Below are 57,671 nucleotides of genomic sequence, written 5' to 3'. Positions count from 1 at the left end.
GCCATATACTTCCTGACCCCATGGATTTGTACCTTTACCGTTAAATTCAGTATCGAATGTGACTGATTTTGTTACATCCTTAATTGTTAAATCACCAGTTAACGCATACTCATCGGCAGATTTTTTGGTAATGCTTGTTGATTTAAACGTAATATTTGGATAGCTGTCTGTATCAAAGAAATCACCTGCTTTTAAGTGATTATCACGGTCTTCACTACGTGTGTTAATGCTTGCTGCATCAATTGTAATAGTAATGTTTGCTGTTGTTAAATCTGCAAGATCCGCTGCTTCGATATCAGCTGAATAACTATCGAATACGCCTTTTACTTTTGATACCATCATGTGTTTTACTTGAAAGTTAATTGCTGAGTGTCCTAAATCGATATTCCATTTTGCCATTTTAAATTCCTCCAATTGTTTGTTTTATATCTCGAATTCGAGATATATGTTAAAATATGAAGTAACTACTTTAATTATGTTACCCAAAAATTAATGAGCTAAACATATGTAGTTACTTCGAGTACTTCTTAGCTTATTTTACATTACGAAAAGTAATCAATTACTTTATGTAACTTACTATATATTAATAATCAATTTACGTCAAGTAATTTATTTTCATTATTTTCGACATCGTTCTTGTTTTAAAATTTGTCGAAGTAGCGAACTTCTTGCTGAAGCAAGTTATCGTTTTACTAATTTCCCTTGTACAACAAATCGATGGTCATCACTCATGACAGAATCTTTACATGTAGATAGCGTCACAATTTTATCATTTGGTCCAATAGCTACATTCAAATCAATTTGAGAACGATTTTGCACTTCTTCAATAAATTGAATAAAATCCTTATCTGACTTAAATTCGGTTTCAATATAATAAAAATCAATAGTTGTTTCATAAGCTGCAAATACTTCCACATCATAACCTTCATATAAGGTATCCAGATAAATTGTACGATGTGCTTCAGCATAATCTTGTTTCAAGTAATTTTTCAAACTACCAAACATCGTTCCATCTTTCATGGCATGACCATACAAAATCGTATTGCGATTAATATCGAGTGCATCATTACGATAGTCCATAAAGATGCTACCTGCACGACTTTCACGGTTTTTAAAATTATGGGTTAGATAAAAATCATTATCCTCTGCTTGTAAAATTGGATTGTTGAGCTTTGTATCATCTATAGCAATCCAGCCTACAATGCGCTCATTTACAGCTAATATATCGTGAAATTGAGATCTTATCGTATAGTTTGATTTTATTTCCTCAGTCGTTTTTGCTTTGTCATTAACTTCTTCTTGGATAGTTGCCAATGTTTCGGCATATATCGTTTGTACTTCCTTTAAAGACTTTGCAGACTCATAATAGGTATAGAGATACTTTACAAGAGCAAAACCAGAATATAAAAATATTGCAATATATAAAACTGTTAATAGCCTAGATGTCCATTTTTTCATCGTTCCACCAACTTAAATACCTACTGGTACCATATAAAGGCCAAGTTGTTCATCCTCATTGAAGATTGCTTCAACACCATATACTTCTTTTATGACTTCCTTTGTAATGACATCACGTGGAGCTCCCTCTGCCATAATATGTCCATCCTTCATCAAAATAATATGATCACTATAACGAATCGCTTGATTAATATCATGAAGCACCATAAGAATTGTTAGACCATAATTCTTATTTAAAGCTTTTACCAGTTCCAATAGCTCCATTTGATAATAAATATCTAAATACGTCGTCGGCTCATCCAAGCACAATATTTCAGATTGTTGTGCTAATGCCATTGCAATCCATACGCGCTGTCTTTCCCCGCCCGATAAAGCCACTAAATCATTGTCTCGTTTTTCTAGTAAATTCGTACAAGATAAAGCCCAATCAATCGCTTTCTTATCATCCTCATCATTGCGTTTTAACATTGTATGATGTGGCAGACGCCCAAAACTCACTAACTTTTCAATCGTTAAATCTTTCGGTACATCATTTTGTTGATAAACAATCGCAAGCTTTTTAGCAAACTCTTTAGGCTTATACTGGACTAAATCCTTATTTTCCAAAGAAACATTCCCTGATTTCGGCATATTATTGCGAGACATTACACTAAGTAAAGTCGACTTCCCACAGCCATTTGGACCAATAATCGTCGTAATTTTACCTTTTTGAATCTGCGTTGAGACACCATCTAAATGATTGCGTGTATTATCATGGGAAACGATAATATCTTGTATTTCCATATTTCTTCACTCTTTTCGTAATAGGAATATTAAGAATGGCCCACCGATAATTGCCATAATGGTTGAAGCAGGAATTTCAATGGGCGCCACTATCGTTCGACCAATTGTATCAGCTACTAAAATTAATAAGGCCCCTGCTAGTGCGGTAAATGGTATAAGTACTCGATGATCATGACCAACCAAACGTCGTGCAATATGTGGAACTAATAAACCAACAAATGAAATAACACCTGCTACAACAACTGACACGGCTGATAACAATACAGCAACAGCGGCAATTATTAAACGGGCACGTGCTACGTTAAAGCCTAGACTTTTTGCCGTTTTATCTTGTAAAACTAGTAGATTACACCAGCTATATAACGCAAATGCTGCAACTAAACCTATTGCTCCATATGTCGCAATGGTCGACACATCTTTCCATGTGCGCATCGTTAAATTTGACCCAACCACACTAGTAGCAGATGTATTGAGTGAGCCCCCAAGGCTTAAAAATGCTTCTGTCAGACCAGTAAACATCGCATTAATAGCAATCCCTACTAATATCAATTTTAGTGGACTTAAACCCGATTTCCATGACAAGGCAAACACTAGTGCACAAGCAAATGCCCCACCTATAAACGCTAATACTGGTGTCATAAAAAATAACGCTGGGAAAAACGAGATAATAAATAATTGAACAAAAGCTGCCCCTGAAGAAATACCAATAACGCCCGCGTCTGCTAGCGGATTACGCATAACAGATTGCAGTAGTACCCCCGAAACTGAAAGCGCAGCCCCAGCAAATAAAGCAACAAAAATACGAGGAAAGCGTAAATCACGAATCGCCTCCATCTGGCTATTCCCTTCTTCAAACAATGCCCCTATAAATTCAAAAAAGCCCATTTTAATACTACCCGTCGTTGCTGAATAAATCATTGACACTAGCAACAACGCTATTACAATTGAAAAGCTTATTATTTTTTTCGTCATATCGGACTTCCTTTATTCCGCTAGTATTTGTGTATCTATTGTGCGATGAAAGATTTGTAAGCTGTTATCTTAAAACGATAAGGCTACTAGAAATATAAGAAAAGCGCCCTACGGCAAGATACTTGCTATACGAGCGACAATTTCAAATACATATTAACGATAGAAAATTTCCATTAGCTGTCCTAACGCTTGCGGTACTTGTAAGGAGGCTGTAGTGCCAAATAACTCTTCTTCTAAATCATATACTTTGCCATTTTTCACCGCTTCAAAATGCTTCCAAATATCATTTGTTTTAAATTCCTCGTCAAACATTTTAACTACTTCATCAGGCATACCGTGTGAAAGGCGTAAAATAATATCAGGATTGCTATTGTGCAAGTACTCCGTATTGGACGCTAAGTACTCTGCCTCTTGCCCTTCCATGACATTTATTCCACCAGCCCGTTTAACTAGATCACCTGCATAAGAATTTTCAGTAGCCACTAAGTAACTCCCTGGAATACCAAGTAAAATTAAAACACGAGGTCCTTCCTTATTAGCAGCGACCGTTTGGACGGCATCAATATTTTTTTGTAGACCCGACACTAATTGTTCAGCTTGAGTAGTACGGTCATAACGTTCACCTAGCGTTTTAATTTCCGCCATCATTGCATCCACACTTTGGAAATTTAAAAAATGTACAGGTATTTTCAGTTGCTTGAATTTATCTTGTAAATCATATTCTAATGTTGACACTGATAATACATCCGTAGGGTTCAATGATTTTACAATTTCCATATCAGGCTCCATTGCATTGCCAATAGTAGGCAGGCCTTTAAAGCGTTTTGCTAATTTTTTTTCAGTCGTCGGTACAGCAATTGCATCCAACTCTAGCTTATCTAAAATTTCAGCTATTACAACTGTGCCAGCAATAATACGATTTTCACTTTTTGCAGTTGTGTCCGTTGAAACTTCAACCTTTTCAGTGGAGTCTTCATTTGCTGGATCGCTTCCACCGCTACAACCAGCGATTAAAAATACGGTCATCAGTGCGAGTAATGCCAACCAGTTCTTTTTTATGTTGCACATATCGTCATCTCCTACTTATCTCAGTCTTTTTTTGAATTTCTTAAACGACGAACGACTAACCAGCCTGATAAAATACAAATAAGCACAAGCAATACAATTTTTACTTTATCTAGCTGTGCGAGTTGCTGATTTACTGTCATTTTGTTTTTTGTCTGTTCAGTTTTTGCTTTCTGTTCCTCTTGCATTTCAGCAGGTTCTTCAACTGCTTCCTCCGCATTTGCATCAAGTGTTCGATCAAAAGCTAACTGTTCTTCCACCATTGTTGTAACAGTATGCTGTACTGGAGGAAGGGGGAGCGAATTGGGCTTAATTGTAGGCTCAACTGTATTTTTCTTTAAAGGTTGCTCTCTTTTTTCAGTAGCGATAGCAGGAGACTTCCTCATAACGTTTTGCTTAGGAGGCACTGCTTCTATAGGCTTCCCAACAATTTGAGCCACTTGTTGTTCATTAAATTGTATATCCACAAAATATTGATGATGATACGCTATCTCTGGAATATCTACTTGTACCCACATCCGAAGTGGACGATGGAAATCAACGACTGCAAATTCGACAATTCGCACATTGTCATTTATAGAGACAAGTGTTGGTGCTACTTGCTCACCTAGTTGTTCAACGGTTAGACTCGTTACCCAAGATGATTTTAAAATCGTCATCTGAGCAAAATAGCTGCCGTTTTTTTCTATTATTTTAGCCACTGGATTGACATACGTATTCATAATCGATGGTTCTTTTTTTCCATCGACATACAATATGTAGTCGATTGACCATTCTTTTTCAGGCGCACTTTCTGCGATTTCAGTATTCTGTTCAATCTCTTCACTTGGCGCTTTCACTCTTATCTGAAACTCTTGTGCAAACGGACGACTTTCCTGTTCTAATTCAGAAGCCACTAAACCCTTTATTCGAATTGGTTCTTTTAAGTCTTTCACATCAAACTGAACTAAATTTTCAGTCCACGTTAAAATAGTAGAAAGCGATTTTTCAGGCTGTTCAATATGTATATCTTGTAAAGTATATGGATGATTGATTGTCAAAGACAATGTATATTGACCATTATTCATGTCCAGTGTCGCTTCTTCATTAAAAAATCGGTTTTGTTCTATTCCATCGTGAGTTGAAAAACTTAGTTCAACTTGATAGCTTCCATTTCCTAGTGAACTATCTTCTTCAGCTTGCACATACAGCCATTTAAAATGAGGGGCAAATAAGAAAAACATTGCACTAAGTGCTAGTAATACGATGACTTTTCTTTTGCATGTTTTCATGAAAATTCCCCCTATTTCTCTAAAAGCAACAGTAACTTCCTTCCTCATTTATGTGAGAAAGGAAGTTGCTATTGTTAAACCTTATTATTCTTCAAATTCGTAGAAGAATTCTAAAGAGTTATTTAAAATTTTTGCCATTTGACCACGTGTTAATGGTTTGTTTGCATTGATGTATGTTTTACCATCTTTCGCAACAGATCCAGTCATAATGCCTTCTTTGTAAAGTAATGAGAATGCTTCTTTCGCTTCATCATTAGCAATTGACGCTTGGTCTGCATATGGTAATGAAATTTCAACATTTAAGTCGCCTTCCGTTACTGCTTGGATAGCACGGTAAATCATTAGCGCACCTTGTTGACGAGTTAAAATGCCATTTGGATTGAATTTATCACGAGATTCAACAATACCATATTCAGCTAGCGCGTTAATCGCTTGTTCCGCTTCAATTCCTTTAATATCTTGGAAGCCCGCAACTTCAGTAGCTTCTAATTCTAAAGTACGTGCAATCATTAATGCAAATTGTGCACGTGTTAAATTGTTATTTGGATTGAATTTATCTTGTGGCATGATAATCTCATAAGCTAGTAAGTTAAGGATGGCTTCTTTATTTTCGTTATCATCGATATCTTTAAATGGATTTTCAATTGTTGTTTCTTCAGTATCTGTAACTGGTTTACTTAAATCTACATCAAAGCTAAATTGTACAGTATGAACAGAATCATATTTTACGCCTGCTTTAGGCTCATCTACGATAATATGAATTTCAGCGTTTGTAAGTGCTTTTAAATCTTTTACTTCGAAAGTATAAATACGTTCATTTGTTTCTTTATCTTCCTCTGCTAATACAGCGTCCTTACCATCTACTTTAAATGATTGAACATACTGACCTTTAGGGAAATGCATGCCGACTACATATGTGCCATCTGCATCACCAACTGCTACAGTTGGACTAATATAGTCTTTCATAATAGATTCTTCTTTAGTGCCATTTTTATAAACTGTTACAGTACCTTCATAAACATTTACGTCTTCAGTTTCATCTGTAACTGTTGTTGTTTCTTCTTTTACAGGTTGCTCTTCTTTTACTTCATCAACTGGCTTTACTTCTTCTGCTGTTACTGGTTGGAAGTCGAATTCATACCATTTATCCATGTTAGCTGGAGCTGGAACAACTACGTGTACTTTTGCCGCAGTTTTCACTTTTGGATCTACTGGGAATGACACGATGCTTGAACCATCTTGTTGCTTTTCAAATGTTGCATCGACATATTTATCGCCTTGTTTTACTTGGAAACCAGTGATTGTTGGAGCGAATTGAGCTGGAACAGTTAGTTTCACTGTGTATGTACCATCTTTTTCGATAAGTAAGCCTGTACCTGTAAAGTATTTATCCATGTATCCCGCTTCATCTGTACCTGGTTTAAATGTTTGGAATTTTACAGCTGTACCTTCAGCTGTTCCTGCTTTTTCTTCCACTTTCACATCTGTAGTAACTGTTGTTGTTGTGTCCGCTACCTTTGCTGATGCAAATGATGGTACTGAAAGTGATGCTGCTAATAATGAGGCAAGTACGATTTTTGTTGCGCGAGATTGACGTTTTTTAGTCATTAATGACCCTCCATTTTTGTTTTGTTTTTTGTTCTATAAAGTAAAAATGCTGATCCTGCAAATGCAACAAGTAACAAATAGGGCGTCGCATCGCTTGTTTGTGGATTAGGCACTTGACTTCCAGATGTTGTTGGCGTTGTCGTATCATTTGGTGCTGCTGTAGCTGCTGAACTTCTAGTTGCTGGTGCATCAAATACTAAGGAAACGCTATATTCATGGTGATAATTAATATCATCGATATCAATTTTCATAGATGTTACAACTGGCTTTGATAAATCTTTCACTGTGAATTGTACAACACGTGTATCAGCTGCCTTATCTTCGCTAACAACCGAAGCTCCTCCTGGTGGTTGAAATTTCGTAATCCAAGCACTATTTTTTAATGTAAGTTGTACAGTAGCTGTGCCACCTTTTACTGTCACCGTTGCAGGCTTTACGAAATAATCGTTTGCTATTGATGCAGAGCTACTATCTGGTTTATTGACCTGATATTTTACAGAATAAGTACCATCAGCAAGTTGAGCAGATGCATGTGGTAATGCTAAATTAAAAATAACCATACTGACTAGCATGACCAACATCACTATTTTCTTCATGTGTTGCACGCCTCCTCTAATTATTATGGAAAATTTTTATCCATTTTCCATTAATCATTATAATTGATACGAATAATATTCTCAATATTTCCATGAAATCAATATTATGAAAATGTAAACGAAAATTATTCTCAATTACACTCTCTAACCAAAGGATAATCTTTGCTACCAATGTATGTCAACTAGCAATCTAAAAACGTCTTTAATATGTCAAAATTCCCTAAAAAAAAGAATATTACTGCATCAAACAGTAATATCCTATTATTTTTATTATTTGGCAAAAACTTCAAAAACTCCAATAACAATTAACAACCATCCTGATATAGCGGTAGAGTATTTCCCTATAAATGTTTTACTTAGCAGGACACCAAAATGACTTCCTAAACCCACTGTGATAAAAGAAAATGTGCCTATCGAGATGACCGTCCAAATTGCGGATATACCATTTGCACCGATAGCAATTCCGCCTGCTAAACAGTTTGCCGATAACACGAACCCAAGTGTCATTGCCTCTCTCATAGAAATAATATGATTTTTATCTTCGTCAAATATTTCAGGATTTTTAGCAATGCTATGCTTGGAAAAACGATTAGAGAAAAGTGTAAATATCCCAATCACACATAGCAGAAGGCTCCCTAAAAGATTGGCTGTATGTGGCGAAATATACTCTATTACTGTACTACCAGCCGTTACTGCCACAAAAGTGACAATCATTGACAGTACAGCAATTACTGCATTCGATAAGATGGGAATCTTCACTCGCTTAACACCATAGGCCAAACCAATCCCCAAATTATCTAGATTGGCTGCTATACCAATAAAAATAATGGTGATCCAATGCATGATTTCCCTCCTTTTAAACGATTCTCCATTTTCTCATCATATGAGAAGGAAAATTTTATGTTCAATTGGGCGTTTACCGGAAAATGCAATGGAATTAATGAAGTGCGGGGATTTATCCGCGATTGGCACGGCTTTACCCGCGATATAACATGGCTTACCCGCGATTTATTCAACATTACCCGCGATTTGAGCGAAGTTACCCGCGATAATAAAACAAAAACGCGATACAATCACTTTAAGCCCATAAAACCATTGTAAACAATGAGGGATTATCAGGAACATGACTGATTGTTGTAAATTCATATTATCCCGACAATCCCCTAAGTAAAAAATTTAACTTTTCCTACGACATTATTGCCTAGCGGGAATAAACCCCTCTGCTTCTGCTTCTTCTTTCGTACAGAACATGGCTTCTGCTACCGTATTGTCATAATCACGTTGTCCAGGCATGTGATAAATTTTGTTACCTTTTGAATTAATATTTCCTTTAATAGTACAATTCTTTTTACTGCTAGTATTATTCGACTCATCTTTACTTGCTTTAGATGGATTTTCTTCTTTCACAGCATTAGTATAGGCCTCTTTATCGTAACCACGATTTGTTACGTAGTCTTCAACTGACCAAATACCAATGGCAGATTGTTGCGCAGTTTTTTGAATGGACTTAAACCAATCTACATGTTTCGTATTTGGCTCATAAATATAGGCCACGCGTGCTAACCCATTTTTCAATAGTTGCTCTTGTACACTAATACCATCTTTCGTATAAACATAAGCTAATAACCTTTTATATTTATCCCGATAGGAAACGTCGAATTCTAAATAAACGGTATCTTGTCCAGCTAGTAACTGTTTTGTAAATTCTTTCGCTTCTGGCCCAAAAGGTTGCACCCCTAACGTTTTGTGATTCGTTTCAGGCGTATCTACAAGAAGAAAACGTATTTTTTCGGAACTGCCGTTATATTTTATTCTGATTGTGTCCCCGTCAATTATTTCCTGTAGTTCAAATTCTTCAAATTTACTCACATCATGCTTTTCAGCAGATTCCTTTGTTGAAGCTACAATCCCTTGTATATCTTCAGTTTTACCATTGCCGGTGCTAGCCTCTTCTGTACATCCACTAATCAGCAATGTTGAAAACAATAAAGCTAAAAATAATTTTTTCAAATTCATATCCTACTTCCTTAAAGTTAAATCTAGAAAATATCCATTACTAATTTAGAATCGTCCAGACAAAAATAAAAAATGATACATAATAATGATCCCCTTTTTAATTCCTTACGCATATCGCCAAAATCAAAAATCTCCAGCTATATTATAAACTGAAGACCTGATAATTTATCTAAATATTAAATACAATACAACGGCAAAAATAATTGTTCCGCTAGTGATTAACGTTTTAATATCTTTATCACTCATTTTCAGTACCTCTTTTCTTACTTCATACAATACTTTATTTAATTCTATTATCAATAAAGTCGACTAATATCACAATGGATTTGATTAGTTTTCTTCTGAAATTTTTAAGTCTGCTTAAAATATTTCCTATTATACAAAAAAAATTCAGAACGCCCGTTACAAAATAAAGAGTCAACAAACTTGAAAAATACAAGTTTGTCGACTCCCTTAATCCCTCAATTGAGGGCATTTATGCTATTACACTATTAAATTTCATTATGTGGTTTTGGCTTTGGACCGAGCTCTTCTGGCTCAATATCAGCAAATGTTTCGCCTTCTTCTTCTAAATCACGCATGCGGTGAGCAATACGTGATGCTGCCGAAGCTGCAATGCTGGCAACTAAATCATCTAAAAATGTATTAACATGATGTCCAGGCTCTGTGTCGAGTTTTTTAATAATACCGATTTTTTGTTTATCTAAATGTCCAAATGTTGTTACAGCTATACTTCCATATGTAAACACAGACCCCAATGCAATCGTTTCATCTACTCCGAATAAGCCTTCATCGGATTCGATAATTTGTTGTAGAGGTGACGATAATAGCCCTTTTTCAGCTAATTCATCCAACTCTATTCCAACTAATACTGCATGTTGGACTTCTCGTTTACGTAATACACGTTCAACCGAATGAATACAATGCTCTAATGTTAAGCCTACATTGTAGGATTTTTGCATTTCATAAACAATCTCAGCAATGTCTTCTAACTCTACACCACGGCGAATTAGTGCAGCTTGGGCTGCTTTCGCCACTTCTTCTGACTGTACGCGAATACTTTTATCATGCATAACTAACCCTCATTTCAGTTTTTTTGCTAACATAACGCTAGCCCAACCTATTATACCTTTACTTTCGTAATATGGTACAATTTTGTCACAAACACATGAAGGAGTGTCATCATTGGATAAGGGAACTGTACAAGATTTAAAGTTCTATAGTGAAGCATTGCAGGAGGAATTACAGCTATATATTTATGTCCCTGCTAATTATTCTCCACTATACAAATATAATATTCTCATCGCTTCCGATGGTAAAGATTATTTCCAACTTGGAGGTATTACAAAACTAGCCGATGAACTTATCGATGACTATGAAATCGAGAATTTAATCATTGCATTTGTACCATACAAAGATATTAAAGATCGCCGTACTAAATATATTCCAAGTGGTGAGCAACATGAAGCTTACTTACGCTTTTTAGCACATGAACTTGTTCCCTATTTAGATGCTGAATATGCAACGTACCAAATGGGTATGAGCCGAGGAGTTATCGGTGATTCTATGGCTGCAACCGCTTCCTTAATGGCTGCATTAAAGTATCCGAGTATTTTTGGCAAGGTTATTTTACAATCACCTTATGTTGACGAAGATGTACTGAAAGCGGTTGAACAGTTTAAAGATCCAGGAGCTATTTCTATTTATCATATCGTGGGAAAAAATGAAGATAAAGTTGTGACAATGGATAAAACCGTTAAAGATTTTTTAACGCCAAATCGACAGTTGCATAATCTAATGTTAAGTAAAGGCTTCTCTACATTTTATGAAGAGTTTGATGGCAATCATACATGGAAATATTGGAAACCTGACTTAAGACGTGCGTTAATTGAAAATTTCAATTAATGTTAGGCGATTCAAATTACGTATTTTGAAATTTCTGTTATACTTAGATAGAAAAATCGTTTATTTTCGGGAGGTAATGGACTATGAAGTACGGAATTGTGGCATTTCCATCAAAAAAATTGCAAGATTTAGCAAACACGTATCGCAAGCGTTACGATCCTCATTATGCGAAGATTACACCGCATATGACGTTAAAAGACAGCTTTGATGCAACAGAAGACGATATTCAATCTATTGTTAAGCAATTAGATGATATTGCTGCTAAACACGCGCCTTTAAATATTCATGCATCACGCATTAGTTCGTTTTTCCCAACAACAAATGCGATTTATTTCCGCATCGAACCAACTGAACAATTACAAGCATTCCATCGTGTATTGGAAGAACAAATTCCTTTTGGGGACTCTAAGCATGTTTTTGTTCCACACATCACGATTGCACAAAAAATGACGGACTCAGAACATGATGATATTTTTGGGCAACTCCGCATGACTGGGGTTGATGAACATGATAGTATCGATCGTATTCATCTTTTATACCAATTGGAAGATGGGTCATGGACAACATATGAAACATTCCGATTGACTGGAGCTGAATGACTTTTGTATAACGTTAAGATTGTCGAAACAGAGAAAGAACATGCTGATGCATTTGCTGTTCGTAAAAAAGTATTTGTAGAGGAACAAGGTGTTCCGCTTCATTTAGAATGTGATGCTTTAGATGCAACAGCAACACATTTTATTATGTATGAAGGCAATGAACCTGTTGGTGCTGCTCGTCTACGTAGCATTGAAGATCATACTGCAAAAATTGAACGCGTATGTATTTTACAAAGTCAGCGGGGCAAAAAACTTGGCGTTTTAATTATGCAAGAAATGGAGAAATTCGCAATTTCCATTCAACAAAAGAAATTAAAACTCCATGCTCAAAGCTACGCCGTTCCTTTTTACGAAAAGCTTGGTTACACGGTAACATCTCCTGAATTTATGGATGCTGGAATACCTCATCGAGCAATGGAAAAAGAGATATAATGAACAGGTGTTACGATATGCTAAAAGCAAAGTCGTAACACCTTTTTTTTGCCTTTGTAGCGTGTTCTCTATTTGGAGCTCTTTCGCACACCAAAATAGACAAACGTTCATCATTATTTCATCATTCTAGCAAGCTTTTCGAAATCTAGTGAAGCGCCATCTTGAATAATAGAGTTTACGATTTTATCTTCAAGCTCTTGTGTAATTTGTCTATTAGACACTTTGCCTACACGGCGTACTATTTTTCTTACTTGTTTCTCATTGGTGAAATCAGCATGTTGAATTGCATTAGCTAATGCAAAGATTTCATCCATTGATACGCCTGTCTTTTGTTCAATCGAATTAAAAAACGAGCGATGCATGTTCCCCCTCCTATCAATTCCACCTCAACGTTATTGTCGCGAATGATTCATAAACGGTAACTAATCGTACACAAAACATCAATGACAACTGTTGGAGGCTCTAACCTTATTCAGTAAGTTTTTTATATACTCACAGAAAAAAGCTAAAGCCTATATATCTAAAACTCTCTAGAGCTTTTAGCTAGACTAATTAACTTACGAAAGTAGCGCCAACAATAATTAGGAGAATGAATAGGACAACAATTAAGACAAATGTTGAGCCCATTCCATTATTGTTATTGCCTCCGCAATAGTTCCAGCTATTTGCACCAGCAACATTATTACCATAAGGTTGTGCACACCAGCCTTGATATCCCATAAAAGCACCCCTCCCTTCTACAACCTATAATATGTAAAGTTGCAGGCAAGAGAGGGGTATTCGTCTAGTCAATATTCCCTTTTGGTTTAAAAATTAATGCGCCAATAAAGCCAAAAACAATTGCAGCACTGATTCCCGAACTTGTTACTTCAAACATGCCAGTCAATACGCCTACTAATCCATGCTTTTCCGCTTCAGCCATTGCACCATGTGTTAAGGAGTTACCAAATGATGTAATAGGTACAGTAGCACCTGCACCTGCAAAATGAATGAGTGGCTCATACAAGCCCATTCCATCTAGAATTGCACCAACAACGACTAACGTACTTAATGTATGTGCTGGCGTTAATTTACCAACATCCATTAATAATTGACCGATAACGCAGAAAATGCCTCCTACAATAAATGCAAATATAAAAGTCATAACCATGCTGTTGCCTCATTTCATTGTAATTTCTATCGCATGTGCGGTACATGGGATCGTCTCTTTCTGTTGGAACGAAAGTGGAGATAGCAATGCACCTGTCGCCACAAGGAGCACTCGTTTATATGTCCCTGCACGAAGCTCTTGCATTACATAACTAAAAAAAACAGCCGCTGAACAGCCTGCTCCACTCGCCCCCGATTGAAAGGATTCATCTTGACCGTAAAATTCCGCTCCAGCATCGCGTAAAAGTGTTAACTCCTCATTTTTTATGCCACTCTCGACAAGCATGCCTTTAAGCAGTTTTAAGCCAAGCTGTCCTAAATCGCCCGTTAAAATTAAATCATAATGATATATTTCTTGTTTACGTTCCTCTAAATGAGACTTAATCGTTTGGAAGGCAGCAGGAGCCATGGCAGCACCCATATGAAATGGATCATCCATTCCATAATCAATGACCTTACCTATCGTGGCTGCTTCAATAGAAGGAGCATCTTCACGATGTTTACCAACCAGCGCATAACCTGCTGCTGTTACAGTCCATTGCGCCGTTTGTGGTTTCTGTGCACCATAATTAATCGGATAACGAAATTGACGTTCAATCGCATTGTGTTGACTTGATGCCCCAGCAATTGAATAATTTGCAGCTCCGAGCTCCGTTAAAAGGCTGGCTACAATTACAGCTGAAACAGAGGTAGCACAAGCTGAAAATAATCCGATAAAGGGAATAGCTAATTCCCTTGCCGCAAAATTGGTAGGCGTCATTTGGTTAACTAAATCGCCACCTAATAAATAATCAACTTCTGCAGTTGTAATACCACCTTTTTTCATAACAAATTCACAAGCTTCTTCAACCATTTTTCGATGGCCTTGTTCATTTGTTTCCATTTGCCAGCGCTCATCGTCGTAGACCGTATCAAAATATTGTTTGAAAGTACTGCGGTCCTCTAACGGTCCTGCTACTACGCCTCCTGCTAACAACGATGGTTTTGACGGAAAGATGATTACCATGAAACCACCCCTATCGTCACAAGAATATATTTAATAAGTGCAACAAAAAATGCAGATACTACACCAAATAACACAACAGATCCCGCTAATTTGAATAAATTACCGCCAACACCGAGGACTAAACCTTCAGATCTGTGTTCAATTGCAGCAGAAATTACCGCATTCCCAAACCCTGTAACAGGCACTGCTGAACCTGCTCCTGCAAATTGACCAATTCTTTTGTATAAACCAAAGCCTGTTAAAATCATTGCAAAAAATACCATCGTTGCAACGGTTGGGTTTCCGGCTGTTGCTTCTGTGAAATTAAAGAAAACGATATAAAAAAGAGAAACCGCCTGCCCAATTGTACAAATGAGACCACCTACCACAAATGCTTTAACGGCATTTTTTAAGTAAGGGGTAGGCGGTGTTATGTTTTGTTCTAGCTGTTGATATTGCTCTTTTTCCATTATGTTTCCTCCTTTGCAAGCTTCTGCAGCTCCGTAATTTTCTTGCTTAGTTTATTATCTTCAAGTTGGTCCTTTTTTATTTTATTGGCTTCATAAAATATTTTATAATCGGCTGAAACAAAAACCTCTTTGCTGGGATACTTTTCATCAAACTTTTTTTGGAGTTTCTTCTCTATTTTAGTCGTATTCCATTTTTTCAATGGTTTAATTTGCACAGCCACAAGCATTTTATCGTCATATTGAATGACAGTTGATTTTTCAACCGATTTTTCTTCTTTTAATACCGATTCAAGCTCTGCTTCATTTTGTGGAGAACCATAGACAATAAATTTTTCTTTTTCCGTGCATCCAATAAGCAATGTCATACAGACGAATAGAGGCAACATCATTCCTAATAACCTCAAGGTATTTACCCTCCTTTTCCTAACAGTTTCTCCACACATAAAAAAACTATTCATTTGAATAAGTAAACGAAAGCCCGAGTCCATTTTTCAAAAGCACATATTGTAGAAGTAGTTAGAAAGAAAGGAGGTGACAATATGGGTTGTGGTAAACCAACAAATCCTATTGGACCTATCCATTCAGCAGGCTGCGTATGTGACGTGGTGCGTGCAATTTTAGATATTCAAAATCAAGCGGTGCGAGATGAGTGTTCTCCATGTACAGCAAACTGTTTCTTAGAACCACTAGGCGGGATCGTAAGTCCTGCACGCTCAACAGCAGATACACGCGTATTCATGCTTATTACAAAAGACGGTACTCCATTTAAAGCATTCTTTAGCTCACCATCAGCAGATCCTTGTAAATGTACATCAGTATTTTTCCGTGTCGAAGATATGTTTGATGAATGCTGTGCTACTTTACGCGTTTTAGAACCATTATGTACTTATGATTCTACTGAAAGCACTGTAGACTTATTAAGTCGTGATGGCTGCTGCGTAAATATGAAGAAAATTTGTAAAGTAGATGATTGGAACTCTACTGATAGCTGTATCACTGTGGATTTATCTTGTTTCTGCGCTGTTCAATGTATCGCTGATGTTGACTTAGGGATTTGTAATTAAGTCTTTCTCCTTTGACACACTACACATAAAAAAAAAGTGTACAGCATCCTCTGCTGTACACTTTTTTTATAATATCGGCAATTGTTTCCCCCGCCATAATATTTGTTCAATATCCTCGAAGTAAATAATTTCTTGTGTATTGAACTCCTTGGACGTCAACAATAGGGAATCCATTTGCATATCTGAAGCAGTTCCACTTAGTCTTCTACCATCCTTTAAAGTGATTAATAATGGTTGATAAGCTTTTTGACGAAACGGTTTTTCTAAAAACTGTAGCTGCTTTATAATATATTCGTCCATTTCTTCGTTTACTTCTTCATTTACTTGTTCTTTCACTAATTTAGGTACCGCTTCATCTAGACTCGACTCACTGTCGTATTGATCTCTTACATAGACAGACGTACTTTCATCCAAATCCAATTCATGTAGCATTTTAGAAATGTTTAAGAAATAAGTTGGTGACTTTATATATAGGCGTGGCTCTCGCTCCACAATTATCACTTCCCTTTTTTCCCTACAATATGCAAAAGTGAAGAAATTGGTTCTTAGCCTATTTGACTTAAAAACACGGTCGCTAGTCCTAAATAAATTAAAATACTCGTAATATCATTTAATGTTGTAATAAACGGACCCGATGCAACAGCCGGATCAATTTTCATACGATGCATTAATAATGGGATAAATGAGCCAGCAAGTGTTGCCACTAAAATCGAACCACAAATTGCTGCACCAACAAGCATCCCTAAAATTAATTCACTTTTCCATATATATACAATACCAATAACAATCAGGCCACAAACAATTCCCGTTAAGATGCCAGTACCTGCTTCTCGAAGTAACAGCTTCATTTTGCTATGTTCTTCGACATCACCTGTCGCAATGCCTCGTATGGCAACAGCAAGTGCTTGTGTGCCACTATTCCCCGAAGTACCTGAAATAAGCGGAATAAAGACAGCAAGCAACGCTACTTTATCTAATGTATCTTCAAACTGCCCCATTAAATTCGCTGTTAGCATACCTAAAAACAATAAAATAACAAGCCAAGGCAAACGTTTTTTTGCTGCTTGCCAAGGATTAGTATCAAACTTATCCATATCGGAAATACCCGCTAATTTCGAGTAGTCTTCCGATGCTTCCTCATCAATAACGTCGATAATATCATCGACAGTAATAATCCCCAAAAGCTCACCTTGATCACCAATAACAGGTGTTGCTAGGAAATTATAATCCTTCATAATTTGTGCTACTTCCTCTTGGTCATCACCCACATGCACCATTACAACTCGTTCATTCATAATCGAGCGAATAAGTGTATCCTCATCAGCAATGATTAAATCACGGAGTGAAATAACCCCTGTTAGTCGATGTGCCTCATCCACAACAAATATATAATAAATCGTTTCGGCATTTGGTGCCTCTTTACGCAATATCGCCATTGCAGAACGAACAGTTGAATTTTCAGGAATAGCTACGTATTCAGTTGTCATAATAGAACCAGCTGTATATTCATCATAACTTAAAAGCTCATTAATCTCTTCAGCTGTTTCTACATCCATCATGCCTAAATAGCTTTCTCGTTGCTTTGTATCCAACTCATTTAAAACGTCTGCAGCATCATCAGCATACATATGGGATAGCATTTCTGCACCGTATGCTGGATCCATCTCTGCTAAATACGCTGTATATTCGTCATCATCTATTTCGATTGCCTCAAAAATATCAGCCATTTCCGTCGGAGACAAGTACGAATAGATGATCTTCCTTATATCAGGCTCCACCTTTTCATAAAACGTTGCCTGATCATATGGATGAAGTTCTAAAAACTCATCACGGAATGCGTTAATTTCATTGTTTTCTAGCATACCACGTAAATGTGCCTCGTCGAATTGCACATCATCCTTTTCATTTCTTTCCTCTATCATGCTTGTCCCCTCCTTCCGAGCGTTGAAATTATTTTACGTTCATTGACGCAAATCTACCTTTTATATAATAGTGTGCATGCACTGTTTGTGCAAACTCTTTTTTTAGATAAAAACAACTTTCTTCTTTACTATACCCTACAATTGCTTATTTTTCTGTTAACATGCTATTAAGATACTATTTAATAATAAAAATGATAAGGAGATGCTCGATTTCGCGAACACCTCCTCAAATATTTAATATTTGTTGCATATCATCCTTTAACATACTTGTGAAAGAGTACTTCTCATTTGTTAATGGATGCTGCAAAGACAACGATACACAATGTAGTGCTTGCCGATCTATCAGATTACGGCTTCCCCCATATAATTCATCGCCTATAAGTGGGTGACCTACATAAGCCATATGCACGCGGATTTGATGTGTTCGTCCTGTATGCAATTTTAAGCGAATATGCGTCATCGGCTCTCCTTGAACAGTAAAACGCTGTAAGACGGTCATATCCGTATGCGCAAATTGGCCATCCTCCCGTACCTCACGTTCAATAATACTAGATTCTTTTCGACCAATAGGCGCAATGATAGACTGCCTATCCTCTATTAAATGTCCGTGTACAATTGCTTCATATTCACGCGACACATTACCACTGCGTTGGGCTAAACCCATTAAGTGATGGATATGTGCATGCTTAGCGATGCATAACAAACCTGATGTATCACGATCGAGCCTTGTCACAACATGGACGGTGGAGGCTAAGCGTTGTTGTTCAAAATAGCCACAAACAAAATTAGCTACACTTTTTGACGGATGCTCACGGGATGGAATTGTACTTTGATGTGCTGGTTTATCAAGCACTAACAAAGCCTCATCCTCGTAAATAATAGACAGCGCTCCATATTCAATTGTGAGTCCATCACTTTTCTCTTCTGGTGGAAATTTTATTTCTACCTGATCTCCCATGTGAAGGGGGTAACGTACATTTTGCTCGATACCATTGACCGATAGTAAGCCCCCATCAAACTTAATAGCTGTTAAAGCACGTTTCGATATTTGCCATTGTGCTAAAGCCTCACGGAGCAATTGACCATCCTTTTCAGCTTGAAATTGAAGTGTAAAACGTGTATCGCTATTACTCATTTGCAACGAATGACTCATGCACACGTTCCCAAAACGGAAACGGTCTGAAGCGTGCAAAGCGGACCCTTTCATTTGCTACATTGAAAGCAATGGATTTCACATCACCTTGTGTGACTTGTAGATGATCAACTGTCATATTGAAGTTTTGATCGTTCACTGGGCGTAAAATACAGTGATGATGAGCTGGTAAAATTAGTGGCGAGCCTACTGTTCGGAAGACGCGATTATTTATAGAGGCAATTTCAGTAATTTGAAGTGCCGCTAAAGTAGGGTGGATAATGGCTCCTCCTAAAGCTTTGTTATAGGCTGTACTACCTGATGGGGTCGAAACACAAAGGCCATCCCCACGGAAACGCTCAAACTGATTACCATTTAACTCAACATCCATTACAAGGGTAACATCAGGCGATTTCACGGTCGCTTCATTTAGTGCCAAATAAGTGTTTGATTCTGCATTATGATGTTCCACTTTTACTTCTAATAAGGGATACTCCACAACATTAAAATCTTTTTTCGCAATAGATAGCACTAATTTCTCTAGTTCGGAAGGTTTCCAATCCGCATAAAATCCTAAATGGCCTGTATGAATACCGACGAATGCAACTTGATCTAGCAAATGTGAGTAGCGATGGAAAGCATGTAATAGCGTGCCGTCCCCACCTATCGATACGACAATTTCAGGTGTCTCTTCATCGTATGTTAATCCAAAATCTTGCAAATATGTTTTTGCTAGCTCCATTAATTCATTTGATTGTGCATCTCTACGTGATTGAATAGAAAATTTCATTGTGAGTCACGCTCCTTCTCTGATAGTAAACTAGGATTCGATGCCTCTTTAAATTCACTAAAATAGGCCTGTGCTTCTTGAATTTCACTACGAATCGAAGACATTTCTTCATCTAACCGGAAGGCTGCTTCTGCTGCACTTTGTAGACGATTTTTTATTTCCTCTGGAAACATGCCCTTATATTTATAATTTAGTGAATGTTCTATTGATGCCCAAAAATTCATAGCTAATGTACGAATTTGAATCTCTGCTAGCACTACTTTTTTTCCTTGTATGGTCTCAACGGGGTATTCTACAATCATATGATATGAACGATAACCGCTTGGCTTATTATGGGTAATATAATCTCGCTCTTCCACTACGCGCATATCCTTACGTTGTCGAATTAGCTCTGTCACCGTCGAAATATCATCTACAAATTGACACATAATACGAACACCTGCAATATCGCCAAGCTCGTCGCCAAGTTGCTTCGACGGTTCAAAGGCTAGTCCTTTTTCTAGCGTTTTATCGTAAATGCTTGCCAGTGGCTTTACTCGTCCTGTCACAAATTCAATTGGTGAATTTGCATTGACAATGCCAAACTGAGATCGCATACCTTTTAATTTTATTTTCAACTCATCTACTGCTTGTTTATAAGGACTTAAAAAAATCTCCCATTGTCCCATCGCTAAAACCTCCCGACATTCGGTATCGGACAAAACCAACACCGTCTGTTCGTTTTGTCTTTTTTAATCAGCGAGAACTGCCTTGAAGTGTTGTTCCACTGCTTGAACAAATTCTGCTCCGTAATTGTAATTTCCTTCAATATTATACACGAGCATTTCCAATTCCTCGTAAAAGTTTGTCAGTTCAATTACTTCCCCATCTACTTTTAACATTGGGTTTTGTTTGGCTTGTAAAATATGTACAAGATTGTCCCAACTGTTTTGTGGAAAACGCAAGTAATGATAGTCCTCTCCTGCATCCAGTAAATAGATAAATGCAAAATCATCTGAATCTGCAATTACTTGGGCAGCAGGCTTTAGCTGTAAATTTTTATGATTGTCGTTTAAACTAAAATGAGGTTGCTGATTTTCAAAATAAAATGATTCTATAGTATATATTTTACGCAAATGTGGGTCCCCTTTTCGTCGTTCTCTTCCTCTTATTTTAGCATATGGGGTAAATAGTTGCAGTGTGTAATTGCAAAACAACAAGCAAACTTCGGCTAAAAACCGATTACAACATTCGCTTAATTGCGTCCCGAGCTTTTTCATTTCTGCTTGAAAAAAGCTCCAGTTAAATATCGATGACAACAGTAGGGGTAGAAGCCCCTCCCAATCAAATTATAGTTTGGCAACACACACTTATTAGAAGTAGCGGACTTCCGTTGACGCAAGTAAATTAATAAAAAAGGATGAGCATCTATGGCACAACAACTTGAAATTGAGTTTAAAAATATTTTAACTAAACAACAATATGAGCATTTGCTAGAAGAATTCCAAATCCAAAAAAATGCTATTCATCGTCAAACAAATCATTATTTCGACACACCTACTAATGCTATTCGAAATTTGCAAAGTGGGTTACGTATCCGCATTATTAATAATTATTATGAATGTACATTAAAAGAGAAAACTTCAAATCATACACATTTAGAAACAACCGATGAATTGACCGCTGCACAAGCAGAGAAAATGCTTGCAGGCCAAGGTTTTTATGCACCAGAAGTCGCAAAAAGACTAGCGTCACACAACATTGGATTAGAGCAATTAACCGTGTTTGGTTCCCTTACAACGGACCGTGTCGAAATTCCTTATAAAGACGGACTTCTTGTATTTGATCATTCTTTCTATTTGCAGTGTGACGATTATGAGGTAGAATATGAATCAAAAGATGAAATAAAAGGAAAAGCAATCTTCGACGAATTTCTACAGCAATACGATATAAAAAAACAAATTGCTGAAAAAAAAATTGCACGCTTTATGAAAGCTTTACAATCAACTAAACAACAATAATGCTTATTACAATACGAAAGGGTGACCAGCTCATTGGATATCCAATCTTTGAGAACAATGCTTGAAATCCAAGCACTACAAACATTAGGTTCTACGGGAAATACTTCACCAAATTCTTTCACAAATAGCAATTCTATCTTTTCTGATATGATTGAAGAAATGTTAGGCGATGCGACAACAACGAACAACGCAAAATTATCTAGCCTCCTTGGCATGAGTTCTTCGGGCTCCGCCAACTTTATGGACCAGCTTAGTAGCTTAACAGGTATGACTGGTGGAAATACAAATAGTTCGCTCCAATCATTGCTCTATAATGGAACGAATTCTGTGTATATTCCCGCCTCTCTCCAAGCAACATTATCAAACATGCAAGCCAGCACCAAGCTAGATTCCTATGTATCAGACGATGTGATTGGCTCGACTGCCTATGCCAATTCACTTGCTGGAGCTAACCAATATGCCGCAATTATCGATAAGGCTGCGGCTACTTATAATGTACCAGCTAAGCTTATTGCTGCCGTTATCAAGCAAGAGTCCAACTTTAACACATTCGCTGTCAGTCATGCAGGCGCTCAAGGCTTAATGCAATTAATGCCTAAGACAGCTCAATATTTAGGTGTAACGAATTCATTTGATCCCGAGCAAAATATTATGGCTGGAGCCAAATATTTACGCCAAATGCTTGATAAATTTGATAATGATCCAACACTGGCTTTGGCCGCTTATAACGCTGGAGCTTCTCGCGTAACAAAATATAATGGCATTCCACCATTTAAAGAAACGCAGAATTATGTCAAAAAAGTGATGAATTATTACACTGTTTAAATCGCATAAAGCCTGTAATTACAGTCTTTTTCAGCAAATTTCACCCTCGTTGGTGAAATTTGTGCTTTTCTATCGAAAACATTTTCAAAGTGCTCTTTGTTTGTGTAAACGAATGGACGTTGATAGAATGAAGGTAGTCACAAGATATTCACATTTTTCAATTCAACAAAGTATTAGATAAAATGGTACATGAACATATTGATTTGTACTTTACGATATACTTCTTATAAAGAATAAAAGGAGCATTTACTTATGAGTCGAAAATACACTGTTCCTTATGAGGAGCTTGGAGCTGAAAAACTTTCTGAACTCATACATGCGTTCTATAAAAGAGTTGCACAGCATCCTGATCTTATGCCAATCTTCCCTAAAGATTTGACAGAGACAGCCCGCAAGCAAATTCAATTTCAAACACAATATTTAGGGGGTCCAAATCTTTTTACAGAAGAGCATGGACATCCAATGATGCGTGCGCGTCATATGAATTTTCCAATCACACCTGATCGTGCCCAGGCTTGGCTAGAGTGTATGGCTGAAGCGATGGATGAGGTTGGTTTGGAAGGGAAGTTCCGTGAAACCTACTACCAACGTTTAGTTTTAACAGCTCATCACATGATTAATACACCTAATGACGATGAGGGGGAATTATTACGTGAATAATATTCAAATGTTGCAAGAACCAACACCGACGATTTCTACTGCCAATAAGCCAATTGAATTGTATATTTTCGTAGATCCACTTTGTCCTGAAGCTTTTAGTATGCAATCCATCATTCGTAAACTACAACTAGAGTATAATCATTATTTTTCATGGCGCTTTGTGTTAAGCACAGAGCTCTCTTCACTTAATTGTTTGAGTAAGCGCATGAAGGGCTGTGAATCAGGGATTGAACTGGATATTAATCACCCTGTGTTACCCTCTATTGCCATAAAGGCGGCAGAATTACAGGGTAAACGTTCAGGCGCTCGTTATTTGTCAAAATTACAAGAATATGTTTTGCTGAATTATCAGGATGTTAATTCCTATGCAACGCTGTTAAAAATTGCAGAGGAAGTACAGTTAGATATGAATGAATTCACTGTCGATTTCGGTTCAAAAGAAGCCGCACGTGCATTCCAATGCGACCTTTATATAAAAAGAGAAATGGAAGTTGATGAAGTACCTAGTATTGTATTTTTCAATGAGTGCATTGAGGATGAAGGGTTAAAAGTGAGCGGTAGCTATGACTATGAAGTTTATGAACATATTTTACAAGAAATGATGAATGAACAGTTAATTCGCCAACCGTTACCCACTATTGAAGAATTATTTTTAAAGTACCATACACTTTCTACAAATGACATAGCATTTATTTATTCCTTAACAGAACAAGCAGCAGAACGTGAGTTAAAAAAACGTATGCTTCAACAAAAGATTGAACGTATTCAAACAGATCACGCTACACTGTGGCGTATTAAATAATGCAATTATACTTTTATTCCAAAAGGATAGGAACTCAACCATTTTATAACTGAGTCCTATTCTTTTTTTTATTTCATAACGTTATAATCTTTCATTATAGGAAGTGCCTATTGTAGGTCAAATGCAGTGATACTAAAACCTTATATGAAAGCAACATGATTCCATCTTTCGGCTTATTATTAAGTTAAAACCAATCTATTCACCTTAGTTAAAGAGACGCTAAGAAAAAAACTACAAAAGACATGGAACGTATAAAGAATTAGCAGGAAAGAACTATAATAAAAGAGGCGCCACTATCCTCGACAGATAGAGACGCCTCTTTTTCACAAAGGGGATGGGAGAAATGTTCACGTTCAAACAAAGGGGTGTATGTTTGTTTTGTGATTTATTTCACAAGATTCACTTTATCATGGAATAATAAATTTAGCAATGAATCCTGCTTTAGATTCACAAATTTGTCATATAGAAAGCGATTACAGTACAGTATTTTTTCAAGATGGAAACTTTTAATCATTTGTAAATCAAAGAAAAACATTATTATTTACTTTTTTCTTGAAAGCCAATTTCTACATAAAATAGAAAATGGCTGTAGTAATGTTACTACAGCCCTACCTATTAATTATTCAACAATAATTTTTCCAATTCATTTAAGCGTTGTTCAAATACTTTACAAGCATCATCAATTGGTTTAGCTACATTCATATCAACACCTGCAGCCTTAAGCACTTCAATCGGGAAATCTGAGCATCCAGCTTTCAAGAAGTTATTAATATAACGTTCTACAGCAGGAGCACCCTCCTCTAATATTTGCTTACTTAATGCCGTAGCTGCGGATTTACCAGTAGCATATTGATAGACGTAGTAATTGTAATAGAAATGCGGAATGCGAGCCCATTCCAGACCAATTTCCTCATCAACTACCATATCCTCACCGAAATATTGCTTATTCAAGTTATAATACACTTCCGTTAAACGTTCCGCTGTTAACGATTCTCCGTTTTTATCCATCTGATGAATTAAATGTTCAAATTCTGCAAACATTGTTTGACGGAATACTGTGCTACGGAAACCGTCTAGCCAATGGTTTAATAAATATATTTTTTGCTGCGGATCTTCTATTGTTTTCAACAGATAATCATTCAATAATTCCTCATTGCATGTAGACGCCACTTCGGCCACGAAAATGGAATAATCTCCATAAACAAAAGGCTGATTATTACGAGTATAATAACTATGGACACTATGCCCAAACTCATGCGCCAATGTAAATAAGTTATCCACATTGTCTTGCCAGTTCATTAAAATATAAGGATTCGTACCGTAAGCACCTGATGAATACGCGCCACTACGTTTACCTTTATTTTCCTTAACATCAACCCAACGATTATCGAAACCACTTTGGACAATGTCTTGATATTCTTTTCCGAGTGGGGCTAACGCTTTCACTAAAATGTCTTTAGCTTCCTCATAAGGAACTTTCATATCTACTTCTTGCACTAGTGGTGTAAATAAATCCCACATATGCAACTCATCTACACCTAATAACTTTTTACGTAATGCAATATAACGTTGCATAGTTGGTAGATGTTTATGAATAGTCTCTACTAACTGATCGTAGACACTTTCTGGGATAAAGTTATTGGACAATGCCGCATGTCGTGCCGATTCATAATGACGCACTCGTGCACTGACATTATGTTTTTTTACATTACCTGTCAATGTAGCAGCGAATGTGTTTTTAAAATGACCATACGTTTCATACATCGCTTTAAATGCTGCTTCACGTACAGATCGATTTTTACTTTCTAAAAACTTAATGTAATTACCATGTGTTAGTTGAACTTCTTCCCCATCCTCGTTTTTAACTGTAGGGAAAACTAAGTCCGCATTATTTAACATACTAAATGTATTGGAAGCAGTGCCTGTCACCTCTGCCATTTGTGCAAGTAATGCTTCTTGTTCTGCTGGTAGAACATGTGGACGGGTCATTGAAATTTCTTTTAATGATTGCTTATATAATTGTAAATCCTGATTATCAGCTAAATAGGATTCAATTGTTTCTTCGCTTAGTGATAAAATTTCAGGTGTTAAAAATGAAAGTGCTGCTGAAATATTTGTCGCTAACGTTTGAATTCGACTATTCATATCTTGATAAAAGCTATTCGTTGTATCTTGATCATATCGCATATGCGCATACGTATAGAGTCTCATTGTACGTTGATAAATTTTATCGTAATAAGTTAGTACAGCTAATAAGGCATCTGCACCATTTTTTAAAGTACCTGCATAGCTAGATGCTTCTTTCGAAAGTTCTGCGACTTTCTTAAATTCCTCTTCCCATAGTGTATCCGTTGCAAAAATATCTTCCAATCGCCAAGTTAACTCTACCGGTATTTCATTTCTCATTAAAACTCGATTACTGTTACTAGCCATGAGCCAGCCCCCTTTATATATGACTTTCCTGTACTCTCATATTTTCTCAATATATTGCGACAATTGCAAATAATACCCTGTAGCTCAACTCATCAAAATCCCAGTTTGATTATCCACAGCTATACATTAGCTCCATGAAGGGATTTAAACAAACGGTTGATTATACATATAGGTATATACTCGCTTCCATATCGCACTAGCGCAATCCATTTGATAAAAACGATGGCCTAACAAGTTTCCATAGTTTTCAACAGCTTGCACGCCCATTTCAGTTGGCTCCACATTAAGAAGCTTTAGAAACAGTCGAATATCTTCTTGCCTTAACTCATACGGTAGCAATTGTAATTCCCTGCAATAATTTAATAAAATTGCTTGCCATTCAATTGAGAACATCGGAATAGCCCTTGCATTTTTAACAGGTATACCAATGTATTGAGGCAGTGCATTCAACGAAAAATTTTGTTCATAGCAACTCCGTAGAAAACGATCTTGAACTCCCTGTCGACTTCGCAATAATTTTTGCATTACATACCGTTGACACAATCTTATATATATCTCCTTGTATATAGTAAATGATTCATGTGTAATCGGCTTAGGCTCATAGAATGGGAATTGCTGTTTGTTGAGTGGAATCGAGAGTACTTTCGCTATAAAAGTATGCCCGTGAACATAAAGTAGATTCGTCCAATAATTAAATTTTGCTGCTCTCGCATCATATGTAACTAAATACGGCACATTGTTGAATGAATAAGCAATTGCATTTTGATGGATAGGGGAAATTCTAATTTTTTGAATTGCATTTGTAGTATATTTTTTCTGTGGTGTTTGAAAAAGCCATAATGCTTGAATGTTATGCTTTTCATAACCTGCTGTACGTCGTTGCCAGTTTTCTTTTGTTATCGCACTACATTGATATTCAATGGCAATCTGCTGATGCTCACCTTGCAGTAGTAAATCGGGCCTTTGCGATAGTGTCCTTAAAAATGGCTCCAGCTTTACTCTATGCCCACGTGCCTGCAACCATTCAAATAATTGAATTTTCCCTTGTAAATGGAGCTCTGATTCCCCTTCCGCAAATCGATGATGACAATTGTTAGTAATATGTGCAAAATGCGGGATATTCAGCTTACCAATTTTTAATTGTACAGGCTGTTGACACTGTGGACAAAAAAATTGTAATTGCTGGCGAAATTGTCGTAAAGCTTGTCTTGAATGTTGATAGGAAATAAATAATTGCTGTTTGTCTGTATAGGCAATAAGCATGTTATCCTTCTCCTTTTTGCCTCATTGTAGTAAAAGTTTTTCTATACGCCAACTAATGATGTGCTTTTCTTTGAAATTTGAGTTATCTTTAGCTCCTTTATCTGAAAACGTAAAAAAAGACTGTAGTCCTACTCATTTTGAGTGTGTCTACAGTCTGAAAGCCTCTGATAATCAGAAGCATGAAGATGTTAACTAAAATATTTTCGTACAGTTTCAAAGCAATCGTATTCCATAATTTTTTCGCCATATTCCTCAAGGCGATGAATTGTGAAATTAGAAGGGCTTAAAAACTCTTTAATAATCGCGTTTTTATCATGACGATTTAAATCATCGTCTGCATTCGCAAAGTCTACTACAAGATAGTAACTACCTTCATATTTGAATAATGAGGAATCCACTAAGTCATCTGTCATCCGTTTTGCAACGGGGATTAACTCATCAATATCTTTAAATTTATAAACATAAATGTCTGTATCCATAAATAACTCTGATTCATCCATGTCACCAAATTGAGTTAATTGACTAAGTAGATCCTCTCCAACTTCGTCAAATGGGGCAAACATACTTTTTTGTTCATCAAAATGTGAATGACCATCTAATGTTTCACCGTCTTTTAAAATATGTGCACGTGTGACAATGATTTCTAAGCCTACTTCTGACGCATTGATATGAATCCAAATCGGACCTTCTACATCAAAATAATCTTCAGTGTTCACTTCATCAATCATATCCCAAAAAAGTTGTTCACCCTTTGCTCGGTTGTACCAAATTTCTTCACGACTATAGCCGCGATCCTCTATATCATTGTACGTAATAAAGAGCTTGAGTGTATTCTCATTTACACGTTCGATGTCCACTAGACCTCATCTCCCTTCACTGTCATTTGTCGAAAAACAGTATTATTTCATTAGTATGCTTTGATTCATTGTTTTTAACCTTCATACTCCTTTGTTTTTCAACCTTTGACCACACCACAGAAAATCATCGAGCAACCGTAATCGTAATTTTTTTGGTCACAGTTGTCTCTAATTCTATTGTATGCTGTTCTTTCATAAAATGAAAAGGATATACACCGTTTCAAAGAAGATATTTGAATAATTGAAATTGTAGTAAACTATTTGTATTAAATCAAGTTTAACATACTTTTACGGAAATATATGACTTTTACCTATTAAATATTAGTTTTGAATGAAGGTTTTTACATAAGTAAAACATAAAAAAATAGATGTCACAACATGCTTTTGCATTTGTAACACCTACTACATCATTCTATGCAGTCTAAGTGGGTTTTAGTTCACCATACGCTGTGCTTCTTGTAATTGATAAGCTCTAACCTTACGCGGTAAAAATCGTCGAATTTCATCTTCGTTATAGCCTACTTGCAGTCTTTTCTCATCTAAAATTATTGGTCGGCGTAATAATCCAGGATATTCTTGAATTAATTCATATAAGCGTTGTAAAGGTAAGCTCTCAACATCTACATTCAATTTTTGGAATATCTTAGAACGAGTAGAAATAATTTCGTCTGTTCCATCCTCCGTCATTCGTAAAATCTCTTTGATTTCACTAATGCTTAACGGTTCAGAAAAAATATTACGTTCTGTATAAGGAATTTCATGCTCCTCTAACCATGCTTTTGCTTTACGACAAGACGTACAACTTGGTGATGTAAATAAAGTAACTATCATACTGACACATCCTTTCTATTTGTATTCGTTATCTATAAACCAATTTCTTAAATTAGAATTAATGTAATGTAAATCTACAGTTCCATTATACAGCACTCTGCTGTATTTGAATATAGTTCCAAGGAAAAAAAGAATACAGGATATATGACTTTGTTACAAAATATTCTGTCTATTAATACTACCTTAATGTATTCAATTAAGTATTCACTTTCTTGGTATGTCCAATGAACTAATAATAATATTCCCAGTAACAAGTCATTTTAAACATGAATTTCTCGAAACTAGTTGTTCTCAATTAAAAAACACAAACGAGAATAATGTCATGTAGACGTGTACAATTAAGACGTACTTTAGATAATATTGGTTTCCTTTTTTTACAACAAAAAAAATTCAGTCATAAGACTGAATTTACAGGCTTGCATTTAACTAAGTCTTTATACTATAATTTTGTGCAACAAGAGAAGCGCATTTGCGCCAGTCTGGATGGTCAACAGTTTTTTGATTGTTGTTCTCGAAAAGACACTCTCTACACATTAAATAGTGTAGTTAAAAACGCTGACGAAGAGTAGTACATTTGCAATATACATGTATAGAGAGTCTGTGGTTGCTGGAAACAGACCATGTATGCATTTGGAATGGACTTCCGAGTTAGCTTTGTGAACGTTCAAGTCTTCACTTGACCCCATTAGCAAAGCTCGTCCCTTCACGTTACGAAGCAAAGTGGCCTTTTAAGGCAAGCAGGGTGGTACCGCGGATTCGAACATCATTCGTCCCTTCATTAGTTTATTCTAATGAGGACGCATGATGTTTTTTTATTTTTCGAACCCCGAGGAGGAACTAATTATGACAACTATTTTTTCAGGCGTACAGCCAACAGGTATTGTAACATTAGGCAATTATCTTGGTGCATTCAAGCAATTCCCAGCACTACAGCATGAAGGGAATGCTATTTACTGTATCGTTGACCAACATGCCATTACTGTTGCGCAAGATCCAAAAGAGTTACGTCAAAACATCCGTAATTTAGCGGCTACTTATATTGCGACTGGAATTGACCCTCAAAAGTCAACGTTATTCATTCAATCTGAAGTACCAGCTCATGCACAAGCGGGATGGATGCTACAATGTGTCGCGTCTATTGGTGAACTAGAGCGTATGACACAGTTTAAAGATAAATCACATGGTAAAGAAACTGTTTCAGCAGCTCTTTTAACCTATCCACCATTAATGGCGGCTGATATTTTATTATATAACACGAATATTGTTCCTGTAGGGGATGATCAAAAACAGCATATTGAGCTAACACGTGACCTTGCAGAGCGCTTTAACAAACGTTATGGTGAAGTGTTAACGATTCCTGAAATCCAATTACCAAAAGCTGGAGCTCGTATTAAATCATTACAAGAACCTACAAAAAAAATGAGCAAATCTGATCCAAATACAAAAGCAACGATTAAACTTTTAGATACAGCAAAAGATATCGAGAAAAAAATCAAATCTGCTGTCACTGACTCTGATGGTATTGTGGCATTTGATGTTGAAAATAAACCAGGTGTTTCAAACTTACTAACGATTGAATCCGCTATTTCAGGTGTAGCAATTGAAGATTTGGTGAAAAAGTATGAAGGCATCGGATACGGTGGCTTCAAACAAGGTGTCGCTTCAGCAGTAATCGACCACCTAACACCAATTCAAGAAAGATTTTATAACCTTGTAGAGTCATCTGAACTGGACATTATTTTGGATGAAGGTGCAGAAAAAGCAAATGCTATTGCAAGCGCAACTTTAAAGCATATGGAACAAGCAATGGGCTTAGGCCGCACAAACCGCTAAGAAAGGAATTAACATATGCTCTGTGAACATTGTCATCAAACAATCAAAACCCTTCTATTAGAAGGTGACTTTGGTGCAGATCCATTATGGTGTGGCCATTGTCACGCCAATTTAGAATTAGAGCAACTGCCTTTAGACGAGTCCCTATTAACGGAGCTGACAACATGGATGTGTAACTTCGGCGAATGGATTGACCTTGAAACAGATTCATTTATTGATGGTATGGATACTTTAGCGAAAAGCCATGATGTACAAGGTGAAGACTTGGCCAAAAAAGTAGCAGAAGCATTCGCCATGCCTGTGATATTCAAGCCTTATCTTTAAGATTCGCTGTTTTATCGAAACCAAAGTCGAGCACAACACTACAAAGAACAATACAAGCTCCAATGGCGATATAAAACTCAGTTGTGTGCATGATAAATTTTAAGACTACTGACCAAGAATAACCAAGTGTCCGATAGTTCAAATATAAAATTAAATTGCCAATAGAAAGTATCATTAAGCCATAGCTCATTAAAAATATAAAAAGACGAAACAAATAAACGGCATCCTTTCTATTTCTTCTTACTTTCTTTTCTATTCGCTAACTTTTAAAAAAAGACGTCAGCCTTGTAAATTAGGCTGACGTTTTTTCATTATTCCTCTATTTTTTTGAATAATAGACTTGCGTTATGACCACCAAAACCAAGAGAATTACTCATTGCATATTCAATGTTCGCCTTACGCGCTTCATTTGGTACATAATCTAAATCGCACTCAGGGTCTGGCTCTGTTAGGTTAATTGTTGGAGGTAAAATGCCCTCTTTCAATGCTAGTGCTGTAAAAATCGCTTCAACACCACCAGCAGCACCTAATAAGTGACCTGTCATCGATTTAGTAGAACTCATTGCTAATTTATAAGCATGTTCACCAAAGGCAGTTTTTACAGCTTGTGTTTCAAATAAATCGTTGTACGGTGTACTTGTTCCGTGTGCATTAATGTAGCCTACTTGTGAAGGGTCTACGCCACCATCTTGTAATGCTTGCGTCATTGCACGTGCAGCACCTTCACCTTCTGGAGCTGGTGCAGTAATATGATGCGCATCGCCAGTTGAACCGTAGCCAAGAACTTCAGCATAAATTTTTGCGCCACGCGCTTTTGCATGTTCATATTCTTCTAAAATAACAATTCCGGCACCTTCACCAATAATAAAGCCGTCACGGTTTTTATCAAATGGTCGAGAAGCTGTTTGAGGATCCGTATTTAAAGATAATGCTGTATTTGCACAGAAGCCTGCCACTGCCATCGTCACGATTGGTGATTCGGCTCCACCAGAAATCATCACATCTGCATCTCCACGCTCAATTACTTTAAATGCATCACCGATTGAGTTCGTACCTGATGCACAAGCTGTTACTGAACAAGAGTTGATTCCTTTCGCACCAAAGTGAATAGACACTTGACCTGAAGCCATATCTGGAATCATCATTGGAATAAAGAATGGACTAACACGACGTGCGCCACGCTCTTGGAATGTTAGAAATTGTTGTTCATATGTTTCCATACCACCGATACCAGAGCCAATCCATACACCTGCACGCGGTGCTAACTCTTCATCAATTGTAAGCTGTGCATCTTCCATCGCCATAATTGACGCAGCTAGTGCATAGTGCGTGAAACGATCCATTTTACGAGCTTCTTTACGTTCAATATACTTTTCAATATCAAAGTCTTTTACTTCAGCCGCGATTTTTGCAGCGAATAGGTCTTTATTTAAGCGTGTTAATTCACCAACGCCTGATTTACCAGCTTTAATGTTTGCCCATGTTTCTTCGATGCTATTACCTAGTGGTGTTACTGCGCCAATTCCTGTAATTACTACTCGTCGTTTACTCATTGTCTTACTCCTCTCAAGCAATTATCGTTTTTATTTTCCCCATCTTAATGCAACGGCACCCCATGTTAAGCCACCGCCAAAACCGACAAGTACTAATAGATCATCATCTTTTATCTTACCTGCTTCAAGCTCTTCTACTAAAGAAATACCAATAGAAGCAGCCGATGTATTGCCATATTTGTGAATCGTTTTTGACATTTTTTCCGCTGGTAATGCTAAACGTTCACGTGCCGATTCCATAATTCGAATATTCGCTTGATGCGGAATTAGAAAATCAACTTCTTCTTTTGTTAAACCTGCTTTATCTAATACATTTACTGCTGATTCACCCATTTGGCGTACAGCAAACTTAAATACTTCGCGACCGTTCATCGCAATTGTATCCTGTTGCGTTAAATATAGATGTTTGCCGCCTGTACCGTCTGCCCCAAGCTCAAATGATAAAATCCCTCTACCTTCTGATACTGGGCCAACAATGGCAGCACTAGCACCATCACCAAATAAAACAGCCGTATTACGATCTTCCCAATTAATTACTTTTGACAGCTTTTCAACACCTACTACTAAGACATATTTATAAGCATTTGATTCTACAAATTGTTTTGCTGTCACTAAGCTATATATAAATCCTGCACAAGCCGCTGCTTGGTCCATTGCTGCTGCATTTACCGCACCAATTTGCTCTTGAACCATACATGCTACACTAGGAAATGTTTGATCTTGCGTTACAGTTGCTACAAGTATTAATCCTATTTCTTCAGGCGTAATACCTGCTTTGGCTATAGCATCTTTCGCAGCAGCTACTGCTAAATCTGAAGTTTCTTGATTATCTGCAGCAAAATGACGTTCTTCAATTCCAGTACGAGTTCGAATCCATTCATCCGACGTATCCATAATTTTTTCTAAGTCAAAATTCGTCACGACCTTTTCAGGAACGTATCTGCCTAAACCTATAATACCTGCGTTCATATAGCAACCCCTCTGCTTTCTTACTATCAATTATTAGTAACTGGTCATAATTATAACTCATAATTAAGGAATGGTGCAAGATGATTTAAAATTAGTATAGCAAATGCTTGTACTTCACATAGCTTTCGATAGTTCAATTCACGTTTTCGTTGGTGACACTTCTGTTCTGTACAGCAGGGACTTTGTGAATCGCTGATAAAACTGTGCAAATCGCTACGAACACTTTGCGTTGCACCACTAAAACCATGCAAATCGCCGCAAACACTTTGCGTTGCGCCACTCTACTACTTTGTTGTGACAAAATTGCCATAAATCACAAAACACAATACATCACTTTTTGATAAAAGGTTCTTTTTTTTTCGACTTATGTTATGATATGATAATGTATATGTAATAAAATAGTTCGGTTGAGGTGAAATTAATGCAATATATCGTAACGTTCATATGGTCATTCTTACTAGTTTCCATGTTAAACTACGTAGTAAGTGCTGTAATCGGAGTACCATTTGATTTCCAAACTGGTGCGATTCTTTCAGTTGTATTCTCTGTACTAATTTTTGTTATTGGCGCAATCATTCCAAACGAGCCAACTCCAGAAGCTGCAGACCATCATTAATCAAATTATAAAAAACCTGTCTCGCCTAGTGCGAGACAGGTTTTTTTCTATTTATTATTTTTCCACTACACACTGACCATCACACATTTTAATATGCAAAGTTTCTCCAGGCAGTACTTCACCACGTAATAACTCCTTTGCAACCGCTGTTTCAATATAACGTTGCACAAATCGTTTTAACGGACGAGCCCCAAACTGTGGATCTGCACCTTGCTCGACAACCCAATCTATGACGTCTTGTGCGACATCTAACGTAATTTCCTGTTCAGCTACACGTTTTACAAGCTGCTCAACATATTTCCAAGCAATCGCTGTAAAATGTTCTTCTGATAACGCATGGAACAGAATAATATCATCCATTCGGTTTAATAACTCTGGTTTAAAGTGTTGACGTAGTGCTGCCATCACTAAATCTTCTACTGCCGGATCATCTTTTTGTGCCTCCATTAAATAGCTAGAACCAATATTAGATGTTAAAATTACAACGGTATTTGTAAAGTTAACCATTCGTCCTTGACTATCTGTAATGCGACCATCATCTAAAATTTGCAATAATATGTTCGCTACATCTGGATGCGCCTTTTCAATTTCATCGAGTAAAACGACAGAATATGGATTACGGCGAACAGCTTCTGTTAATTGACCGCCTTCTTCATAGCCAATATAACCTGGAGGTGCACCTACGAGACGTGATACACTATGTTTCTCCATATATTCACTCATATCAATACGAATAAAATGCTCCTCTGAATCAAATAGCTGTGCAGCAAGTGCTTTAGCTAGCTCTGTTTTACCAACACCCGTTGGCCCTAGGAATAAGAAGCTACCAATTGGACGATGTGGGTCTTTAATGCCTGCTCTTGCACGCCAAACCGCTTCTGTAACAAGTTGAACAGCATTGTCTTGCCCTACCACCCGTTCATGTAACGTATCTTTTAAACGCAATAATTTCTCACGTTCCCCTTCAACTAACTTTGTAACAGGGATACCTGTCCAACGAGATACAATAGAAGCAATCTCTTCCGAAGTCACTTCTTCACGTAAAATACGTGTCTCACTACCGTTTTCTAATTGCTTTTCCATTTCTTGAATTTCTTTTTCAAGTGCAGGAATTTTCCCATGTCGTAATTCCGCTGCTTTATTTAAATCATATTTACTTTCCGCTTCGTCTAAATCACGACGGTACTTATCTAGTGACTCACGTTTTTTCTGGATACCTTGCAGTGTTTCTTTCTCTGCTTCCCATTGTTGACGCATGCCTTCTGATGAACTTTTAAGCTTTGTTAACTCTTCTTGTAATTGTTCAAGACGTTTTTTACTCGCCTCGTCCTTTTCCTTACGCAATGCTTGTTCTTCAATTTCTAACTGCATAATACGACGAGTCACCGCATCTAGCTCTTGTGGCATCGAATCAATTTCTGTTCGAATCATTGCACATGCCTCATCGATTAAATCTATCGCTTTATCCGGTAAAAAACGTTCCGTAATATAGCGATTTGAAAGCTCAGCAGCAGCTACAATTGCTCGGTCATGAATGCGCACTGCATGATGTAGTTCAAAACGTTCCTTTAAACCACGTAAAATCGAAACGGTATCTTCAATAGATGGTTCACGTACAAGCACTTGTTGGAAGCGACGTTCTAAAGCAGGATCTTTTTCAATATACATACGATATTCGTCTAATGTAGTCGCTCCTATGCAATGAAGTTCACCACGTGCAAGCATAGGCTTTAACATATTTCCTGCATCCATTGCACCATCAGTTTTACCCGCACCAACAATTGTATGAATTTCATCAATAAATAAAATAATGCGCCCTTCAGATTCTTTCACTTCTTTTAGTACACCTTTTAATCGTTCTTCAAATTGCCCACGATAACTTGCACCTGCTATTAATGCGCTCATATCCAGCTCATAAAGCACGCACTCTTTTAAGCCTTCTGGCACATCTCCTTTAACAATACGTTGTGCCAAGCCTTCTACGATGGCTGTTTTACCAACCCCAGGTTCACCAATTAACACAGGGTTATTTTTTGTTTTACGTGTTAAAATTCGAATGACATTACGAATTTCTTCATCACGCCCAATGACGGGATCCATTTTGCCGTTTTTTACTTCTTCGACTAAGTTACGACCAAATTGCTCTAATGGTTTTTTATCATCTGTTTGTTGAAATTGCATAATAGCACTCCTCTTCCCTTTTCATATTTTTATCCTAATTTTGTTTTATGAAAGTTTGACCTTTTTTGACTAACTTTATTTTACAACAATCGACAAAGCCAAGCAAAAAAAAAGCTCAAAAATTTTACACTGGCCAATGGGAAATTACGCTATAATAGTGGTATGTTTCGTTGTTTTAGTATATTGAAATGATTATCATCATCCTTTTGTAATACAGGTAATTTTTATTACAAAAAGAAAGAGATGTGTTTGATATATGGTACTAAAGGATAGTACACAAGAGAAAATAAAGGCTCTTTTTCAAAATAATGGCGTTTTCATCAAAGTGAATAAGGATAGTAAAATTTTCTTAGAAGGAGAACGTGCTAAAGAAATATATTATATTAAAACAGGCGCTATTTCGATTAGTCAGGAAACCGAGAGCGGCAAAGAATTAACCGTTCGAATTTGCGGTCCTGATAGTATAATTGGCGAGGGTTCATTATTTTGTAACCTCACGTATTTTTCGATGACGGCAAAAGTTTTAGAATCTTCCACGTTATATGTTTTAAGTCGTAAATCATTAGAGCACCTATTAGTTGAGCAACCGCAATTAATGGTAGAGTATATGAAGTGGTTGCAAACAGAAAATTTAAAATACCAAAGTCGTCTACGCGATTTAGTATTAAACGGTAAAAAAGGTGCTTTATTTTCAACGCTTATTCGCCTTTCGAATACGTACGGTAAGCCATTAGAAGATGGGTCAATTTTTATTGATTTTCCATTAACAAACTCTGAGATTGCGAACTTGTGTGCAACAAGTAGAGAAATGATTAACCGTATGTTGAACGATTTAAAAAAGCATCATATTCTATCCTTCGAAAAAGGCTATATTACGATTATAGATTTGCAATATTTAAAAGATGAAATTGCTTGTGAAAATTGTCCATTGCAAATTTGCCGTATTGATTGATTTAACAATTAGCCTTTTATGGCATCTTGGTTTTTTCTTCATATATTCACAAGGGGCTTGAACTAATTCCCTTCAGAATGCCCGTGTATATCCGACATTCCACCTGTTAACAAAAAATGAAGGAAGCTAAATATAAAATCCCCGCTTACAGTTATGTGCAAGCAGGGATTTTTTATTCACTAGAAGAAACCACTAACGAACGCCTAACGCCATTTTCGCATAGCGAGACATCTTATCTTTTGACCAAGGTGGATTCCATACAATATTGACATTTGTACTTTTCACTTCTGGTAGTTCACTTAAAGCTGTATTCACTTGATCAACAATCACTGGTCCCATTGGGCATCCCATTGAAGTCAGTGTCATTGTAACGGTCGCTAAACCTTCGTCATCTAACTCTACATCATATACTAAACCTAAGTTGACGATATCAATACCAAGCTCAGGGTCAATTACATTTTCTAATGCACTTAGCATGCTGTCTTTCATATCTTGATCCATTTGTATTTCTCCTTCCAACATAGTGTTAACTTAATCATAGCAGATGCTTCTTATTATGCCAAATGCTGTGCAAGCCATTCCGTTGCTGCTAGCATACCATCACGTGTCACGGCATGACCAGCATGTTTATCTGCAATAAATTTTAAATTGCTCGGATTTTCTTCATAGTATGCACGTAATGTACAATAAAAATCATACGTATCCTGAAATGGTACGGTTTTATCTTGCTCACCATGCCAAAAAAACACAGGTCGTCCAGCAAACTGTTCCGGCGTTAAACTAATATCATACGTTGCGAGAAGTGCGTTTGTTTTTTGTACTTCTTGTTCTGACATCGGCCACTTTACACCACTTTTAGCCAATTGCTGTAATTGATAGGCTCCTAATTTAATAAAAGTTGGACTACCCATACATATTGCCACAGTTTGTATCCAATCATAAAGCTTTAAACAGCCAGATGTAACGATGGCTCCCATTGAAGTACCGGCTACACCAATTTTATCGCTAGCTACAAGTTGCTTATTCTTTAATTCTTTATATAATTGTTTTACTTCATGAATAGAATTTAAGACAATGTCCCAAAAATGTAAATTCATTTGAGTCTCTGTTAATCCTTCACTACGTGCACCATGGAATTTTGCATCTGGTAGTAGGACACGCACCCCTTTATTTACCAACTGGTAAGCATAATGTAAATTATGTTCTTTTGCACTCATAAAGCCATGTAAGAAAATAACTACTGGGGTTTTTTCATTCATATTGTCTGTATATATATGTAACAAAGGAATCTGTCCCCATATTTCAGTCTTTACAAACATTCTTGTCACTCCCAACTTTTGTCTGACATTTTTATGTTAGCAAACTTTTTTCAATGTGACAAAATTTTGACGAACGGATAACAAAGCGATACTATTCAAACATATAGGAAAGGGGCAACAAGCTATGAAACAGCATTTAATCGTTTTAGATTTAGACGGTACGTTATTAACGGACCAACAACAAATTTCTTCAAAAACTAAAAAAACATTATTGCAGGCTAAGGAACAAGGGCATCAAGTTATGATTGCCACAGGTCGTCCATATCGTGCAAGTGACATCTACTATCATGAGCTTGGTTTAACAACACCGATTGTTAATTTTAATGGAGCCTATGTCCACCACCCTAAAAATGCTGCTTGGCAAACCATGCATACACCGATTGATTTAAGCGTTGTAAAAGAAGTGGTTGGTTCGGTCAATCACTATGAGTATGAAAATATAATTGCTGAAGTGAAGGACGACATCTATGTGCACACGGAGGATGATCGGATTTTAAATATTTTTAACATGGGCAATCCCAAAATTACATTGGGTGATATTTCGACAAATCTATTAGTCAATCCAACGAGTCTACTAATTCAAGCAAACGAAGTAAATTCTATGATTATTCGCGACCATTTACAAGCTGTCCATGCTGAAGTGATTGAACATCGTCGTTGGGGTGCTCCACTTCACATTATTGAAATTGTTCGCCGTGGCTTAAATAAAGCAGTGGGTATTTCACATGTAGCGAAAGATTTAGGTATTCCACGTGAACGTATTATCGCTTTTGGCGATGAGGACAATGATCTAGAAATGATTGATTATGCAGGTATTGGAGTCGCTATGGGGAATGGAATCCCTAGCTTAAAAAACATTGCCAACGAAATTACAACAACAAATAATGAAGATGGCATTGCTAAAATACTTATTGAACGCTTAAAATTATCATAGTTAAAGTATCATTTCCAGTTATTCAAACTTTATTCTGTAGAAGCTTTTCATCTCTAATGCTTGTAAAATTTGATTTTTATTTGTACACTTGAATGCTTATACGTCTAGTAAATAAAGTTATAGCTTTTGGCAAGCTTCTAGATTTAGAAAAGCGAATCTAATGCTATTATTGTAAATCATGACGAAATAGAATAATACCAGCATGTCTAGTAAATACAGTTTTTTAGGAGGTCAAGATGATGAAAATTTTTACTGATAGTGGCTGTGATTTACCAAAGTCATACTACGAAGAGAATGATGTCATTCTACTTCCGCTACGTGTACAAGTAAATAACCATGAATATGATGATGTCTTGTCGATTGATTCGAAAGAAGTTTATGATGCTATTCGCCAAGGGGCTCATCCAAAAACATCGCAAGTTTCACCAGAGCTCTTTCTGCAACAGTTCGAAAGCTTAGCAAAAAGCGGAGAGCCAGGTATCTACATCGCCTTTTCATCTGAATTATCAGGTACGTATAGTACAGCTGTAATGATCCGCAACCAAGTTCTTGAACAATATCCAACATTAAAGCTCGCAATAGTCGATTCGAAATGTGCCTCATTAGGCTATGGCTTAGTCGTTGATGAAGCCGTGCAACTTCGAAAAGCAGGTACTTCGCTTGATGAAATCGAAACAAAAATACAATTACTCGCTTCACAGATGGAGCATCTGTTTACAGTGGAAGATTTAGATTACCTTGCAAAAGGAGGTCGTGTTTCGAAAGCGAGTGCCTTCCTTGGCGGACTCCTTAGCATAAAGCCTATTTTGAACGTAGAGGACGGTAAACTCGTACCAATTGAAAAATCACGTGGTCGTAAAAAAGCCATTGCGCGTATGTTGGATTTAATGCAAGAGCGTGGTGGCAATTTTGCTGATAAAATTGTCGGAATTAGCCATAGTGATGACTTGGCCTTTGCTAACGAAGTAAAAGCATCCATACAAGAAAGATTTGCACCAAAAGCAGTCCAAATGACAATGATTGGCTCTGTTATCGGCTCCCATGTTGGGCCTGGTACAATTGCAATTTTCTTTACGAATAAAAGTTATCAGGCGTAGTGTGAAGCTGGTAGAAGTCTACTTAGACAAATCGCCATTGCAGGCAACTACGCGCACAGCAAAAAAGTGTTAGATTGATTGCAGGGACTGACCCCGATATATAAGACACTAAACAAAAAAGCATTACCCAACCCGTTGTCGATATTGAACCGGCGACTGGTTGTTTAGTTTCGTTTGAATTCGGTTATTGTTATAATAGTTTATATAGTCTTTGACAGTTTGTTCTACGATGGCCGTCGTAGTACTGTTCAAATTGTCTAAGTAGAATGTTTCAGACTTTAACACAGAATGAAACGATTCGATTGGGGCATTATCAGCGGGCGTACCTTTACGGGACATGCTCATGGTAATGCCTTTTGCTTTTACGGCCTGTTGATAATCATACGATGTGTATACCGCCCCTTGGTCACTGTGCAACGTACACCCTTCGGGCAAATGATGAAGTTGAGCTAATGTATCCAGCACAAAATCAGTATCTTGGCAGTCTCCAATCGAATAGGCAATAATTTCACCATTATATAAATCTTGAATACTTGAAAGATACAACTGTTTTTGACCAAATGGCAAGTAGGTAATATCAGTTACGAGCTTCTGTAACGGTGCGGTGGCTTCAAAATCGCGATTTAATAAATTTGCTGCGATTGCATAAGGTTGTCCTGTTCGTTTCCGTTTTTTCACTTTCACGCGACATTGCCAACCATATTTTTGCATGATACGTTGAACCACTTTATGATTGACGCACATTTCTTGACGTAAAAGTGCTGTAATTTTTCTGTAGCCATAGCGAAATTTATTTGCTCGACAGAGTTCACCGATACGTCTCTCTATTGCTTGACGAGACCTTGCATCGGTTGATGCCTGTTTCCAACGATAGTAGGTAGATCGTGCAATCCCAAAGTGTTTACAAATGTCCTTTACAGACATCATGCTTCTTAGTGACGCAACTAACTGTACAGCTACTTCTCCAACCACTTCCTCTCCAACTCTGCGTACTTTTTTAGCACCTCAATTTGTTGCTTTAAATAACGGTTTTCCAATGCTAATTTCGTTTGTTCATTGTCCGGTTCAGGACCCTTATTAAATATATATTGTTTGCCTACAGGTTGTTTCAAACGATTGACTTCACCATTTCTATACCAACGCACCCATGTTTCGACCTGTGTTTTATGACGTATATTTAATTCCAATAGAATCTGTTTGACAGGTACACCCGCTAATCGCATCTTAATCGCTTTCATTTTTAATTCATAGGGATAACTCACTCTTGTTCCCATAGAAAAAACACCTCCAAATTGAAATTTAAGTATCTATACCCGAATTTCAATCGAAGATGCTTTTTTTATTTGTCTATACCTAATGGGGTCAGTTCCTGCAATCAATCTAACACTTTTTCAATTAGTTATTTTCACTGGCAGCGTCTTGTTGTTGACGACGTTTTTTTCCACGTTTAATAATAATAATAACGAAGCCAATAAATACAACATAGACCAATCCAAGCGCAACCATGTAAGGAACATTTAGCCCCTCATCGTCCTTCACTTGATAAATTTCTACGATTTCACGGTCTAGTATTACTGGATAAACATTTTTTTCATTAATTCGCACCTTTTCTTCTTGTAAAATACCGTTTAGCATTTTACCCTCACCAATTTGATCTGGTGTTAAATCGACACGTTGTGTTTTTCCTGTATTGTTCACCATAATAATCCATTGCTCTTCATCGGATTTTCTCGTAAACACAAGTAAACCATTGTCATTTGTAATAACTTCGAAATCACCTTTTCGTAATGTCGCTGATTGGTTACGTAATGACTGTACGTTTTTAATATAGTCAATTAACTCTTCATCTGTTTTGAAATTGTATAATTGATGCGTGTCAGGTTTCTCTTCCCCATTCATGGCAATTTCGGTACCATACTGAACAACCGGAATACCAGGCAGCATAAATAACGCACCCATCGCCATTTTCAATCGTGTTGGTGGGAACATATTTTCAGAAGCAGAATCAAATGTAAAGCGATATGTTTGTAATGAATCAATCATAATTTGCGTTGGCTTTTCACTAGCAAAAGGCTCCATTAGCTTTGAAGAGTCCTGATCTACATTTTTGAAAATATTACGGTAAATCTCTGCTGTAGCTGGTGAGAAGGATGCATCAAAATTCGCATCACTTTCTTCATTCGAAATCACATATAACGATTTGTTGGTACTTTTTAACGCCTTAATCATGTCATTAATAAATGCTGTGTCAGCATCCGCAATATTCGTTAAACGTAAGCCACCCACATCATATGTAGAAACAAATTCTGTTGCTGATTCGATTAAAGCAGCTTGAACATCTTTATTCGTTAAATCCCATTGAATGTGCCCATTATTTGTTGAGGCAATCCAGTTTTGCTTTGTTGCATCTTTTGCCCACTCATGATTAGGACTTACATTATTTAAAGGAAAGTCCACCATCATTGACATATTTTTTTCTTTATAGGCCTTCACCACACTTTGGAATTCTTCTGCTGTTCCAAAATGCTCTTCGATTGTACTATAGCTCGTTGGCATAGAACCATCGTATACTTCTGTGTCAAAAATTGTCCCAATGGATACGATTGTATAGCCCATTTCGCCAATAAATTTTAGTTTATCTAGTAGACCGGTGAAGTCGCCACCTGCAAATTTCGTTGGGTCTTGCGTATTTGTATCATAATCGTTAGTGCCTGAGCCATTAAAGAAACGGTCAACGAGTAAATCAAAAATGCTTTCTTCAGCAATCGTTCTTTTTTGTACTTCATCCGCGTGTGCAGGTGTTGTGCCTATTAATGAAGTTGCCAGTAAAAGCGATGCAGCTGTCGCGCTTATCCACTTCTTAAATTTCACTTTTATTCCCTCTCTTTCAAACCAATCCAACGTCATTTTACCAAATAAAACAGTAACGTTGCTATCATTTCAAAATATTTTACCGAAATGCAAAATGAATTACGACAAAAAGGTGTCAAATTAAGTTAACCTAAAAATACAGAAATTTCAGAATAGTTATAGTGTCTGGCACTTCAAGAAAATAAAAGAGCCGTGAAGCAACAACTTCACGGCTTTTATTAAACATTATGCAAAGAAATTCATTGGTCCCATTGGTAGCTTGAATCCTAAGAACATTGTAATGAGTAAAAATACTGCAAATAAAATCCAGAACATTGTTGTTGGCTTTTTTTTCTTTTGACGAACTAACACCATTTCCATCATGCCAATAACGAAAATACCGCCTAAAAATTTAAAGCCATAAAGCATTCCTTGGCCGTAATCCATGCCTTTAATAAATAATGCCCCGCCAGTAATAATAATTAAAATGTAGAATAAACGTAATAACATATGTAAGCCTTTGGACTGCTTACCACTAAGTGCTGCAATTAAAAAGATTACGATGCCGACTACCCAAGTTGTAATGTGCAAATGTGTTTGGTTAGTTAAAAAATCCATTTTTGTCCCACCTCATTTTTTTTCTATCAAACTCTATCCTATCATGCAGTGGTAATGGTTTCAAATATTACAAGTTGTGTTCACAAAATTGAATGAATTTACGTCTAAACGTCATGGATTCCAGACTTTCGAACTTGCTTAATAAAAAAATCTATGACAGCTACCAGTGCTTGATTTAAGGGAGCTTTCTGTTAGTTATTTGCTATTCGTCCACCTTAGAAAAGTGATGAGCTGTGCTGAGTCAATTTAAAAAATCCGCGGAGCTTACACTCACGCGGACTAGCTATATTATTCAAAATGATTAACTAACGTTCCGATACCTTGAATGGATACTTTCACGGTATCACCCGCTTTTAAATATTGCGGAGGATTCATCCCTTTACCAACGCCTGCTGGTGTACCCGTTAAAATCACATCACCTGGCTCTAGCGTTACATGTTGCGATAAAATCGATACGAGCGATTCGACCGTAAACATCATATCTTTCGTTGTACCATTTTGACGTACCTCATCATTTACTTTTGTAACAACTGTTAACTCTTGCGGATTTGGAATTTCATCCTTTGTTACAAGGTATGGTCCTAATGGGCATGTGCCTTCTAGGCTTTTACCTAAGAAAAATTGTTTATGTTTATCTTGAAGATCACGTGCTGTAATATCATTGGCAATTGTGTAGCCAAATACATAGTCAAAGGCTAAGTTTTTCGGAATGTTTTTCCCACGTTTACCAATGACTACTGCAAGTTCCCCTTCATAATCCATTTTTGAAGAAAGATCTGCATGGATTGATAGTGTTTGACCATCAGCCGCAATAGCAGTTGGCGATTTTGTAAATACCATTAAATCGATTGGTGCTGCTTCTGCACCCATTTCTTTTGCATGCTCATCATAGTTTTTGCCAATACACATAATATTTTTTGGTGTGCGCGGAATTGGAGATAACCATTCAATCACTGTAAATTCACGCTTGAAGCTATTCGCACGGTCTGATTTTTCCGCTGCTTCTACTAATTTACGAATTTGTTCAACAAAATCGAAGCCTAAAGCAATGCCATCAACAATTGAACTTGAAAAAGAAGGGAGAACTTGTAATTCGTTTTGAATAGCGAGTACATCCCATACCGCTTCTTCTTTTTTTACTTTTGGTCCAAAACTTACATGTCCACCTAATTTAAATGATAAAATTTTCATGATTTTAAGAGCTCCTTCTTTTTTCTACATGATACAACAATATGATATAAATTACCTTACTTTTACGATAACAATTTTTAATGTTGCTAATTCTCTATTAATTAAGCATGTTAAGCACAAAATTTAGCTTGATTCAGTTTTCGTCTTATATGTTAACTTACGCCAAATTGCCTCTAATGGGCCTTGCTTCCATTTTGTAAGCCAAATTTCTGCAAAAATCATTTGCACGACAATAATACCGATAGCAATTAATACACCTGTAGCTACACTTACTTTCCCATACCAACCTAATCCAAATTGATAAAATATAAATGTGCCAATCATGGATTGCAGTATGTACATCGTTAACGACATGCGTCCAATTTTTGCAAAAGGACTAAGTATTTTTGGTATGACTGGAATCAGACAAAGTAAAACAACAAGGCCAATATAGCCAACTGATAAAATCGGCCCACCGATATAGACCTTTATATAATCAAGTAAATACGTACGTGTAAATAGGATAGGTACACTCTTCAAGAATATACCAAGTGCCAACCCAGCTATCGCAAGTGCTAGCCACAGCCATTTCAGCTCTTTTGAACGTTCTACTAAATGCCATTTGGAGGCAGCTGCACCTATTAGCATATACGGTAATATCGTAAATAATGACGCAATCCACATCCCGATTCCCGCTTGAATAGATAAGTCAGATAAACGCTGTAAAAAGGCATCCATCCAACTACCTGTGCCATAGGCTGTGATTGCCTTTTCCACACCAGTAATATCCAAGTACGTTTCAATCTCCGTATTAAAGTTAATATAACCTACTACAAGCAACATAAAAACATGCATAAATCCATTGATAAGAATACCCGTTACGAATAGCCAGATGGGATGTAAACGTAAAAGCAACAGCAGAAAAACGCCACAGAAGGCATACATCATTAAAATATCTCCCCACCAAATAAGGAGCGCATGCAGCAAACCGAACATAAATAAAACAGTTAACCTTCGGAGTCCTGTTCCATAAAAGTTTTGTTCACGACTTTGAGCTTTTTGCCATTGTAGCGCTAATCCATAACCAAATAATAAGGAAAATAAAGGATAAAAACTACTTTGCACATAAATATCTAAATTTTGTTGCCAAACAATATCTGACGGTGTTGTAAACCATGACGCTAAATCAATGTGTGGCATTGGCAAATAAAAAGCATACATATTGACGACTAGTATACCTAGCAAGCTAATTCCACGTAAAATATCTAATGTTGCGATTCGTTCCTGCAACATCGTCGGTTTCAAATTCACAAAATAGCCTCCTCTTCTTTCTAAGTCGTTAAACTACAATGCGCATCCTTCTGCGCTTTCAGTAAACTTCGAAAAAGCTTACTTTCCACGCAGAAGTTTGCCTATTGTTTTTAACATTGCTGAAAGGAATACTTCATTTTACAGGCAAAGGATAGTGACCCTACGCATAAATCGCCTGCTCAATATCAAATAAGTACAACACTTTCTCATATACTTGTATGTGTAAAATCGACTCAAGTGCCTCGCTATAAACACGTAGTTGCACCCCATAGCGACCTAAAAGTTCCTTCGATAACGCCGGCTCCTCTGCAAATTGCCGCCCAATGCGGTCGGTTTTATAATCGAGTAATATCCAGTGACCGTAGACATCCTCAAACAAGCAATCGACAATCCCTTGCACAATTTGAGCGTCGCCATCCTCATCCACGCGGCTTATCGTAAATGGCATTTCTCTTCGAATTTGCTTCGCATTTTTAAAACGTTGGCCAATATCGGTTGTAAAGAAACGGTAAATTTTCTCACACGGAACAATCTTGCTCTCTGCCTCGGTTAGTAGTTGTTTTACCACTAACTCAGTGACAAATTGCTCCACTTCTTGCACTGTGCTAAAGCCACATTGTGGTACATGCTGCATGACCGTATGAATGGCTGTCCCCATTTCCGCACCTGTAAGCTGCTTATCCTGTAAAAAGGTTGGTCGTGGGGCAATCGTACCCTTATTCTTTTTAGGAGCGGTAAAATAGTATTCTGGCTCCTCTAGACGTTGTAAGCTTTCTAGACGTTTAATTTCACTAACAGATGTTTTCGAACGCTTCTGTGTCGATTTTTGATATGCATATTGAGCTTGGAAGCGAGCTGTAATTTCTGCAAGCAGAGCTGCGTCCTCTGGCGTTGTGAACATCTGTTGCACATCTTCATCTAACGCTTGCGTTTCATACATAAAATGATGTGTTGAAATGGCTCTTACCCACCAATGCGAGAGATCTTGTCTTGCTTTATACGAAGTACTTGTAATAGCTGCAAAATCAGCATGTCTCGCAACAGCTGGCCCAACCCAGTCAAAATAACTATTTGCACGCGCGCGTAAATAATCTTGCAAAGGAGCATCCACAGGCAAGTTTTGCGCGTCCAGCCAGGAATCAAGTGTTTTATCCCAATTTTTTACGGAGCCAATTAAAATAAGTCGTTCCTTTGCACGCGTCATTGCTACGTACAACACCCGCATTTCTTCGGCTCTCATCTCCAGCTCTTTTTTCTCCTTCATCGCTAGAAATGGTAAAGAAGTATAGGTAATCCGATTTTCAGGGTCAATTGCTTTAACTGCAAGCCCATAATCTTGGTCAAATAAATACGGATTGTGGAAGTCCATTTTGTTAAAAGGCCGTCCCATTCCTGCAACAAAAACAACTGGGTACTCTAAACCTTTGGATGAGTGAATTGTTACAAGTCTCACTACATCGTCTTTTTCACCAATCGACTTTGCTGTTCCTAAATCATCCCCACGCGTTCGCATTCTATCTATAAAGCGTAAAAAGCGGAACAACCCTCGAAACGCCGTCTTTTCATACATTAATGCGCGATCGTGTAAAATGCGTAAATTTGCTTGTCGTTGTTTACCATTCGGCATGGCACCAACCATTTCATAATAATGTGTATCCAAGTAAATTTTCCAAATTAAATCCGACAAAGAGCCACGACGTGCTAAATCTCGCCAGTTTTCAAATGCCAACATAAAACGTTGAAGCTTCTCAAATGTTTCGGATTGCACACCATGTCCTTCACTGCGTATAAATTGCCTTAATGCATCATAAAACGGTGTTTTAGTATCTGCTAAACGAATTTTTGCGAGCTCATTTTCTGTTAAGCCAACAAAAGGTGCACGTAATACAGAAGCTAATGGTATATCTTGATATGGATTATCGACAACTTTTAGTGTGTTCAGCATAATCATCACTTCTAAGGCATCGAAATAACCTTTAGATGACTCTGCATAAAGAGGAATGCCTGCCAACTTAAATTCCTCGACCAAATCTGTAGACCACGTCATAGAGCGCATTAAAATGACAATATCACTGTATTTTAAAGGACGTTCTGTTTTTGTTTTCGTATCGTATACCGTTGTTTCCTCTTCCATCAATTGTCGAATGCGATCAATTATAAAACGTGCCTCATATTGTGATTTCTTCAGTTCCTCAAGCTCTGATGCTTCACTTATACTTTCTTCCATTTCTTCATCCGCTGCCTCTTCCTCTGGCGGATGTAAAATTACGAGCTCAACAGGTACCTCTTTCGCATCATACGGCGCTGCTGGCTTCAATGAAGCATTGTCATCATATTGTATTTCACCGACACGTTCATCCATAATTTGTGCAAACACAAAATTGGTTGCGTTTAAAACTTCACTACGACTACGGAAATTGGCATTCAAATCGATGCGCATCCCCGTCGTATCAGGATTTTCTACAAACTCCCCATACTTCCGCATAAAAAGTTTGGGTTCCGCTAAACGGAAGCGATAGATACTTTGTTTTACGTCACCAACCATAAAAAGGTTGCCATCGTGCTCATCGCCTAGCTTGACCAATTGTAAAATGGTTTCCTGTAGCATATTCGTATCTTGGTATTCATCCACCAGCACTTCTTTAAAACGTCTTTGTAAATCTAATGCAACGGGCGATGGCTGTAATTCGCCCTCTACCTCTTCCGTTAAGATTTGCAGGGCATAATGCTCTAAGTCGGAGAAATCGATAATACCTCGCTCTAATTTCGCAAGACGGAATTGCTGGCTAAAAATAGACGTCAAGTCAACTAATGTTGCAATCGTTGGCGCCATCAGTCTAATTTCTTCCAGCAAACGTGCAGGTGTACGAACAAAATAAGTATCTTTTAACTTATTCATTATTTTTTTAGCAGCCTCACGCTTTTTCTTCGCTAGCTCTTGAAGCTCCACATCGACTAAAGCATCCTTGGATACCCGTTTTAATGTCGACCACTTGACTGTTGAAAAATACTCAAATAGCTGTTGCCATGTGCCCTCTTGACTGATACGAATCCCTTCCTGAATCATTGCAAAATCAATTTCAGCGGTTTCAGCATATGGAGCCGGTCCATCTGGCTGAAGCGTTATCGCACGCATTTCAGAAATGAGAACGAATGCTTCTTCAAGGCTATGTTTTACAGTTAACTTTACATATTTAGATAAATCTAAATCATCTATTGTCACATCGTCCGCTAGCTGATAGCTTTCTGGTAAGCTCGTTAACCATTTTTGTGGTTCAGCATGGACACGCGACGTATCATAAAGCTTACTTATTAATGTTTCAATCGCTTGATCATCACGATCGGATGTAAAACTATCGACAAGTTGATAGATTGCATGAATTCGCGCTTCGTCATCTGTATCATAGGCAGATTCTAGCACGTCAGCTAATATATCATCTCGGAGCAAGGCGATTTCTGCCTCATTAGCAATTCGGAAACCTGGGTCTATATCGAGCAAATAAGCATACTGCTTAACAATCGCTAAACAAAAGGAATGCAATGTCGAGATTTGCGCTTTATTGACTAGGCTCAACTGACGTCGCAAATGGCTCGACGTCGGATTTGCTGCAATTGCTTTTTCAAGCGCCTCTGCCATACGATGACGCATTTCAGCTGCGGAAGCATTCGTAAACGTTACGACAAGAAGTTCATCCACATTCATTGGATTTTCTGTTGCCACAACCTTTTCAATCATGCGATTAATCAAGACCGCCGTTTTACCAGAGCCTGCAGCTGCTGAAACAAGTGTATCTTGCCCACTTGCATAAATCGCTTTCCACTGATCATCCGTCCAAGTGACATTCGCTGGTTTGACAGGTATTTGCTGCACCATGTTAGTTCATCTCCTTGCGAATTTTTTCGACAACTTCTACTGGCTTTACTTGCTGTAGCTGACGATAACTTTGTTTGCCATCAGATGGGTCAAATTGGCATACTGCTGCAAATTGACAGTAATCACACGCTGTTTTTGCTTTTAGCTTATAAGGGCTTATAGCCGTATCCCCTGCTAAAATGCCGTTGCCAGCTTCTTGATGCTTACGGCGGACAAAATGCTGGAGATTTTTCATATCATTAACGGGCACGATGCGTGATTGTGATTCAGAAGGGGTACCATCCTTTTTCATATAAACTGGAATAATTTGCGAATGCCCGCTCGCTTCCTCTAGCTGCTCATCCATCGAGTAAATAGCCTCAGGATTTTCAGTTAAAAGTCCCTTCATTTTGTATTGCTTTAACCGATCTTCTTCAATCTCACTGTCACTCAAGTCCTTATCCAGTTTTAACATCGGATTATGGACATGGACATAAAGCACACCAGCAGGCTCTGCATCGCCAGATAACCAATAGGATGCATTCTCCATCGCTACATCTAAATATGTTAGCACCTGCAATGATAGGCCATGATACACTTCATTTAAATCTAAGTCACGAGCAGACGATTTATAATCGACTATTCGTAAATACGAGCGATCATCAATCGATGCACTATCCACACGGTCAATACGACCGCGCATGTACATTTTTTTGCCACCTTGCAAATCAATTTCCAATGGCGGTAGCTGTTCATGCTGCCCTGGCCCGAACGATGCTTCAATAGCAATTGGTTTAAAGTGTGACACATTGGCATGCTGTGTCAGTGCCATCATCGTGCGCTCTACAATGCGAATCAGCTTGCGTTGAATATAACGATAACGTGCACTAGATAATAAAATTTGGTGAGAGAAAACGGGCACAATTTGATCTACTGCCTGTCGTGCAAGTTGTTGAATTTGCTGTTTTGATAAACGAATCCACGACAGTTGTAAACGGTGCGTCTCTTCGGTAATCCATTTCAATGCTTCATGGAACAAATCACCCATTGCAAATGTCTCTAAACGATATTCTGCTCGTTCCTCTAAACGAAGCCCATACGTCGTGAAGTGAGAAAACGGACAACGGAAGTATTTTTCTATACGTGACACACTTGAAGTGAGCTTGCGACCATATAATTCTTGTGTAATATAACCTTCTAGCGGTTCTGCCTCATTTTTATGTGTCATTGGATGCATCAGGCGACGTAAAATTAATGCCCAGTATGGATCTTGTTCATAATATTTTTGTAAAGCAACCCATTCTGGTGCAAGTTCACGACTATGCTCCGCTTGCCTTAATTGCAGCATTAAATGAGCTAACGCTGTACGAGGATGGCGAATATAAGGCAATACATTATCATCAATTAATTCTATCGGATCAATGACAACACGCTCGACGTTTACCCCACTTAAAAGACCTGCCGTTTTTTCATTTCCTATAATTTTCTTTATATATAACGAGGATATTAAAGCTTTCCCCTCTTCATCCGCCGTTGGATAAGTCATATAAAGCTTGTCAGATGGCGTAGTTATTGCACGATACAATAAAAAGTTTTCCTGTAATAGCCGATTTTTAGATGTCGGTGCTAATTCATAGCCAATATGCGTAAACCACTCACGTTCTACATCAGACAATAGACCTTCATAATCCAGACGTGTAGGATAGACGCCATCGTTCATTCCTAGAACAAAGGCGACCTTTATTTGCGATAGGCGCGCTAAATCGACCGTTGCCACCATCACTTCATCTAAAGTTGGAGGAATACGCGCGAATTCTAATGTATCAAAACCTTCATCTAAAATCTTTGCCGCTTCCTGTACCGACATTTCTTGCTCGCCAAACATGTAAACAAACTGATCGAGTACGGCGATCCATTCTTTCCACGCTTGATCATGCTCACTTGCGGCTAACGCCTCCCCTCTATCCAATTCACGATCTTTCATGATTTGAAGCTTGTCATATACTTGTACTTCTTCTACTAGCTCAAATAGCGCTGTTGCCACATCTCTACCCGTTTTCGCCAGTATAAGCTTGTCCTGTAACGCTTTTAATGGTGTGCGAATTTCGTCGCGAATGGCCTCAATTTCTGTCTGCATCGCACGTTCTTCGTCTGTTTGCACACGAGAATGGAATTCAAGCCCGCGATATTTTTTATAAAACCAACGAGATTCGTCAAACCAACGCTCTCCGTAAATTCCTTGCGCTAAACAGTAATTTTCAAGACGGTCAGCACGTTCACGCCAAACACTGTTATCAGCATGTAATGGGAAAAATAAATCTGTTTTCACACTTCTGAAAAGCGGTTCATATTTCCAATTTGAAATAACAACTTCCAATGCAGATCGACTAAATTCAATTAACGGATGGTGAAGCATCGTTTTTTTTGTATTCACAAAAATAGGAATGTCGTATTGCTGAAAAATTGTTGAAATTAGCGGATCGTATACGTCTGCTTGCCTATACAGCAACACTATATCTTGATAACGATAGCCCTCCTGCCTCGTCAGCTTCGTTATTTCCCGGGCAATGGCATGGATTTCAGCCCGACGATTTGAGGCTTCAAAAACTTTCACATCACCTGTGGATTTTTCTGTTTGGGGCACCATATCAGCAAATGTTGCTTCTACATGCTGTAAGTCTTTTGACTGAAATCGATGGGTTTTGATAAAATGCAACGGTGCTTCGACTTCAATGCCATTGTCATATGCTATATCATGCAAGCGTTGACTTGTAGTTGCCGCTTCATTGAATAATGCCTGCTCATCTTTAGCTTCTTCCATATGATCATACGGTAGCACAACCGTTACTTGCTTCGTCACCTTTAGTAATTCTTTTACAAGCTCTAGCTCTCTTACAGTAAAGGCAGTAAAGCCATCTATATAAATTGTTGCCTGTTTCATCGTCTCAGAAAATTTTAAGTGCTCGGTTAAAATCGGGTAATAGCCTTCACTATCGACATAAGTTGTACCGAGTCGAGCTTCTAATGCTTGTAAAACAATGTATAAATCATTGATTTTCGCCTGTAGTGTATGAGGTGCATCAATCGCCTTTAAAGAGGTTGTTACATCACTTAAAACTGAACTGTTCACGCTATAACGGCTAAATTCGCGTAACAACGTTTCAATTTCCTCTGTAAAGCCCCGCTTACCAGCAGCTTGTCGAAATAACGAAAAATCACTCTTCTGCTCTTCTAGCAATTTTCGAATAAGCATTCGATAACCATAGCCATTTACTTCTTGGCGAGCAATACCCCCTGTTTCTTGAAGTACAAGCCAAGCTAAGCGTTTAAACGTCATCACTTGTGCACGTATGAGCCCGTGCAAACCATGTCTATTTGTCAGTTCATATTCAGTTGAATAAGACATTTGGTCAGGGACAATGATAAAAATAGGGTGACCTAATGGATCGGTATTTAATTGTTCGACTATTTCTCTATGAATATAAGCCGATTTTCCGGTACCTGCACGTCCTGATACAATTCGTAATGTCATTCATGCTTCCCCCTATTCATTAAAAAATTATATTCTATCTTCAGAAACTTGTAGTGAGCGTTCCCTAGTAATCGCCAATATAAAACGACTAAAGAAATGAAATAAAAAGACCCTCCTACCATTTTACATGATACAAGGGACCGCATGTGCAGATTCAGCCTAGAAGATTATTCATTTTTCGTCATTTTTCGCCCACGTTTCAAATCTCTTTCTACACGAGCATTCAATCGCTTCTCCATTAGCTTGCCAATCCACCATAGTAAGACGATAGCTACACCCGCACTAATTAGTCGTACCGGACTCGTGATAAGCGATTTTAAATCATAGCCCAATACACTCATGCCAAAAATCATGACGAATTTTCCGGCTAATAAAACAATTAGATAGTATTTTTTATGAATATGTGATAAGCCCGCTACTATATTCACTATTACAGAAGGCGTAAACGGAAAGCATAGTAAGACAAACAATGGGCTAATACCATTCATATCCACCCATTTAATAAACTTTTGTACCTTTTTACTGCCTGTTACAAAACGGAGCTTCGGATGCTTTCCAAAGTGACGTACAAGCAAAAAAACAGCATATGAACCAGCTACTGAACCTAGCCACGATAACAAAAACCCTATCCATAACCCAAATGCACTCGCATTCGCCACGACGAACACAACCAATGGTAAAAAAGGTAAAAACGCTTCTAAAAAGGGCAGTAATATCCCCATTATTGGTCCAAGTGTTCGATATTGTGCCGCAATATGTTCCATATTTTCTACAGTAAACCATTCATTCACTATTGCCACCTCTATTTATATTGCAAGATTACATGTAAAACCGTAAGTTCTTCTGATATATTTTGATATTCATGTGCTTGATGTCCCGAAAATACCAATGTTTCCCCTTCGGTTATCGTTTCATGCATAACCCCAGCCGAAATAACAGCTTGTCCATGAATCACTGTTACCGTTTCTTCTACCCCTTCTGTATGGGCTTCACTCCTACTCCTTGCACCAGGCTCCATTTCCACTTTATAAAATTCCCAACCTCGTTCAGGATCATAAGGAATAATGGAATAGACCCGATAACGCCCTTCGTCTTCATCGACATGTGGTGCATTTTTACTGCTAAATTTCATAAAATGGGCAATCGGCGGCTGTAAAAGTGATGAAAAAGAGATGCGTAAACCTGCGGCTATTTTCCAAATCGTTGAAACAGTAGGATTCGCTTCACCTTTTTCAATTTGGGCAAGCTGTGCCTTACTAACCCCCGTTGCTTTCGCTACATCATCTAAACTTACACTGCGTTGTTGCCGTATTTTCTTTAATTGGAAAGCTAAATTTCGACTCATTTGTTCCATTACGACTCACCATTTCCTGTTGTTTATTTTATCAGACATATGTATACTTTAATAAACATGTGTGAATGTTCTAACTATTCTATTTTAAGTATACATGGAAACTTTTTTGAAAGGATGACCTTTTTATGACAAGCACAACAGATCTTCATAATGAACCAACAACTGCTTCCGAAGATAGCTTTATACAAGGAGTTAAAGATTGTGTACCTACTTTACTCGGTTATATTAGTATAGGACTGGCATTCGGGGTTGTAGGTTCCGCTTCTGGCCTATCTTTAGTAGAAATTGCATTACTAACAATACTCGTTTATGCAGGCTCTGCACAATTTATTTTTTGTGCACTCTTGTTAACAAGCAGTCCTACCTCTGCTATCATTGTAACCATTTTTGTCGTAAATCTACGTCACTTATTAATGAGTTTAACATTAGCTCCACATTTTACGCGTTATTCGATGCTTCGGAATGTTGGATTCGGTACATTATTAACAGACGAAACGTTTGGTGTGGCCGTAACCAAACAAATGCAAAACGGTAAATTATATGGTCGTTGGATGGATGGTCTAAATATAACAGCGTATGCATTTTGGATTCTATCTTGTATTGCAGGTGCCTTTCTAGGACAATGGGTGGCTAATCCTGAAAAGTGGGGCTTAGACTTTGCACTAATTGCCATGTTTATTGCTCTACTTGTGCTACAACTTAGTAGCGTGGGCAAACATAAAATTATGCATTACCTGATGTTAATTGGCTATATGGTTGTAATTATGTATGGCTTATCATACGTCGTTCCTTCGCATCTAGCAGTGCTTCTTGCTACTGTTATCGTCGCAACGATTGGGGTGGTGACAGATAAATGACGACAACAGCTTCGATGGTGTGGCTAATCATTGGTTGTGCACTAGTGACTTGGTTACCACGCATTATTCCATTTATGTTCGTACGTAGTGTGAAACTACCAGATGTTGTTTTAAAATGGCTAAGCTTCATTCCTGTTTGTATTCTCAGTGCGCTTGTCATTGAAAATTTATTGGATACTGAAAGCAAAAATTTCGTTACATTGGATTGGCCTGTCTTTATTACATTTGTGCCTACCCTTATCATTGCACTTGTCACAAAAAGCTTATCAATTACAGTTGTAGCAGGTGTTATTATCATGGCCTCCGTCAGATTCTTCATGTAAAGAAACTGTTATATGTGTACCTTTTCACTATAAAAAACCCGCTTAGACGCTTGCGAAAATAGCACAAGATGTAAGACGAAACCATCCACTTTAGGAAAGTTACGTCTTACACAGTGCCCGCAAAATCGGAGCGGATT

Annotated in this window: 59 protein-coding genes, 1 pseudogene and 1 other annotated feature (1 of these 61 running past the window's edge); of the genes and pseudogenes, 17 read left to right on the top strand and 43 right to left on the bottom strand. The window is 37.5% G+C overall.

Features of this window, described 5'->3' with window-relative positions; genetic code table 11:
- From I5435_RS03465 to I5435_RS03420, 10 genes and pseudogenes are all read right to left on the bottom strand, one after another.
- A protein-coding gene (locus tag I5435_RS03465) for a YceI family protein (protein WP_024362561.1) crosses the window boundary here: on the bottom strand, positions 1 to 399 show its 5' portion. 129 nt of this gene lie to the left of the window's left edge; the window shows 399 of its 528 coding nt (coding positions 1–399); its start codon is at positions 397 to 399; its stop codon lies beyond the left edge, outside the window.
- A 282-nt stretch (positions 400 to 681) separates the two neighbouring features.
- Complete coding sequence (srtB, locus tag I5435_RS03460; protein ID WP_337983261.1) at positions 682 to 1,458, bottom strand: class B sortase; 777 nt, start codon at positions 1,456 to 1,458, stop codon at positions 682 to 684.
- A gap of 12 nt (positions 1,459 to 1,470) precedes the next feature.
- On the bottom strand, positions 1,471 to 2,241 hold the full coding sequence (locus tag I5435_RS03455; protein ID WP_337983260.1) for an ABC transporter ATP-binding protein: 771 nt from the start codon (positions 2,239 to 2,241) through the stop codon (positions 1,471 to 1,473).
- Positions 2,242 to 2,247: 6 nt separating this feature from the next.
- Positions 2,248 to 3,213 (bottom strand): FecCD family ABC transporter permease, encoded by a 966-nt coding sequence (locus I5435_RS03450; protein ID WP_025218688.1) that lies wholly within the window; start codon positions 3,211 to 3,213, stop codon positions 2,248 to 2,250.
- Between the two features lie 153 nt (positions 3,214 to 3,366).
- On the bottom strand, positions 3,367 to 4,272 hold the full coding sequence (gene isdE / locus I5435_RS03445; protein ID WP_443136943.1) for a heme ABC transporter substrate-binding protein IsdE: 906 nt from the start codon (positions 4,270 to 4,272) through the stop codon (positions 3,367 to 3,369).
- A gap of 29 nt (positions 4,273 to 4,301) precedes the next feature.
- The gene (locus tag I5435_RS03440; RefSeq protein ID WP_337983258.1) at positions 4,302 to 5,549 is read right to left on the bottom strand and encodes an NEAT domain-containing protein; all 1,248 of its coding nucleotides are present in this window, start codon (positions 5,547 to 5,549) and stop codon (positions 4,302 to 4,304) included.
- A gap of 84 nt (positions 5,550 to 5,633) precedes the next feature.
- Positions 5,634 to 7,157 carry an NEAT domain-containing protein gene (locus I5435_RS03435; RefSeq protein WP_024362555.1) on the bottom strand — a complete coding sequence of 508 codons (1,524 nt, stop codon included), beginning with the start codon at positions 7,155 to 7,157 and terminating at the stop codon, positions 5,634 to 5,636.
- Entirely contained in the window at positions 7,157 to 7,753 is a 597-nt protein-coding gene (isdC, locus tag I5435_RS03430) for a heme uptake protein IsdC (protein WP_337983257.1), read from the bottom strand. Before isdC ends, I5435_RS03435 begins: the two co-directional genes overlap by 1 nt.
- A gap of 270 nt (positions 7,754 to 8,023) precedes the next feature.
- Complete coding sequence (locus tag I5435_RS03425) at positions 8,024 to 8,371, bottom strand: manganese efflux pump (RefSeq protein WP_304364566.1); 348 nt, start codon at positions 8,369 to 8,371, stop codon at positions 8,024 to 8,026.
- Positions 8,369 to 8,602: pseudogene (locus I5435_RS03420) on the bottom strand (manganese efflux pump); the annotation flags it as partial. The pseudogene I5435_RS03420 and the gene I5435_RS03425, both read right to left, overlap by 3 nt.
- 51 nt (positions 8,603 to 8,653) lie before the next feature.
- Between I5435_RS03420 and I5435_RS03415 the strand changes: the two are divergent.
- A complete protein-coding gene (locus I5435_RS03415; RefSeq protein WP_137036909.1) occupies positions 8,654 to 8,854 on the top strand; it encodes a hypothetical protein in 201 nt (66 codons plus the stop codon).
- Between the two features lie 93 nt (positions 8,855 to 8,947).
- Here the strand turns inward: I5435_RS03415 and I5435_RS03410 are convergent, their stop codons facing one another.
- Together I5435_RS03410 and I5435_RS03405 are read right to left on the bottom strand one after the other, a co-directional pair.
- Positions 8,948 to 9,769 carry a thermonuclease family protein gene (locus I5435_RS03410; RefSeq protein ID WP_038509431.1) on the bottom strand — a complete coding sequence of 274 codons (822 nt, stop codon included), beginning with the start codon at positions 9,767 to 9,769 and terminating at the stop codon, positions 8,948 to 8,950.
- Positions 9,770 to 10,260: 491 nt separating this feature from the next.
- A complete protein-coding gene (locus I5435_RS03405; RefSeq protein ID WP_024362550.1) occupies positions 10,261 to 10,842 on the bottom strand; it encodes a phosphatidylglycerophosphatase A family protein in 582 nt (193 codons plus the stop codon).
- Positions 10,843 to 10,954: 112 nt separating this feature from the next.
- On the opposite strand from I5435_RS03405, the gene I5435_RS03400 reads away from it, so the two are divergent.
- The 3 genes from I5435_RS03400 to I5435_RS03390 all read left to right on the top strand — a co-directional run bounded on the left by I5435_RS03400 (position 10,955) and on the right by I5435_RS03390 (position 12,705).
- Positions 10,955 to 11,674, top strand: coding sequence for an alpha/beta hydrolase (locus tag I5435_RS03400; RefSeq protein ID WP_025218681.1), 720 nt, complete (start codon positions 10,955 to 10,957; stop codon positions 11,672 to 11,674).
- Positions 11,675 to 11,757: 83 nt separating this feature from the next.
- On the top strand, positions 11,758 to 12,273 hold the full coding sequence (locus I5435_RS03395) for a YjcG family protein (RefSeq protein ID WP_024362548.1): 516 nt from the start codon (positions 11,758 to 11,760) through the stop codon (positions 12,271 to 12,273).
- Positions 12,274 to 12,276: 3 nt separating this feature from the next.
- Entirely contained in the window at positions 12,277 to 12,705 is a 429-nt protein-coding gene (locus I5435_RS03390; protein ID WP_024362547.1) for a GNAT family N-acetyltransferase, read from the top strand.
- Between the two features lie 113 nt (positions 12,706 to 12,818).
- Here I5435_RS03390 and I5435_RS03385 read toward each other — a convergent pair whose 3' ends face one another.
- The 6 genes from I5435_RS03385 to I5435_RS03360 form a co-directional block, all read right to left on the bottom strand.
- Positions 12,819 to 13,067, bottom strand: coding sequence for a stage VI sporulation protein F (locus I5435_RS03385; RefSeq protein WP_024362546.1), 249 nt, complete (start codon positions 13,065 to 13,067; stop codon positions 12,819 to 12,821).
- A 190-nt stretch (positions 13,068 to 13,257) separates the two neighbouring features.
- Positions 13,258 to 13,425 (bottom strand): YjcZ family sporulation protein, encoded by a 168-nt coding sequence (locus tag I5435_RS03380; RefSeq protein WP_080653321.1) that lies wholly within the window; start codon positions 13,423 to 13,425, stop codon positions 13,258 to 13,260.
- 64 nt (positions 13,426 to 13,489) lie between these two features.
- Positions 13,490 to 13,849, bottom strand: a complete 360-nt coding sequence (gene spoVAE / locus I5435_RS03375; protein WP_374116275.1) for a stage V sporulation protein AE — start codon at positions 13,847 to 13,849, stop codon at positions 13,490 to 13,492.
- 15 nt (positions 13,850 to 13,864) lie between these two features.
- A complete protein-coding gene (locus I5435_RS03370; RefSeq protein WP_024362544.1) occupies positions 13,865 to 14,860 on the bottom strand; it encodes a stage V sporulation protein AD in 996 nt (331 codons plus the stop codon).
- Positions 14,854 to 15,309, bottom strand: coding sequence for a stage V sporulation protein AC (gene spoVAC, locus I5435_RS03365; protein WP_024362543.1), 456 nt, complete (start codon positions 15,307 to 15,309; stop codon positions 14,854 to 14,856). Before spoVAC ends, I5435_RS03370 begins: the two co-directional genes overlap by 7 nt.
- Positions 15,309 to 15,713, bottom strand: coding sequence for a YhcN/YlaJ family sporulation lipoprotein (locus I5435_RS03360; protein WP_227665410.1), 405 nt, complete (start codon positions 15,711 to 15,713; stop codon positions 15,309 to 15,311). The genes spoVAC and I5435_RS03360 overlap by 1 nt, the downstream gene beginning before the upstream one ends.
- 135 nt (positions 15,714 to 15,848) lie before the next feature.
- On the opposite strand from I5435_RS03360, the gene I5435_RS03355 reads away from it, so the two are divergent.
- Positions 15,849 to 16,373 (top strand): CotY/CotZ family spore coat protein, encoded by a 525-nt coding sequence (locus I5435_RS03355; protein ID WP_024362541.1) that lies wholly within the window; start codon positions 15,849 to 15,851, stop codon positions 16,371 to 16,373.
- A gap of 66 nt (positions 16,374 to 16,439) precedes the next feature.
- Here I5435_RS03355 and I5435_RS03350 read toward each other — a convergent pair whose 3' ends face one another.
- The 6 genes from I5435_RS03350 to I5435_RS03325 all read right to left on the bottom strand — a co-directional run bounded on the left by I5435_RS03350 (position 16,440) and on the right by I5435_RS03325 (position 21,332).
- Positions 16,440 to 16,865, bottom strand: coding sequence for a hypothetical protein (locus I5435_RS03350; protein WP_024362540.1), 426 nt, complete (start codon positions 16,863 to 16,865; stop codon positions 16,440 to 16,442).
- A gap of 53 nt (positions 16,866 to 16,918) precedes the next feature.
- Positions 16,919 to 18,295 carry a magnesium transporter gene (mgtE, locus tag I5435_RS03345; RefSeq protein ID WP_024362539.1) on the bottom strand — a complete coding sequence of 459 codons (1,377 nt, stop codon included), beginning with the start codon at positions 18,293 to 18,295 and terminating at the stop codon, positions 16,919 to 16,921.
- Between the two features lie 226 nt (positions 18,296 to 18,521).
- Positions 18,522 to 19,430, bottom strand: coding sequence for an RluA family pseudouridine synthase (locus I5435_RS03340; RefSeq protein WP_337983256.1), 909 nt, complete (start codon positions 19,428 to 19,430; stop codon positions 18,522 to 18,524).
- Complete coding sequence (locus tag I5435_RS03335; protein WP_024362537.1) at positions 19,423 to 20,217, bottom strand: NAD kinase; 795 nt, start codon at positions 20,215 to 20,217, stop codon at positions 19,423 to 19,425. The genes I5435_RS03340 and I5435_RS03335 overlap by 8 nt, the downstream gene beginning before the upstream one ends.
- Positions 20,214 to 20,885 (bottom strand): GTP diphosphokinase, encoded by a 672-nt coding sequence (locus I5435_RS03330; protein WP_024362536.1) that lies wholly within the window; start codon positions 20,883 to 20,885, stop codon positions 20,214 to 20,216. Before I5435_RS03330 ends, I5435_RS03335 begins: the two co-directional genes overlap by 4 nt.
- Before the next feature lie 63 nt (positions 20,886 to 20,948).
- Positions 20,949 to 21,332: a UPF0738 family protein gene (locus I5435_RS03325; protein WP_024362535.1), complete on the bottom strand. Its 384-nt coding sequence runs from the start codon at positions 21,330 to 21,332 to the stop codon at positions 20,949 to 20,951.
- Positions 21,333 to 21,626: 294 nt separating this feature from the next.
- On the opposite strand from I5435_RS03325, the gene I5435_RS03320 reads away from it, so the two are divergent.
- The 4 genes from I5435_RS03320 to I5435_RS03305 all read left to right on the top strand — a co-directional run bounded on the left by I5435_RS03320 (position 21,627) and on the right by I5435_RS03305 (position 24,504).
- Positions 21,627 to 22,217 (top strand): CYTH domain-containing protein, encoded by a 591-nt coding sequence (locus I5435_RS03320; protein WP_337983255.1) that lies wholly within the window; start codon positions 21,627 to 21,629, stop codon positions 22,215 to 22,217.
- A gap of 33 nt (positions 22,218 to 22,250) precedes the next feature.
- Positions 22,251 to 23,042: a lytic transglycosylase domain-containing protein gene (locus tag I5435_RS03315; RefSeq protein ID WP_025218675.1), complete on the top strand. Its 792-nt coding sequence runs from the start codon at positions 22,251 to 22,253 to the stop codon at positions 23,040 to 23,042.
- Positions 23,043 to 23,294: 252 nt separating this feature from the next.
- A complete protein-coding gene (locus I5435_RS03310; protein ID WP_024362532.1) occupies positions 23,295 to 23,702 on the top strand; it encodes a globin domain-containing protein in 408 nt (135 codons plus the stop codon).
- The gene (locus I5435_RS03305) at positions 23,695 to 24,504 is read left to right on the top strand and encodes a DsbA family protein (RefSeq protein WP_024362531.1); all 810 of its coding nucleotides are present in this window, start codon (positions 23,695 to 23,697) and stop codon (positions 24,502 to 24,504) included. The genes I5435_RS03310 and I5435_RS03305 overlap by 8 nt, the downstream gene beginning before the upstream one ends.
- A gap of 615 nt (positions 24,505 to 25,119) precedes the next feature.
- Here the strand turns inward: I5435_RS03305 and pepF are convergent.
- The 4 genes from pepF to spxA form a co-directional block, all read right to left on the bottom strand.
- Positions 25,120 to 26,937, bottom strand: coding sequence for an oligoendopeptidase F (gene pepF, locus I5435_RS03300; RefSeq protein ID WP_024362530.1), 1,818 nt, complete (start codon positions 26,935 to 26,937; stop codon positions 25,120 to 25,122).
- A 144-nt stretch (positions 26,938 to 27,081) separates the two neighbouring features.
- The gene (locus tag I5435_RS03295; protein WP_337983254.1) at positions 27,082 to 28,200 is read right to left on the bottom strand and encodes a competence protein CoiA; all 1,119 of its coding nucleotides are present in this window, start codon (positions 28,198 to 28,200) and stop codon (positions 27,082 to 27,084) included.
- Positions 28,201 to 28,388: 188 nt separating this feature from the next.
- Positions 28,389 to 29,057, bottom strand: coding sequence for an adaptor protein MecA (mecA, locus tag I5435_RS03290; RefSeq protein ID WP_024362528.1), 669 nt, complete (start codon positions 29,055 to 29,057; stop codon positions 28,389 to 28,391).
- Positions 29,058 to 29,489: 432 nt separating this feature from the next.
- Positions 29,490 to 29,885, bottom strand: a complete 396-nt coding sequence (gene spxA, locus I5435_RS03285; protein ID WP_024362527.1) for a transcriptional regulator SpxA — start codon at positions 29,883 to 29,885, stop codon at positions 29,490 to 29,492.
- A 549-nt stretch (positions 29,886 to 30,434) separates the two neighbouring features.
- Positions 30,435 to 30,666 (top strand) — a binding site (T-box leader).
- A gap of 65 nt (positions 30,667 to 30,731) precedes the next feature.
- Between spxA and trpS the strand changes: the two genes are divergently transcribed.
- Together trpS and I5435_RS03275 are read left to right on the top strand one after the other, a co-directional pair.
- Positions 30,732 to 31,721, top strand: coding sequence for a tryptophan--tRNA ligase (trpS, locus tag I5435_RS03280; RefSeq protein ID WP_337983253.1), 990 nt, complete (start codon positions 30,732 to 30,734; stop codon positions 31,719 to 31,721).
- Between the two features lie 15 nt (positions 31,722 to 31,736).
- Complete coding sequence (locus I5435_RS03275) at positions 31,737 to 32,045, top strand: hypothetical protein (RefSeq protein WP_024362525.1); 309 nt, start codon at positions 31,737 to 31,739, stop codon at positions 32,043 to 32,045.
- Here the strand turns inward: I5435_RS03275 and I5435_RS03270 are convergent.
- From I5435_RS03270 to I5435_RS03260, 3 genes are all read right to left on the bottom strand, one after another.
- Positions 32,029 to 32,259: a YuzI family membrane protein gene (locus I5435_RS03270; protein WP_024362524.1), complete on the bottom strand. Its 231-nt coding sequence runs from the start codon at positions 32,257 to 32,259 to the stop codon at positions 32,029 to 32,031. The genes I5435_RS03275 and I5435_RS03270 overlap by 17 nt on opposite strands.
- A 97-nt stretch (positions 32,260 to 32,356) precedes the next feature.
- A complete protein-coding gene (fabF, locus tag I5435_RS03265; protein ID WP_024362523.1) occupies positions 32,357 to 33,598 on the bottom strand; it encodes a beta-ketoacyl-ACP synthase II in 1,242 nt (413 codons plus the stop codon).
- Between the two features lie 30 nt (positions 33,599 to 33,628).
- On the bottom strand, positions 33,629 to 34,567 hold the full coding sequence (locus tag I5435_RS03260) for a beta-ketoacyl-ACP synthase III (RefSeq protein ID WP_024362522.1): 939 nt from the start codon (positions 34,565 to 34,567) through the stop codon (positions 33,629 to 33,631).
- 421 nt (positions 34,568 to 34,988) lie between these two features.
- Here I5435_RS03260 and I5435_RS03255 point away from each other — a divergent pair, with 421 nt between their 5' ends.
- Positions 34,989 to 35,183 (top strand): YjzD family protein, encoded by a 195-nt coding sequence (locus I5435_RS03255; RefSeq protein WP_024362521.1) that lies wholly within the window; start codon positions 34,989 to 34,991, stop codon positions 35,181 to 35,183.
- Positions 35,184 to 35,237: 54 nt separating this feature from the next.
- Here I5435_RS03255 and I5435_RS03250 read toward each other — a convergent pair whose 3' ends face one another.
- Positions 35,238 to 37,364, bottom strand: coding sequence for an ATP-dependent Clp protease ATP-binding subunit (locus I5435_RS03250; protein ID WP_080653320.1), 2,127 nt, complete (start codon positions 37,362 to 37,364; stop codon positions 35,238 to 35,240).
- A gap of 256 nt (positions 37,365 to 37,620) precedes the next feature.
- On the opposite strand from I5435_RS03250, the gene I5435_RS03245 reads away from it, so the two are divergent.
- Positions 37,621 to 38,316: a Crp/Fnr family transcriptional regulator gene (locus tag I5435_RS03245; protein WP_024362520.1), complete on the top strand. Its 696-nt coding sequence runs from the start codon at positions 37,621 to 37,623 to the stop codon at positions 38,314 to 38,316.
- A gap of 192 nt (positions 38,317 to 38,508) precedes the next feature.
- Here I5435_RS03245 and I5435_RS03240 read toward each other — a convergent pair whose 3' ends face one another.
- Positions 38,509 to 38,817: a metal-sulfur cluster assembly factor gene (locus I5435_RS03240; RefSeq protein ID WP_024362519.1), complete on the bottom strand. Its 309-nt coding sequence runs from the start codon at positions 38,815 to 38,817 to the stop codon at positions 38,509 to 38,511.
- Positions 38,818 to 38,870: 53 nt separating this feature from the next.
- A complete protein-coding gene (locus tag I5435_RS03235; protein WP_337983252.1) occupies positions 38,871 to 39,635 on the bottom strand; it encodes a serine aminopeptidase domain-containing protein in 765 nt (254 codons plus the stop codon).
- A gap of 124 nt (positions 39,636 to 39,759) precedes the next feature.
- Here I5435_RS03235 and I5435_RS03230 point away from each other — a divergent pair, with 124 nt between their 5' ends.
- Both I5435_RS03230 and I5435_RS03225 read left to right on the top strand, forming a co-directional pair.
- A complete protein-coding gene (locus I5435_RS03230; RefSeq protein ID WP_024362517.1) occupies positions 39,760 to 40,569 on the top strand; it encodes a Cof-type HAD-IIB family hydrolase in 810 nt (269 codons plus the stop codon).
- 239 nt (positions 40,570 to 40,808) lie between these two features.
- Entirely contained in the window at positions 40,809 to 41,666 is an 858-nt protein-coding gene (locus I5435_RS03225) for a DegV family protein (protein WP_337983251.1), read from the top strand.
- Between the two features lie 123 nt (positions 41,667 to 41,789).
- Here I5435_RS03225 and I5435_RS03220 read toward each other — a convergent pair.
- The 9 genes from I5435_RS03220 to I5435_RS03180 all read right to left on the bottom strand — a co-directional run bounded on the left by I5435_RS03220 (position 41,790) and on the right by I5435_RS03180 (position 56,354).
- Positions 41,790 to 42,940 (bottom strand): IS3 family transposase gene (locus tag I5435_RS03220; RefSeq protein ID WP_337982768.1). Its coding sequence is split into 2 segments (ribosomal slippage): positions 41,790 to 42,667 and positions 42,667 to 42,940, totalling 1,152 coding nucleotides; the frame shifts between segments, so codons are not numbered across the junction.
- A gap of 121 nt (positions 42,941 to 43,061) precedes the next feature.
- Positions 43,062 to 44,537: an alpha-amylase family glycosyl hydrolase gene (locus I5435_RS03215; protein ID WP_337983250.1), complete on the bottom strand. Its 1,476-nt coding sequence runs from the start codon at positions 44,535 to 44,537 to the stop codon at positions 43,062 to 43,064.
- Positions 44,538 to 44,762: 225 nt separating this feature from the next.
- Complete coding sequence (locus tag I5435_RS03210) at positions 44,763 to 45,134, bottom strand: YisL family protein (protein WP_108029437.1); 372 nt, start codon at positions 45,132 to 45,134, stop codon at positions 44,763 to 44,765.
- A 288-nt stretch (positions 45,135 to 45,422) separates the two neighbouring features.
- Positions 45,423 to 46,325, bottom strand: coding sequence for a fumarylacetoacetate hydrolase family protein (locus I5435_RS03205; protein ID WP_024362513.1), 903 nt, complete (start codon positions 46,323 to 46,325; stop codon positions 45,423 to 45,425).
- 123 nt (positions 46,326 to 46,448) lie between these two features.
- Positions 46,449 to 47,615, bottom strand: coding sequence for a DUF418 domain-containing protein (locus tag I5435_RS03200; RefSeq protein ID WP_024362512.1), 1,167 nt, complete (start codon positions 47,613 to 47,615; stop codon positions 46,449 to 46,451).
- Positions 47,616 to 47,775: 160 nt separating this feature from the next.
- On the bottom strand, positions 47,776 to 51,489 hold the full coding sequence (gene addA, locus I5435_RS03195) for a helicase-exonuclease AddAB subunit AddA (protein ID WP_337983249.1): 3,714 nt from the start codon (positions 51,487 to 51,489) through the stop codon (positions 47,776 to 47,778).
- A 1-nt stretch (position 51,490) separates the two neighbouring features.
- Positions 51,491 to 55,000, bottom strand: coding sequence for a helicase-exonuclease AddAB subunit AddB (gene addB / locus I5435_RS03190; RefSeq protein WP_337983248.1), 3,510 nt, complete (start codon positions 54,998 to 55,000; stop codon positions 51,491 to 51,493).
- A 167-nt stretch (positions 55,001 to 55,167) separates the two neighbouring features.
- Positions 55,168 to 55,791 carry a TVP38/TMEM64 family protein gene (locus I5435_RS03185; protein WP_029747216.1) on the bottom strand — a complete coding sequence of 208 codons (624 nt, stop codon included), beginning with the start codon at positions 55,789 to 55,791 and terminating at the stop codon, positions 55,168 to 55,170.
- Between the two features lie 11 nt (positions 55,792 to 55,802).
- On the bottom strand, positions 55,803 to 56,354 hold the full coding sequence (locus tag I5435_RS03180) for a helix-turn-helix domain-containing protein (RefSeq protein WP_024362509.1): 552 nt from the start codon (positions 56,352 to 56,354) through the stop codon (positions 55,803 to 55,805).
- Positions 56,355 to 56,479: 125 nt separating this feature from the next.
- Here I5435_RS03180 and I5435_RS03175 point away from each other — a divergent pair, with 125 nt between their 5' ends.
- Positions 56,480 to 57,211: an AzlC family ABC transporter permease gene (locus I5435_RS03175; protein ID WP_025218664.1), complete on the top strand. Its 732-nt coding sequence runs from the start codon at positions 56,480 to 56,482 to the stop codon at positions 57,209 to 57,211.
- Positions 57,208 to 57,534, top strand: a complete 327-nt coding sequence (locus tag I5435_RS03170; RefSeq protein WP_024362507.1) for an AzlD domain-containing protein — start codon at positions 57,208 to 57,210, stop codon at positions 57,532 to 57,534. The genes I5435_RS03175 and I5435_RS03170 overlap by 4 nt, the downstream gene beginning before the upstream one ends.
- The last annotated feature ends 137 nt before the right edge of the window (positions 57,535 to 57,671 follow it).

This window comes from Lysinibacillus sp. C5.1, from assembly GCF_016350185.1.
GTDB classification, from domain to species: Bacteria; Bacillota; Bacilli; order Bacillales_A; family Planococcaceae; genus Lysinibacillus; species Lysinibacillus sphaericus.
Note: the sequence above shows the minus strand (reverse complement) of the source record. Positions and strands in the feature narration are given on the sequence as shown.

Excerpts from the sequence above, each read along its gene's own strand:
- I5435_RS03170 (WP_024362507.1), top strand. The coding sequence starts at position 57,208 with ATGACGACAACAGCTTCGATGGTGTGGCTAATCATTGGTTGTGCACTA.
- I5435_RS03435 (WP_024362555.1), bottom strand. The coding sequence starts at position 7,157 with ATGACTAAAAAACGTCAATCTCGCGCAACAAAAATCGTACTTGCCTCA.
- trpS (WP_337983253.1), top strand. The coding sequence starts at position 30,732 with ATGACAACTATTTTTTCAGGCGTACAGCCAACAGGTATTGTAACATTA.
- I5435_RS03380 (WP_080653321.1), bottom strand. The coding sequence starts at position 13,425 with ATGGGATATCAAGGCTGGTGTGCACAACCTTATGGTAATAATGTTGCT.
- I5435_RS03415 (WP_137036909.1), top strand. The coding sequence starts at position 8,654 with ATGTTCAATTGGGCGTTTACCGGAAAATGCAATGGAATTAATGAAGTG.
- I5435_RS03180 (WP_024362509.1), bottom strand. The coding sequence starts at position 56,354 with ATGGAACAAATGAGTCGAAATTTAGCTTTCCAATTAAAGAAAATACGG.
- I5435_RS03410 (WP_038509431.1), bottom strand. The coding sequence starts at position 9,769 with ATGAATTTGAAAAAATTATTTTTAGCTTTATTGTTTTCAACATTGCTG.
- I5435_RS03175 (WP_025218664.1), top strand. The coding sequence starts at position 56,480 with ATGACAAGCACAACAGATCTTCATAATGAACCAACAACTGCTTCCGAA.
- I5435_RS03370 (WP_024362544.1), bottom strand. The coding sequence starts at position 14,860 with ATGGTAATCATCTTTCCGTCAAAACCATCGTTGTTAGCAGGAGGCGTA.
- I5435_RS03440 (WP_337983258.1), bottom strand. The coding sequence starts at position 5,549 with ATGAAAACATGCAAAAGAAAAGTCATCGTATTACTAGCACTTAGTGCA.
- isdC (WP_337983257.1), bottom strand. The coding sequence starts at position 7,753 with ATGAAGAAAATAGTGATGTTGGTCATGCTAGTCAGTATGGTTATTTTT.
- I5435_RS03250 (WP_080653320.1), bottom strand. The coding sequence starts at position 37,364 with ATGCAATTTCAACAAACAGATGATAAAAAACCATTAGAGCAATTTGGT.
- I5435_RS03330 (WP_024362536.1), bottom strand. The coding sequence starts at position 20,885 with ATGGGACAATGGGAGATTTTTTTAAGTCCTTATAAACAAGCAGTAGAT.
- I5435_RS03405 (WP_024362550.1), bottom strand. The coding sequence starts at position 10,842 with ATGCATGATAAAAGTATTCGCGTACAGTCAGAAGAAGTGGCGAAAGCA.
- mgtE (WP_024362539.1), bottom strand. The coding sequence starts at position 18,295 with ATGATAGAGGAAAGAAATGAAAAGGATGATGTGCAATTCGACGAGGCA.
- I5435_RS03340 (WP_337983256.1), bottom strand. The coding sequence starts at position 19,430 with ATGAGTAATAGCGATACACGTTTTACACTTCAATTTCAAGCTGAAAAG.
- I5435_RS03310 (WP_024362532.1), top strand. The coding sequence starts at position 23,295 with ATGAGTCGAAAATACACTGTTCCTTATGAGGAGCTTGGAGCTGAAAAA.
- I5435_RS03230 (WP_024362517.1), top strand. The coding sequence starts at position 39,760 with ATGAAACAGCATTTAATCGTTTTAGATTTAGACGGTACGTTATTAACG.
- I5435_RS03385 (WP_024362546.1), bottom strand. The coding sequence starts at position 13,067 with ATGCATCGCTCGTTTTTTAATTCGATTGAACAAAAGACAGGCGTATCA.
- I5435_RS03455 (WP_337983260.1), bottom strand. The coding sequence starts at position 2,241 with ATGGAAATACAAGATATTATCGTTTCCCATGATAATACACGCAATCAT.
- I5435_RS03355 (WP_024362541.1), top strand. The coding sequence starts at position 15,849 with ATGGGTTGTGGTAAACCAACAAATCCTATTGGACCTATCCATTCAGCA.
- I5435_RS03205 (WP_024362513.1), bottom strand. The coding sequence starts at position 46,325 with ATGAAAATTTTATCATTTAAATTAGGTGGACATGTAAGTTTTGGACCA.
- spoVAC (WP_024362543.1), bottom strand. The coding sequence starts at position 15,309 with ATGGAAAAAGAGCAATATCAACAGCTAGAACAAAACATAACACCGCCT.
- I5435_RS03295 (WP_337983254.1), bottom strand. The coding sequence starts at position 28,200 with ATGCTTATTGCCTATACAGACAAACAGCAATTATTTATTTCCTATCAA.
- srtB (WP_337983261.1), bottom strand. The coding sequence starts at position 1,458 with ATGAAAAAATGGACATCTAGGCTATTAACAGTTTTATATATTGCAATA.
- I5435_RS03225 (WP_337983251.1), top strand. The coding sequence starts at position 40,809 with ATGAAAATTTTTACTGATAGTGGCTGTGATTTACCAAAGTCATACTAC.
- addA (WP_337983249.1), bottom strand. The coding sequence starts at position 51,489 with ATGGTGCAGCAAATACCTGTCAAACCAGCGAATGTCACTTGGACGGAT.
- I5435_RS03245 (WP_024362520.1), top strand. The coding sequence starts at position 37,621 with ATGGTACTAAAGGATAGTACACAAGAGAAAATAAAGGCTCTTTTTCAA.
- I5435_RS03335 (WP_024362537.1), bottom strand. The coding sequence starts at position 20,217 with ATGAAATTTTCTATTCAATCACGTAGAGATGCACAATCAAATGAATTA.
- spoVAE (WP_374116275.1), bottom strand. The coding sequence starts at position 13,849 with ATGACTTTTATATTTGCATTTATTGTAGGAGGCATTTTCTGCGTTATC.
- I5435_RS03235 (WP_337983252.1), bottom strand. The coding sequence starts at position 39,635 with ATGTTTGTAAAGACTGAAATATGGGGACAGATTCCTTTGTTACATATA.
- I5435_RS03240 (WP_024362519.1), bottom strand. The coding sequence starts at position 38,817 with ATGGATCAAGATATGAAAGACAGCATGCTAAGTGCATTAGAAAATGTA.
- addB (WP_337983248.1), bottom strand. The coding sequence starts at position 55,000 with ATGACATTACGAATTGTATCAGGACGTGCAGGTACCGGAAAATCGGCT.
- pepF (WP_024362530.1), bottom strand. The coding sequence starts at position 26,937 with ATGGCTAGTAACAGTAATCGAGTTTTAATGAGAAATGAAATACCGGTA.
- fabF (WP_024362523.1), bottom strand. The coding sequence starts at position 33,598 with ATGAGTAAACGACGAGTAGTAATTACAGGAATTGGCGCAGTAACACCA.
- I5435_RS03210 (WP_108029437.1), bottom strand. The coding sequence starts at position 45,134 with ATGGATTTTTTAACTAACCAAACACATTTGCACATTACAACTTGGGTA.
- I5435_RS03320 (WP_337983255.1), top strand. The coding sequence starts at position 21,627 with ATGGCACAACAACTTGAAATTGAGTTTAAAAATATTTTAACTAAACAA.
- I5435_RS03260 (WP_024362522.1), bottom strand. The coding sequence starts at position 34,567 with ATGAACGCAGGTATTATAGGTTTAGGCAGATACGTTCCTGAAAAGGTC.
- I5435_RS03255 (WP_024362521.1), top strand. The coding sequence starts at position 34,989 with ATGCAATATATCGTAACGTTCATATGGTCATTCTTACTAGTTTCCATG.
- I5435_RS03275 (WP_024362525.1), top strand. The coding sequence starts at position 31,737 with ATGCTCTGTGAACATTGTCATCAAACAATCAAAACCCTTCTATTAGAA.
- I5435_RS03450 (WP_025218688.1), bottom strand. The coding sequence starts at position 3,213 with ATGACGAAAAAAATAATAAGCTTTTCAATTGTAATAGCGTTGTTGCTA.
- I5435_RS03395 (WP_024362548.1), top strand. The coding sequence starts at position 11,758 with ATGAAGTACGGAATTGTGGCATTTCCATCAAAAAAATTGCAAGATTTA.